We start from the raw sequence: 56,517 nt of genomic DNA on the forward strand, positions 1-56,517 counted from the left end.
ACCGACCGCGGCGATCAGGTAGATGATGAAGCTCGGCAGGAGCTGCACCGCGTACCAGCTCGGCGCGGTCACCTCGAAGCCGAACAGCTCCACCGGGTTGCCGTGGGCCTGCGCCTTGACGATCTGCGAGGTGCTCATCGTCCCGGCGGTCATGAAGACCGCCACGATCGACAGACCCATCGCGACCTCGTACGAGATCATCTGCGCGCTCGACCGCAGACCACCCAGCAGCGGGTAGGTCGAGCCGGACGCCCAGCCGGCCAGCACGACGCCGTAGACGGCCATCGACGAGCAGGCGAGCAGCACCAGCACCGAGACCGGCACGTCGGTGAGCTGCAACGCGGTCTGCTGGCCGAACATGTTGACCACGCCGCCGAACGGGATCACCGCGAAGGCGGTGAACGCCACCGTCGCGGAGATGACCGGAGCGATGAAGTAGACCACCTTGTCGGCGGTCTTCGGGATGATCTCCTCCTTGAACGGCAGCTTCATGCCGTCGCTCAGCGAGGTGAGGTATCCGCGCCAGCCCACCTGGTTGGGGCCCGGCCGGACCGCCATCCGGGCCACGACCTTGCGCTCGAAGTTGATCGTGAAGAGCGTCAGGACCAGCAGCAGGACGAACAGGCCGACCAGCTTGATCAGCGAGATCCACCAGACGTCGTTCTCGAACGTCTCCAGAGTCGGGTCGACGGCGGTAGCCGCGAGCACGATCTGATTCATCACGCCACCCCCTCGGCGAGGATCGGGCCGGGGACGCCGGCCGTCAGCTTGACGACCGCGCCGGCGGTGACGCCGAGACTGCGCCGGACCGTCGAGCCCGGTGAGTTCGTCGGCAGCCACACCACTCGCGGCGGCAGGTCGGTGATCGCGGCCGGCAGCGTGACCGAGCCACGGATCGTGCTGACCGTGAGCAGGTCACCGTCGGCGATCTTCAGCGACTCGGCCAGGTCCTTGCCGATCCGCGCGACCGGCGGGCGGGCCGTACCGGCCAGCACCTGGTCACCGTCGAGCAGCGAACCGAGGTCGATCAGCTGGTGCCAGGTGGCGAGGACCGCCTCGTGCTCGCCGGGCCGGGCCGCGTCCGCGGCTGCGGCGGCGGGCACGGCCGGGCGGGCCACCGCGGAGCCGGGCAGACCGCCCAGCTCACGGCGGATCGCCATGACGTCACCGGTGTTCAGGGTGGTGTCCAGCAGGGCGGCGATCGCCTCGAGCACACGGCCGTCGGTCATCGAGGTGCCCTTCAGCACAGCGTCGAACGACCGGAGCCGGCCCTCCCAGTCCATGAACGTGCCGGCCTTCTCCACGGCCGGTGCGATCGGCAGCACCACGTCGGCCCGGCGGGTCACGGCGCTCTGCCGGATCTCCAGGCTGACCAGGAACGGCACGGCGTCGAGCGCCTCGTCGGCCAGCTTCGGGTCGACCAGGTCGGCCGGGTCCACGCCACCGACCAGCAGCGCACCGAGGGTGCCGTCCGCCGCCGCCGCGATGATCTGGTCGGTGTCCCGTCCGGGCGTGCCGGGCAGGACGCCCGACCCGACCTTCCAGGCCAGGCCCAGTTCGGCGCGGGCCGCGGCGTCGGTGACCGGACGGCCACCGGGCAGCAGGTTCGGCAGGCACCCGGCGTCGATCGCGCCACGGTCACCGGCCCGGCGGGGCACCCACGCGAGCTTCGCGCCGGTGCGGGCGGCCAGGGCGGCGGCCGCGCTGAGCCCGCCCGGCACGGTCGCCAGACGCTCGCCGACGAGGAGCAGGGCACCGGGGGCGCCGAGGGCCTCAGCCACCACGGGGTCGGACGCGAGGATGCGCGCCTCGTCACCGGGGACTGCCGCGACGAGCGCGGCACCGAGCTTCTCCAAACCCCGGCTGAGGTACGGCGAAACGGCCGTCACCTGGAGCTTCTTGCGAATGTGGCCCTTGCGCAGACGCAGGAAGAGGATCGGTGACTCCTCCTCCGGCTCCAGTCCGGCGATCACCACCGACGGGGCGTTCTCGACCTGCTCGTACGTCACGTCGGTGACCCCGGCGACGGCGGCGGCCAGGAACTCGGCCTCCTCCGTCACGCCGAGCGGCGAGCCGGTGGCGCGGATCGGGCGGGCCCGGAAGTCCACGTCGTTGGTGCCGAGGACGGTCCTGGCGAACTTCGCGTAGGCGTACGCGTCCTCGACCGTGAGCCGACCGCCCGGAAGGACGCCGACACCTCGCTCCCGCGCGGCCTTCAGGCCCTCCGCGGCCGCGAGGAGCGCCTCGCTCCAGGCGGCCTCGCGCAGCTCACCGGTCTTGGCATCGCGGATCAGCGGGGTGGTGATGCGGTCGGTGGCGGTGGCGTAGCGGAAGCCCCACCGGCCCTTGTCGCAGTTCCACTCCTCGTTCACCGCCGCGTCGTCGCCGGCCAGCCGGCGCAGCACCTTCCCGCGCCGGTGGTCGGTGCGCTGGGCGCAGCCGGAGGCGCAGTGCTCGCAGGCGCTCGGCGAGGAGACCAGGTCGAACGGGCGGGCCCGGAACCGGTACTGCTCGCCGGTGAGCGCCCCGACCGGGCAGATCTGGATGGTGTTGCCGGAGAAGTACGAGTTGAACGGGACGTCGCCCTCGCCGTCACCGACCTCGCCGTCACCGGTGCCGTCGCCGCCGAAGAAGTCGTCGCGGTAGACGTTGATCTGCTCGCCGGAGGACCGGTCCATCAGGTCGATGAACTTGTCGCCGGCGATCTCCTCGGAGAACCGGGTGCAGCGCTGGCAGAGCACGCAGCGCTCCCGGTCGAGCAGCACCTGGCTGGAGATGTGGATCGGCTTCTGGTACTCCCGCTTCTCCTCCACGAATCGGGAGTCGGCACGACCGCTGCTCATCGCCTGGTTCTGCAGCGGGCACTCACCGCCCTTGTCGCAGGTGGGGCAGTCGAGCGGGTGGTTGATCAGCAGCAGCTCCATCACGCCGGCCTGCGCCTTGGCGGCGACCGGGGAGCTGAGCTGGGTCTTCACCACCATGCCCTCGGCCACCGTCTGGGTGCAGGAGGCGACCGGCTTGCGCTGGCCCTCCACCTCGACCAGGCACTGCCGGCAGGCCCCGGCCGGGGCGAGCAGCGGGTGGTCGCAGAACCGCGGGATGGCTGTACCCATCCGCTCGGCGACCCGGATGACCAGCTCGCCCTTCTCGGCGACCACCTCGACGCCGTCGATGGTGAGGGTGACCTGGTCGGCCCTCTTGGCTACATCGGTCATCAGTGCGCTCCTACAAGGGACTTCTCGGAGAGCCGCGGCGCGGTGCGGCCCTCGATGTAGCCGAGGTAGTCGTCCCGGAACCACTTGAGCGTCGACACGACGGGCGTCGCCGCGCCGTCGCCGAGGCCGCAGAAGGACCGGCCGAAGATGTTGTCCGCGGTGTCCTGGAGGGTGTCCAGGTCGGCGACGGTGCCGTGCCCGGCGAGGATCCGCCGGTAGGTGCGGACCATCCAGTAGTTGCCCTCACGGCACGGGGTGCACTTGCCGCACGACTCGTGGTGGTAGAACTCCAGCCACCGCCACGTGTTGTAGACCGGGCAGTCCTGGTCCGAGAAGATCTGCATCGCCGTGGTCCCGAGGATCGACCCGGCCGCCGCCACACCCTCGAAGTCCATCGGGGTGTCGATGTGCTCGGCGGTCAGCAGCGGCGTCGACGAGCCACCCGGCGTCCAGAACTTCAGGTTGTGACCGGGCTGCATGCCGCCGGCCAGCTCGATCAGCTCCCGCAGGGTGATGCCGAGGCCGCATTCGTACTGGCCCGGGTTCACCACCCGGCCGGACAGCGAGTAGATCATCGGGCCGGACGACTTCTCGGTGCCCATGCTCTTCCACCAGTCGGCGCCGCCCAGCACGATGTACGGCACGCTGGCGATGGTGCCGACGTTGTTGACGACGGTGGGGCTGGCGTAGAGGCCGGCGATCGCCGGGAACGGCGGGCGCAGACGGGGCTGCCCACGGAACCCTTCGAGGGAGTCCAGCAGTGCGGTCTCTTCACCACAGATGTACGCCCCCGCGCCGCTGTGGACGACCAGGTCGAGGTCGAATCCCGAGCCGAGGATGTTCTTACCGAGGTACCCCTTGGCGTACGCCTCCTGCACGGCGTGGCGCAGCCGTCGGGCGGCGTGCACCGCCTCACCGCGGATGTAGATGAACGCCCGGTCCGCGCGGATCGCGTAGGAGGCGATGATCGCGCCCTCGATCAGCGAGTGCGGGTCGTACGTCATCAGTGGCAGGTCCTTGCAGGTGCCCGGCTCGCCCTCGTCCGCGTTGATCACCAGGTAGTGCGGCTTGCCGTCGCCCTGCGGGATGAAGCCCCACTTGAGCCCGGTCGGGAAGCCGGCGCCACCCCGGCCGCGCAGTCCGGAGTCCTTGACCAGCTGGATCAGGTCGTCCGGGTGCACGTCGAGCGCCTTGCGCAGCGCGAGGTAACCGTCGAGGCGTTCGTAGACCCCGATCTGCCACGCGTCCGGCGAGAGCCAGCGCTTGGTCAGGACGGGGGTCAGCTTCTGAAGGACCTCCGGCCGTGGCTGGGTCACTTCTCCTCCTCGGTACCGGGCCGGACGTTCTGCCACCCGGGGTTCGGGTCGACGGTGGCCGGCTTCTGCTCGGCATTGCGCTGGGTGACGATGCTTTCGCCCCGCTGGGTGTCGCCGGCAGGCTTGCCGTCGCCAGCCGGCTCATTGCTCGCCACGCCGGCCCGCTCGGCGGGATTGCCGGGTGCCGGTGAGGTCGTCGCCGGATCGCCCGGGGTATCGCCGGTGGGGTTGCGCGACTCCGCCGCGCGGACCTCGGGGTCCTTGACGTCGCCGGTGTCGGTGGTCCGGCCGGCGTGCCGATGCTCCCCCACCTTGTCGGCGACAGCACCGGCAGCGCTCTTGGCCGCTGTGGCCGCCTTCTTGACCGCCGAGGCGATCTTGCCCTCCGGCTTGGCCTCGACCGGCTTGTCCGCCTCGTCCGTGCGGGGCGGGAGCCCGCCCTCGGCCCGGGCCGGCTTGGTCTTGGTGATCGGGGTGTCCGGGTCGAACCCGGCCACCGCGACACCGTGCTGCTGGGCGAGCCGGACGCCGCGCAGGGTCGGCGCTCCGGCCACCCCGTCGGCGACCGCGCCGTCGCGGGGATCGGCGAACCCGGCGAGCTGGTACTGCATCTCCTTGAGCGAGCAGATCCGCGCGCCACGCGCCGGGGTCTGCTCCTTGCCCTGGCGCAGGTTCTCCACCAGCTCGACCGCGCTCTCCGGGGTGGCCTGGTCGACGGTGAAGTCGTAGTTGACCGTCACCACCGGCGCGTAGTCGCACGCAGCCAGGCACTCGGCATGCTCCAGCGTGATCTTGCCGTCGGCCGAGGTCTCGCCGTGGCCGACGCCGAGGTGCTCGACCAGCCCGTCGTAGACCTCCTGGCCGCCCATCACGTTGCAGAGGGTGTTGGTGCAGACGCTGACCAGGTACTCGCCGGTCGGCCGGCGCTTGTACATGGTGTAGAACGTCGCGACCGCGCCGACCTGGGCCTTGTTGATGCCCAGGATGTCGGCGCAGAACGCCACCCCGCCCGGGCTGACGTAGCCCTCCTCGGTCTGCACCAGGTGCAGCAGCGGCAGCAGCGCTGAGCGCTCCCGGCCGGCCGGGTACCGGGCCAGGATCTCCCTGGCCGGTTCGAGAAGCTTCGCCGCCAGAGGCTCGGCGGCCGGCGAGAATTCCACCGTTGTCATCGGTCACACCCACCCATCACGGGATCCAGCGAGGCGCCGCCGGCGATGACGTCGGCCAGCAGGGCGCCCTCGGCCATCGCGGGGATGGCCTGAAGGTTCACGAAGCTCGGCTCGCGGTAGTGCACCCGGTACGGATGGGTGCCACCGTCGGAGACCGCGTGCACGCCGAGTTCGCCACGCGGGTGCTCGACTGCGACGTAGACCTGCCCGGCCGGAACCCGGAAGCCCTCGGTCACGAGCTTGAAGTGGTGGATCAGCGACTCCATCGACTGACCCATGATCTTGGCGACGTGCTCGAGCGAGTTGCCGAGCCCGTCCAGGCCGAGCGCGAGCTGCGACGGCCAGGCGATCTTCTTGTCCGCGATCCAGATCGGGCCGGGCTTCAGCCGGTCCAGAGCCTGCTCGACGATCTTGAGCGACTCGCGGATCTCCGCCATCCGGACCAGGTAACGGCCCCAGACGTCGCCGGTCGTCGCGGTCGGCACGTCGAACTCGTAGTTCTCGTAACCGCAGTACGGCATGGTCTTGCGCAGGTCCCAGGGCAGGCCGGCCGAGCGCAGCACCGGGCCGGTGATCCCCAGGGAGAGGCACCCGGTCACGTCCAGCACGGCGACGCCCTGCGTCCGCTGCTGCCAGATGACCTGGCCGGACAGCATGGCTTCGTACTCCTTGAGCTTCTTCGGAAGGTACTTCAGGAAGTCGCGGATCTTGCGGACCGCGGACTCCGGAAGGTCCTGCGCGAGGCCGCCCGGCCGGATGTAGCCGTTGTTCATCCGCAGGCCGGAGGTCTCCTCGAAGATGTCGAGGATGTACTCCCGCTCGCGGAAGCCGTACAGCATCATCGAGATGGCGCCGAGCTCCATGCCCGTGGTGGCCAGCCAGACCAGATGCGAGGCGATCCGCTGCAGCTCCATGAAGAGCACGCGGATCGTGGTGGCCCGATCGGTGATCTGGTCCTCGATGCCGAGCAGCTTCTCCACCGCGAGGCAGTACGCCGTCTCGTTGGACATGTTGGCCAGGTAGTCCATGCGCGTGACGAAGGTGACGCCCTGGGTCCAGTTCCGGTACTCGAGGTTCTTCTCGATGCCGGTGTGCAGATAGCCGACGACCGGGCGGCACTCGGTGACCGTCTCGCCCTCGAGCTCGAGCACCAGCCGGAGCACGCCGTGCGTGGACGGGTGCTGCGGACCCATGTTGACGACGATCTTCTCGTTGCTGAGCGGGTCGATGTTGGCGGTGACGCTGTCCCAGTCGCCGCCCGTGACCGTGAAGACCCGGCCCTCGGTGGTCTCGCGCTCGCTCGCGTACTCAGATGTGGTCACTGGTAGACCCTCCGCTGGTCGGGAGGCGGAATCTCGGCGCCCTTGTACTCGACGGGCACGCCGCCGAGCGGATAGTCCTTGCGCTGGGGGTGGCCCTCCCAGTCGTCCGGCATGAGGATCCGGGTGAGGTTCGGGTGGCCCGGGAAGACGACGCCGAACATGTCGTAGATCTCCCGCTCCTGCCAGTCGGCGGTCGGGTAGACCCGGGTGACGCTCGGGACGGGGACGCCGTCGGCCACCGCGACCTCCAGGCGCACCCGGCGCCGATAGGTCATCGAAGTCAATTGATAAGCGACGTGAAAACGGCGCTCATCCGAGCCGAGATAGTCGACCGCGTCGACCGAAGAACAGAGTTCGAACCGCAGCGAGGCGTCGTCGCGCATTACCTGACATACGTCGACGATGTGCTCGGCGCGTACGTGGAGTGTGAGCTCCGCCCTATCCACGACCACCTTCTCGATGGCTTCCGAGATGGCCGGATAAGCTTCTTCCAACGCGTCATAGACGTCGTCGAAATATCCGCCGTAAGGCCGTGGGCTGTCAAAAACAGCAGGTCGGGGGCGGACCAGGCGACCGAAGCCGGAGACGTCTCCGGTCCCCTGGACGCCGAACATGCCCTTATCCGGGCTGGGCGGCGTCTGCGCCGGAGCACCCAATTCGGCACCCGCCGGAACGCTACCCTCAGTTCCGGGCTGAATACTCATTTGTGAACCTCCCGCAAATGCGGCTGGAGCTTCATCCAGTTCTCGATCCGCAATTGCTCTTCGCGTCCCTCTTTAACGGCCTGGGTCCATTCCTCGCGACGGACCTTGTCCACACGGTAGGACGACGGCATCGCACCGGGCGCGACGATCGGAACTCGGCCCTCGGCCTGCCGAGCTTCGAGCATCTTGCGTCCGTTGGGGCCGAGCGGCTGGGCCATGACCTTTTCGCGCATCTTCAGGATCGCGTCGATCAGCATCTCCGGCCGCGGCGGGCAGCCCGGCAGGTAAACGTCCACCGGGACGATGTGGTCGACGCCCTGCACGATGGCGTAGTTGTTGAACATGCCACCGGACGAGGCGCAGACACCCATCGAGATGACCGAGCGCGGCTCGGGCATCTGGTCGTAGATCTGGCGGACCACGGGGGCCATCTTCTGGCTGACGCGACCGGCCACGATCATCAGGTCGGCCTGCCGGGGCGAGGCACGGAAGACCTCCATCCCCCATCGCCCGAGGTCGTAGTGGGGACCGCCGGCAGCCATCATCTCGATGGCGCAACAGGCGAGGCCGAAAGTGGCGCCCCAGAACGACGACTTACGGGCCCAGTTGGACACTTTCTCCACGCTCGTCAGCAGGATGCCTGACGGGAGTTTCTCTTCGATTCCCATGGCGCATCAGTCCCAGTTGAGGCCGCCACGCCGCCACACATACGCGTAGGCGATGAAGACGGTGAGGATGAACAGGACCATCTCGACGAACCCGAACAGGCCGAGCGCGTCGAAGGACACGGCCCACGGGTAGAGGAAGATGGTCTCGATGTCGAAGATGATGAAGAGCATCGCGGTCAGGTAGAACTTCACCGGGAACCGCCCGCCGCCGATCGGTTGTGGCGCCGGCTCGATACCGCACTCGTAGGCGTCGAGCTTCGCGCGGTTGAAGCGCTTCGGCCCGACGATGGGTGCGATGGACACCGAGAACAACGCGAAAAGGGCGCCGAGGATCAGCAACCCGACGATCGGGACGTAAGGGTTGATCGTCATTTCTACTCCCGTACGACTGTTAGCCGCTTAACACTAGATACTGAGCTTCTGTAGTCCTTTGGTCGGGGTGCCCCCTGTGTCCGATTAGCCCGGTCATCGCTCAAACGGAGGGCGCCACCTTGGTCAAGCCGTTGATGATGCGATCCATGGCGTCGCCACCCCTGGGGTCGGTGAGGTTGGCCAGGAGCTTGAGGACGAACTTCATGAGCAGCGGCTGCGGCATGCCGTACTTGGTGGCCAACCTCATGATCTGCGGGTTGCCGATCAACTTCACGAAGATCCCGCCAATCCGGTAGTACCCACCGAACCGCACGCTCAACTCGGCGGGGTACGCCTGCAGGGCCCGCTCGCGCTCGGGGCCGAACGGACGGGCCAGAGCCTGCACCGCCACCTCGGCCGCCATCTCGCCGGACTCCATCGCGTACGCGATGCCCTCGCCGTTCATCGGGTTGACCATGCCGCCGGAGTCGCCGACCAGCAGCACACCGCGGGTGTAGTGCGGTACCCGGTTGAAGCCCATCGGGAGCGCGGCACCGAGGGTCGGGCCGTCGGCGTTGGCCTCGTCACGCAGGCCCCACTCCTCCGGGGTGCTGCCCAGCCAGTCGGTGAGCAGGTGACGGTAGTTCGTCTTGCCGAACGCGTCGGAGGAGTTGAGGATGCCCAGGCCCACGTTGACCCGGCCGTCGCCCAGGCCGAAGATCCAGCCGTAACCGGGCAGGAGCCGGGCCGGGTCCTGCGCGCTGCGCAGCTCGAGCCAGGACTCCAGATAGTCGTCGTCGGCCTTCACGGCCGAGTGGTAGTAGCGCCGGACCGCGACACCGAGCGGCCGGTCGTCGCGCTTGGCCAGGCCGAGGGCCAGCGGGAACTTGCCGGAGACGCCGTCCGCGGTGATCACCAGGGGCGCGCGGTACTGGACCGGCTCCTTGTCGGGGCCGATCTTCGCCTCGACGCCGATCACGTACCCGTCGTCGTTCTGCACCGGCCCGGTCACGTTGACACCGGTCTTCAGCAGGGCGCCGGCCTCGACGGCCCGCTGCGCCAGCATGTCGTCGAAGTCCATCCGGGTCCGGACCAGGCCGTAGTTGGGGAAGCTGGCCAGCTCGGGCCAGTCCAGCTCGAGGCGCACGCCGCCACCGATCACCCGCAGGCCGCGGTTCTGCAGCCAGCCGGCCTTCTCGGAGGTGTCGACACCCATCCGGATGAGCTGGCGGACCGCACGGGGAGTGAGGCCGTCGCCGCACACTTTCTCGCGCGGGAACTCGGTCTTCTCGAGAAGCAGAACACGTACGCCGTGCCGGGCGAGGTGATACGCGGCGGCCGATCCGCCGGGGCCCGCTCCGACCACGATCACGTCTGCCTCGTCGGCGACGATCCCCATCGTTCCGCGGTCGCTCACGGCCAACCTCCCTCGCGCGACGCTCGTGAATTAGTTCACAAGCATGCCTCGATCGGAGTGTAGGCCGACTATCGAAGATCTTTGCGCTTAGGTCCGCCTAATTGTTCCTCCGACACTAACGCCCCTGCTCAGGAGCCCGAAGGACCCGGTCCGCCACGCCGAGTGCCGGGCCGTCGAGGTGCTGCCGGATGGTCCCGCCCATAGCCCGGTCCAGGGCTGTGATCAGCTCTTCGACCAGGTCTTGAGCAAGATCGGGATCCTGCGCCGCCACCATCCGCAGCCGGCTGGCCAGCTCGGTGGCGCGGCGCTCGCCGGCCTCACCCTCGTCGATCGCGAGGTCGATGTCAGTGTCGTCCAGTTGCCCGATATCAGTCATGATCCGAGCTAAACAGCGCATTTACCGCTTTGCTGGGAGAATTCCCGTTTTACACCCTGGTAGCGCGGTGCAGCGCCACGATCCCGCCGCTCAGGTTCCGCCAGCCCACCCGGTCCCACGGTCCGGCGGCGGCGATCCGGGACGCCAGGCCCTCCTGGTCCGGCCACGCGCGGATGGACTCGGCGAGATAGACATACGCCTCCGGATTGCTCGCCACCGCGCGAGCCACCGTCGGCAGCGACCGCATCAGGTACTGGAGGTAGACGGTCCGGAAGGGTCCGTTCGTCGGGTGGCTGAACTCGCACACGACGAGGCGGCCACCCGGCCGGGTCACCCGCGCGAACTCACGGAGCGCAGCCGCCGTGTCCACGACGTTACGGAGCGCGAAGGAGATCGTGACCGCGTCGAAGACACCGTCCGCGAACGGCAGTTTCAGCGCGTCCCCGGCGAGCAACGGCACCTCGGCCCGCACCCGGCGGCCGGCCCGCAGCATGCCCACCGAGATGTCGGCGCCGACCGCGAACGCGCCCGAACGGCTCAGCTCCTCGGTCGAGACGCCGGTGCCCGCGCCCACGTCCAGCACCCGCTCCCCCGGCCGCAGCCCGAGGGCCGCGCGGGTGGCGCGGCGCCAGCCACGGTCCTGGCCGAACGAGATGACGGTGTTGGTCAGGTCATACCTGCTGGCCACGCCGTCGAACATCTCGGCGACCTCATGCGGCTGCTTGTCCAAATCTGCGCGCGTCACCAGGCAAGCCTGCCAGATAACAGCGCGGGCGGGATGGTCACCCATCCCGCCCGCGCCTTGTGCGTTATATATACGACCGCCATCGGTCGGGTCCGACTGCTCGTCACCAACGCTGACCGCGGCAGGCGACGTATAAGTTGTTCCGGTGCCTTACACAGGCAACGTAACCAGCGGAAAGGACCCGGTACAGCCAACCGGCGGGCTCGTTACGAAGGAGCAACCCGGCCTCACCGGTCCGACGATCCGAACCTGGCCGAACGGCTGACTGCCACCCCCCGAAGGGACTGGTTTAAGTCAGGACGCCTCGACCAGCGGGAGCTGTTTGCGGACGCCGCCGCCCGGCAGGGCGATCGACGAGAAGTGCGAGACCACCCGGTCGTCGGTCGGGTCGTCGGCGGGCGTCCAGTGCACGGCCAGGTGTTTGTACCAGGTGTCGCGCCACGCGGGGATGCGGTCCGCGGTGCGGATCATCGAGATCAGCTCCTGCAGGTTCGACCGGTGCTTGGCTCCGGCCGAGGAGATCACGTTCTCCTCGAGCATGATCGAGCCCAGGTCGTCGACACCCATGTGCAGCGACAGCTGGCCGATGTCCTTGCCCGTGGTGAGCCAGGACGCCTGCAGGTGGGCCACGTTGTCGAAGAACAGCCGCGAGACCGCGATGAACCGCAGATACTCCATCGTGGTGGCCTGGGTGCGGCCCTTCAGGTGGTTGTTCTCGGGCTGGTACGTCCACGGGATGAACGCCCGGAACCCGCCGACCTCGTGCGACTGTTCGACGGGCACGTCGGAGTAGCCGTTGGCCACGGCCAGATCCTGCACGTCACGGATCATCCGGATGTGCTCGATGCGCTCGGCGTTCGTCTCACCCGTACCCATCATCATGGTCGCGGTCGAGGAGAGCCCGTGCCGGTGGGCGATCGCCATCACCTCGAGCCATCGGGCGCCGCTCTCCTTGAGCGGGGCGATGGCCTTGCGCGGCCGGTCCGGCAGCATCTCGGCACCGGCGCCGGCGATCGAGTCGAGGCCGGCCGCCTTGATCCGGATCACCGCGTCCTCGATGGAGACGCCGTCGACCTTGGCCATGTGCAGGATCTCGCTCGGGCCGATCGAGTGGATCGCCAGCTGCGGGTAGGCCTGCTTGACCGAGGAGAAGAGATTCTCGTAATACTCCACGCCGTAGTCGGGGTGGTGGCCGCCCTGGAGCATCACCTGGGTGGCGCCCAGCTCGACGGCCTCACCGGCCCGGCGCAGGATCTCCTCGATCGGGTGCGACCAGCCCTCGGAGTGCTTGGGGGCCCGGAAGAACGCGCAGAACTTGCACGCCGTCACGCAGACGTTGGTGTAGTTGATGTTGCGGTCGATCAGGTACGTGACGATGCCGTCCGGATAACGCCGGCGCCGTACCGCGTCGGCCGCCTCGCCCAGCGCGTGGAACGGGGCCTCGGTATAGAGCAGCAACGCCTCCTCGGGCGTGATGCGGCCGCCGTCGGCTCCGCGCTGCAGGATGCTGTCGATCTCCGGGTTCGCGGTCACGATCTGAAGCGTACGTCCAGCGGGCGTCGATCGTCAGCGGCGAGGGTCACCGGGACGACCCTGTACGGCGGATAGGCTCGACGGACATTTCAGGGGGTGGAAGTGCTCGTCGTGCACGGTGGCTGGGTGCCCGGAAGTGGACTGATCATCTGGGCCGAGGATCCCGGCCTGCCGCTGACCACGACCTCCCGGTCACGGTCGCGTCCGCACCCGTTCGCCACGTCTGACCTTCCCGGCATCGACGCCGCGGTCGCCGGCACGGTGCGGCTCACCCTTCCCGGGACCGGACGGGGACCGCTGCCCTCGCCGGAGACCGGCCTCGAGAGCACGGCCCGCGGGGTCAAGCTCGGCGAATGGACGGTCCCGACGCTGACCGTCCCGGGGGACGAGGCGCTCGCGGTCCTCGGCGAGCTGGCAGAGCCCGACCCGGACGGCTCGTGGGTCGCCGGCGCGTCACTGCGTTATCTGAGCCTGCTCGCCGGTTACGCCTGCGACCTGGCCCGGCGCGGCCGGATGCTGCCTCAGCTGGTGATCGAGGGCGGAGTGCCGGCCGCCCGCTGGCGGCCGGTGCTGACCGGGGCCGACACGGCGGCCTTCCGGGACTTCGCGGCCGGGATGCCTCCGGTGGTCCGGGCGATTGCGGAGAGTCAACCGATCGGCCGTACGCTGCGTGACGCTCTGGAGTGGCTGCTCGACAGCGCGGCCCGCTCGGTGCTGCCCGACCGGCTCATGGTCGGCCAGCGTCCCGGCCCGAAGGCGGCCCTGCCCGACCGCTGGCTCGCCGCCCTCACCGCCGAACCGACACTTCCCGGGGCCGCCGACGCCGACGTGCGCGACCTGCGCCGGGCGCTCGAGGACTGGATGCGGGCCGCGAACGAGGCGAACGGGCCGGTTCGGGTCAGTTTCCGCCTGATCGAGCCGGGCGAGGACACCGACGAGTGGTGGCTCGAGTTCGCGCTCCAGTCCGCCGAGGACCCGGCGCTCTATCTGCCGGCCGAGGACGTGTGGGCCGGTGGCCGCTTCCCCGGGCTCCCGCAGCGGCCGGACGAGACGCTGCTCGCCGGGCTGGGCCGGGCCGTTCGGCTGTTCCCGCTGCTGCACGTGGCCCTGCTCGAACAGCGGCCGGCCGCGATGTCACTGAGCACCGCCGAGGCGTACGAGTTCCTCCGCCAGGCCGCGCCGCTGCTGCAGGCGGCCGGGTTCGGTGTGCAGCTCCCGGCGTGGGCCGGGCGCAAGGCGGTCGGGCTCAAGCTGACCACCCGGACGAGATCGAAATCGGGTACGTCGTCGCGAGCGGCCGCGGACTCCGGGTTCGGGCTGGAGCAGCTGGTCGACTTCCGGCTCGACCTGGTCATCGGCGACAGCGTGGTGAGCGCCGCGGAGCTGGCCGAGCTGGCCCGCCTCAAGGTGCCGATGGTGCGGGTGCGCGGGCAGTGGGTGGAGCTCGACGACCGGCAGCTCAAGGCTGCGCTCAAAGCGGTCGGCAGCCGGCGCGAGGGCGAGATGACCGCTGGTGAGCTGCTGCAACAGGTGGTCGAGGGCGGCGAGGAGGATCTGCCGCTGGTCGAGGTGGATGCCGACGGCGATCTCGGCGACCTGCTCTCGGGGCAGGCTTCCGAACGCCTGAGCCCGATGCCGACACCGCCCGGATTCCAGGGCGCGCTCCGTCCGTACCAGGAGAGGGGTCTTTCGTGGTTGAACTTCCTGGGTCGTCTCGGGCTGGGCGGCATCCTCGCTGACGACATGGGTCTCGGCAAGACCGCGCAGACCCTGTCGCTGCTGCTCACCGACGAGGGTTCGAAGACCCTGCTGATCTGCCCGATGTCGCTGGTCAGCAACTGGTTCAAGGAGGCCGGGCGGTTCGCGCCGAGCCTGCGCGTGTACGTGCACCACGGTGGCACCCGGCAGCGTGGGAGTGAGTTCGACGCGGCGGTGGCCGAGGCCGATCTGGTGATCACCACCTACGGCACGGCGCTGCGCGACCTGGAGACGCTGCGCGGGGTGCGGTGGAGCCGGGTGGTCTGCGACGAGGCTCAGGCGATCAAGAACAGCGGGACCCGGCAGTCGCAGGCGGTCCGCACCATCCCGGCCCGGACCCGGCTGGCCCTGACCGGCACGCCGGTGGAGAACCATCTGGCCGAACTCTGGTCGATCATGGACTTCTGCAATCCGGGGCTGCTCGGGCCGGCGAAACGGTTCCGCCGCCGGTTCCAGGAGCCGATCGAGACCCGGCAGGACGAGGACGCCACGGCCGCGCTGAAACGGGCGACCGGGCCGTTCGTGCTGCGCCGCCTCAAGACCGACAAGACGATCATCTCGGACCTTCCGGAGAAGAACGAGATGAAGGTGTGGTGCTCCCTCACGCCCGAGCAGGCCACCCTCTACCAGGCGGTCGTCGAGGACATGATGGCCGAGATCGAGAGCAGCGAGGGCATCCAGCGGCGCGGCAACGTGCTGGCCGCCATGATGAAGCTCAAACAGGTCTGCAATCACCCGGCCCACCTGCTCAAGGACGGCTCCCGGCTGCCCGGGCGGTCCGGCAAGCTGGCCCGGCTCGAGGAACTCGCCGACGAGATCGTCGAGGACGGCGACAAGGCCCTGATCTTCACGCAGTACGCCGAGTGGGGCACCCTCCTGCAGCCGTACCTCGCGGCGCACACCGACCGTCCGGTGCTCTGGCTGCATGGCGGTCTGAGCAAGTCCCGACGCGACGAACTGGTCGAGCGGTTCCAGACGTCGGACGAGCCCATGCTGTTCCTGCTCTCGCTCAAGGCCGCCGGCACCGGCCTCAACCTGACTGCCGCCAACCACGTCGTCCATTTCGACCGGTGGTGGAATCCGGCCGTCGAGGACCAGGCGACCGACCGGGCGTACCGGATCGGGCAGTCCCGCGACGTGCAGGTGCGTAAATTCATCTGCACCGGGACGCTGGAGGAGAAGATCGACGCGATGATCGAGCGGAAGAAGGCACTGGCCTCCTCGGTCGTCGGCACCGGCGAGGAGTGGATCAGCGAGCTGAACACCGACCAGCTGCGTGAACTGTTCGCCCTCGACCCGGCGGCGGTGCGCTGAGATGGCCTTCTTCGAGCACGCCGCCCCGATCAAGGTCGACGGTGGCCTCGCCGTGCGGTCGAAACGCGGCAAGATCGGCGAGCAGTGGTGGTCGCGCCGGTTCGTGGACGTGCTGGAGGAGGTCTGCGACGCGGGCCGTCTCGCTCGCGGCCGCACCTACGCGCGGAAGGGGCAGGTCATCGACTTCGCCCTGACTCCGGGACGGGTTCTGGCCCGTGTGCAGGGATCACGGCCCAAGCCATACGAGGTCAAGATCCGGATCTCCTCGTACGACGACGCGCAGTGGGCAGGCGCGATCGACGCGCTCGCGTCCCGGGCGCTGTACCGGGCCGCGCTGCTCGCCGGCGAGATGCCGCACGAGATCGTCGACCTCTTCACCGAACTGGGCCTGCCACTCTTCCCGGACCGGCTGGACATCGACTGCTCCTGCCCGGACTGGGGTGTGCCCTGCAAGCACGGCTCGGCGGCGCTCTACGTGATGGCCGAGGCCTTCGACGACGACCCGTTCCTGGTGCTGGCGTGGCGCGGCCGCGACCGGGAACGGCTGCTCGAAGCGCTGCGCGGAACACCGGTGCCGGAGGAGACCGTCGATCCGCTGGCGATCGAGGACGAGCCACTGGACGCCCGGCTGGCCGATTTCTGGTCGCCGGGTATCAGCCTGGGCCGCCTGCGCGAGCGGCCGGCCCGGATGGCACCGCCTGAGCTGCTGTTACGTGCGCTCGACGCGCCGCCGGTCAAGGTGCGGCACGTCCCGCTGACCGACGTGCTGCGCCCGCATTACCGCGATCTGGCCCTCTCCCCGGAGGAGGACTGACCGAGGGGCCGCGTCCACCATGGACCGATCGTGGGTAAGTCCATGATGGACGCAGCGTTACGTCACGCTACCAGGCGTGTTCATCGACAACTAGTTACTTGGAGTGGTTCATGAGCGAGATGACCTACCGCCGCCTGGGCGACTCGGGTCTCGTCGTGTCCGTGGTCGGCATCGGCTGCAACAACTTCGGCCGCAAGCTCGACGCCGACGGCACCCGCGAGGTCGTCGACGCCGCCCTCGACGCCGGCATCAACCTGTTCGACACCGCCGACATCTACGGCACCCCGCACGGATCGTCCGAGCAGCTGCTCGGTGCCGCGCTCAAGGGCCGCCGTGACGAGGTGGTGCTGGCCACCAAGTTCGGCATGGACATGGAGGGCCTCAACGGGCGCGACTTCGAGGCCCGCGGAGCGCGGCGTTACATCGTCCGGGCGGTCGAGGCCTCGCTGCGACGGCTCGAGACCGATCACATCGACCTGTATCAGATGCACGCCCCGGACGCGGCCACCCCGATCGAGGAGACCCTGTCCGCCCTCGACGACCTGGTCCGCTCGGGCAAGGTCCGCTACCTGGGCAACTCGAACTTCTCCGGCTGGCAGATCGCCGACGCCGACTGGGTCGCCCGCAGCGGCAACCTGACCCGGTTCATCAGCGCGCAGAACCAGTACAGCCTGATCGAGCGCAAGGTCGAGACCGAGGTCATCCCGGCCTGCGAGCGGTTCGGGCTCGGATTCCTGCCCTTCTTCCCGCTGGAGTCCGGCCTGCTCACCGGCAAGTACCGGCGTGGTGAGCAGCCGCCGGCCGGCACCCGGATGGCGAACGAGCGGTACGCGTCGTGGCTCGCCCGCGCCGACTGGGACACCATCGAGGCTCTGACCGCCTTCGGTGCCGAGCGCGGGCACAGCGTGCTCGACGTGGCCATCGCCGGGCTCGCCGCCCAGCCCGCGGTGACCAGCGTCATCGCCGGCGCGACCACGGCCGAGCAGGTCCAGGCGAACGCAGCGGCCGGCTCCTGGAGTCTGAGCGCGGCCGACGTGGCCGCGCTCGACACCCTGTTGACCGACTGACGGGTCCTACTCGACGACCGTGACGATCCGACGGCGGCGGGCCAGCCGGAAGGCGATCAGGCCCGCCGCCAGCAGCACGACGCCGCCACCGGCGACCATGCCGGCCGGCGCACCCGTGATCGGGAGGCCACCGCCCGTACCGCCGGTGGTCTCGACCGTGAGGGCCGCCCGGTTGTTGCCTCGCTTGGCGTCCTGTACACCGCCGTCGACGGTGACCGAACCCGCCTTGTGCTCGGCGTCCTGGATCTCGGCGGACAGGGTGAACAGGTAGCGGCCGTCGTCCGGCACGCTCTCCAGAACGATGCAGATCAGGTCGGTGACCTCGGACAGGTCGGTGACCGTCTCGTCGATGTCGGTGGGCGAGGTACCCGGGATGCACCGCATGTCGACCGTAGTCAGCAGCACCCCGGTCGGCAGCTTGACGTGCGCGTACTGGATCCAGGCGAGGCCGGGTGGGATCGTCCCGGACGGGCCGAGGTTGTGCACGCCCACCTTGACCGTGCGGTCGTCACCGGCTTCGCCCTTGAACACGCCACCAACCGCCGCGCTGTCCGCGGCCGTCTTCGGCACGGACACCGTGAACTCGCTGAAGTTGTCGTCCTCGTTGAGGTCGTCGACGGCGTCGGGCTCCTTGGCCGAGATGGAGGCGGCCGACTCGAGCTTCAGCTCCCTGCCGGAGGCTCCGGCGGTCCGCTTCGCGAAGTCGAAGACGTACTTGTCGGTGAGACCGACCGCAGCCACCAGGACCGGGTAGTCGTACGGCCCGGCCACACCGGCCGGCACCTTGATCCGCAGCGGTGTGTTCTCCGGCAGGCTGAAGACCCCACCCGCGGCGAGCGTGTCGTTGAAGACACAGACGAAGCCGCCGAGATCGGGGTCCTGCTCGCAGTTGCTGTAGTTCAGTGCGGGCGTCAGGCCGGCCGGGGCGGCCACCACCAGGCCGAGGGCCGTGACGTCCTTGTTGCCGCTGTTGCGGATCCGGACCGGGACCTCGGCCGATCCGCCGGCGCTCAGCTTGAGATCGGCGATGTCGTCGACCTCGATGTCGGCGCCGGCCTTGTCCGTGCCCACCACGGCGATCGACGTCTCGTCACTGGCCTGCCCGCCGACCGACGTGGAGAGCACGATGCTCTTCGCCGGGTCGAGAGCGGTCGGCTTCACCGTGAATTTGACGCCGCGCCGCTGTCCCGGCTTGAGGTCACCGATGACACACGAGGTCTCGTCGCAGCCGGCGGGCGCGGTGAAGCCGAGGTCCGCGCTGATCGGCTTCGCGGTGCTGCCGAAGTGCAGCACCACGCGCTCGGCCGTCACCGTGCTGAGGTTGTAGAGGTCGAACTTGACCGTCTTCGACTGACCGTTGATCACGGTCACCGTCTCCGGGCTGAGGATCCCGACGTAGGCGAAATCCCCTACCTCCGACTCCGCATGGGCCGGCAGGGCGAGGCCGCCGGCGGCCAGCCCCGACACCGCGACGGTCAGGGCAAAACGGCTGATCAGGGCACGCAGACGCATGGTCACCGATTTCGAACTCGGACGGCCGGTCGAAGGTGATCGGCCGGCGAGTCCGGGGATCTTAAGGCCGCACCGCCGTGAAGATCAAACGTCGGCGAAGGCCGGTCCGTCGGCGGGCAGCGGCGGCACCTCACCGCGCTCGGCCGCACGCCGGGCGAACTCACGGACCCCGGCGATCTGCCGCTCCCCGAGGGAGAAGTCGAGCGCCCGGAAGTAGTTGGCCAGCGTCGCCGCGTCGAAAGGCTCCCAGCGGGCCGCCGCCTCGGCGACCTCGTCGAGTTCGCCGAGACACAGATCACGGGATCGCTGGAACGCCTCGTGCACATCCTTGACCAGCCCCGGGTGCGCGGCAGCGAAATCCTTGCGGACCGCCCAGACCGCGAACACCATCGGCAGGCCGGTCCACTCCTTCCACGCCTCGGCCAGGTCGATCACCTGCAGGCCGCGGCCTGGAGCCTCATACATCGCCCGCAGCGCCGGGTCACCGATCAGCACACCGGCGTCGGCCTCCATGAGCATCTGCGACAGGTCGGGTGGGCAGCGGAAATACTCCGGCTCCGCGCCGTAACGCTCGGAGAGCAGCATCTGCGCCAGCATCACGCCGGTCCGCGAGGTGGAGCCGAGCGCCACCGGGCGGCCGTCCAGCTCGGCCGGCGGCCGGGTGGAGATCAGGTTGACCGAGAGCACCGGACCGTCGCTGCCGACGGCCAGGTCGGGCAGCAGGAGCAACTCGTCGGCGTGGCGCAGGAACTCGACCAGCGTGATCGGGCCGATGTCCAGGTCACCGGCGACCAGGCCGGCGCTGAGCCGCTCGGGGGTGTCCTTGTGCAGGTCGACGTCGAGCAGAGCGCCCGAGCGCATCAGCCCCCAGTAGATCGGCAGGCAGTTGAGGAACTGGATGTGCCCGACCCGGGGCCGACGGACGCTGTCGCTCATGCTGCGACGTTATCCCCGATCTCGTCCCGCATGGTGGTCCGCGAGGCCGGTGGTGGCTGAAATCGCACCAGCGGCAGGCAGGCGAGCGCGGCCAGTAGACCGGCCGCTCCGGCACCGACCACCAGAACCCGTGGATCGAACATCTCGGTGAGTGGCCCGGCCACAAAGAACCCGACGATGCCCGCCGCCTGCACCGAGGCACCGAACAGGGAGAAGGCCCGGCCATGCGCCTCCGGAAGCACCCGGTCGGCGATCAGCACGCTGGTGGTGACGTTGAGTGCGCCGTTGAAGACGCCGCCGAGCATCCAGAGCGGGACGAGCCACCACGCCGACTGTGCGACCACGCCGCCGACCAGGACTGCGGCACAGGCGCCGCCCAGCAGGAACAGCACCGTCCCGACGGTGCGCCGACGCTCCGGCAGGCGCCCGGCGATGGGGTTGCCCAGCAGCATTCCGGCCGTCCACGAGGCGGCGACCAGGCCGTACAGGGTCGTGGAGGCGCCCAGGGTCTCGCGGACGAAGAACACGTCGAAGACGTTGATCGCGCTGACCCCGGCGACGACGGCCGCGACCGCGACGGTCATCACCAGCAGCGTCCGGTCGTCACGCAGGCGGAACGCGGCCTCGGCCTTCGCCCGCTCCGTCCCGCCGTGCCGGCGGGTCCGCACCAGCAGGCCCACCACCACCAGTCCGAGATAGCTCACCGCGTCGAGCAGCAGGGGCAGACGCTGGCCGGTCTGTCCGACCAGGATCCCGGCCAGCGCGGGAGCGACCAGCATGCCGATCTGTCCGGCGCTCGCGACGATGCCGCTGGCTCGTGGGAAGTCGGCACGCGACACCATGCGTGGGACCAGCGCGGAGATCGTCGGCATGGTCAGCGCCAGACCGCAGGCGAGCAGTGTCACCAGGCAGATGATCAGGACCGGGTGGGTGCTGAAGGCCAGCGCCGCACAGACCCCGGACTGTGCCAGGCCCACGACCACCAGGATCGTCCGGCTGTCCACACGATCGGCCAGCCGGCCCGCCAGCGGCGCGAGCAGGGCGATCGGCAGGGTGGACGCGAGCAGCAGCCCGGAGACGGCCAGACCGCCGTGCCCCGCCTCCTGCAGGACGAGCGCCAGGGCGAACGTCGCCAGCACGTCACCGCAGACCGAGATCCCCCGGCCGGTGGCCACCAGATAGACGTCGGCCCAGCGCGGCGTGGCAGATGTGAAGGACATACTTCGAAAGTAATCCTTCACATCTGCGGGGCGCAAGGCCGTACGTCGGTCACCGCATGGGAAAGACCCGATACTGGAGGGTGACCTGGCGGGCTCCGGCCGGCGCGTCCGCCTGCCGCTCGCGGAGCCGATAGGGCTCCGTCAGGGCGCGCACCTTCTCGTTGAGTTCGGCCAGCTCGGCCGCGGTGACCAGCAGCTGCTGACCCATCAGGGCGCTGGCCTCGCGCCACTCCCGCGGCTCGTCGACCTGCCGCTCCATGAAGTCCCGGACACGGGTGATGTCCCGGTCCATGTAGACGTCCACCAGGGCCCGCTCGGCGGCCAGCGACTCGGGGGCGTCCACGTCCCCCTCGATCGACAGACTGGAGTTCACCGCGCGCCACAGTCGCTCCCGGCCGTCACCGCGACTCGGAGCCTGCTCGACCAGGCCGTATTTCGCCAGCTCCCGAAGGTGATAGCTGGTGGCGCTCGGCGACAGCCCGACCAGTTCGGCGCACTCGGTCGCGGTCACCGAGGCTCCGGTCGTCGACAGATGGTCGACGATCTCGATCCGCGCCGGGTGTGCCAGCGCCCGCAGTGTCCGCGCGTCCGTGATCCGCGCGTTCGCCGCTCCATCCACCTGCTCCGCCATCCCCCCATTCTTTCCGGTGGGGATCAGTTCAGACGCAGGCGCTCCACTCGCTGCCCAGTGGCTTCCGAGATGATCTCGAAGTCCTTGTCGACATGAAGCAGGGTCAGGCCCGCATCCTCAGCGATCGCCGCAAGAAGCAGGTCGGGAACAGAGGGAGCCCGATGTCTCCCCTGCCCGGCAAGAATGTCCTGAACCTCGACCGCCCGGCGCTCCGCCGCAGGTGTCGCATATTCCACCGGCATCAAGGAAATCGGCTAGAGTACCGCGCCCGGCAGTCACCTGCGGGAGTGATAAATCGGTAGCGAAGCCGACACTTCCTCCGTACCGTGGAGGACCGCTTGACGGCCGTGGTGAGCAAGCACCGCAGCGGGCGTCCCCGCGCCGCAGGGCGGCCGACCCGCCCTCCGGATACGCGAGCAGCTCGTTCAACTTTCGAGGACGACCTGTGCCCACCACTGATCTCGACACCGAACTCTCCACCGAACGCACCCACCTGGAGAGCTCACGGGCAGCGCTGCGCCGGATGCGCGACCGCGCCCAGGCCCTCTTCTCCACCGGTGACAAGGTCGCCGGCGACTCCTACACCGCCGAGCAGCTGGGCCGGCACATGGCCCGCCGGGTCAAGGAACTGGCCGACGACCCGGACACCCCGCTCTTCTTCGGCCGCCTCGACATCGACGAGGAGGACGCGGCGTACCACATCGGGCGCCGGCACGTCACCGACGACGCCGGCGAGCCGATGGTGCTGGACTGGCGGGCACCGCTGTCCCGGTCGTTCTACCGGGCCAGCGTGCGTGATCCGCAGGGCATCTCGACACGCCGCCGGTTCGGGTTCGTCAAGGGTGAGCTGACCAGCTTCGAGGACGAGCACCTGGATCGCGGTGAGGAGCTGGGCACGAGCAGCCGCATCCTGACCGCCGAGATCGAGCGCCCACGCGTCGGCCCGATGCGGGACATCGTCGCGACGATCCAGCCGGAGCAGGACGAGCTGGTACGCGCCGACCTGGCCGATTCGATCTGCGTGCAGGGCGCGCCGGGCACCGGTAAGACCGCTGTGGGCCTGCACCGCGCCGCCTACCTGCTCTATCTGCACCGGGAACGGCTGCGGAAGTCGAAGGTGCTGATCGTCGGTCCGAACACCGCGTTCCTCTCCTACATCTCGGCCGTGCTGCCGACGCTCGGCGAGGTCGAGGTGCTGCAGTCCACGGTGGACGAGCTGGTCGGCCGGGCGCCGGTCAAGGCAGGCGATCCGCTTGCGGCCACGGCTCTCAAACATGACGTACGAATGGCAGAGGCGCTCCACCGCATGCTGTGGGACCGGGTCAGCAAGCCCACCGAGCCGATCATGGTCTCGGACGGCTCGTACCGGTGGCGCATCGACGTGGAACCGCTGCGACGGATCGTCGACGAGGCCCGGCGGGAGGGCCTGCCGTACTCGGTGGGCCGGGAACGGGTCCGCGCCCGGGTGGTGGGCCTGCTGCAGCGCCAGTCGGAGTACCGGACCGGCAACTCGCCGAGCGACCCGTGGCTGCGCAGGATGAGCCGGATCGCGCCGGTGACGGAGTTCCTCGATGCCGCGTGGCCGGCGGTGACCCCGGAGTCGCTGGTGGTGGCCCTGCTGACCGAGCCGGAGCTGGCCGGTGACGTGTTCACCGAGGAGGAACGCGAGGCGATCCGCTGGGTGAAACCGCCGAAGACGGTCAAGTCGGCCCGGTTCAGCGTGGCCGATCTGCTGCTGCTCGACGAGGCGGCCGGGCTCCTGGAGCGGGAGACCAGTTTCGGTCACGTGGTGGTGGACGAGGCGCAGGATCTGTCACCGATGCAGGCTCGTGCGATCGCCCGGCGCAGCGAGCACGGGTCGATCACGCTGCTCGGCGACCTGGCGCAGGGCACCGCCCCGTGGGCGACGACCGACTGGCGGGACATCCTCGCGCATCTGGGCAAACCGGAGGCCGCCGTCGTGCCGCTGACCATCGGTTTCCGCGTACCGGAGGCTGTTGTGGCTCTTGCCAACCGCCTGTTGCCGGCCCTCGGGGTGAACGTGCCGGAGGCCGTGTCGTTGCGCCGCGACGGTGACCTCTCCGTCATCGCCGTGCCGGACCCCGACGACCTGGACGCGCGGACGCTGACCGAGGTGACCGCCGCGTTGACGCACGAGGGTTCGGTCGCGGTGATCGCGGCCGACACGGCGGTGGACCGGCTCCGCGCGCACCTGGACGCGGCCGGTCTCGCGCACTCGACCCCGGATCAGGTGGACGACCCGGCGCGGATCACCGTGGTCCCGGCGACGCTGGTCAAGGGCTTGGAGTACGACCACGTGATCGTGCACGAGCCGACCGACATCGTCGACGCCGAGCCGAAGGGCCTGAACCGCCTCTACGTGGTCCTGACACGCGCGGTCACCCGGCTTTCGGTATTGCACTCGAAGCCGCTGCCGGAGGCGCTTAGTCTCGCGTGATGTCGCGAATCGGAGTCATGTTCGACTGTAACCGCGCCCCCGAGGAGCTCCCGGAGTTCGCCGCCGCGTGTGAGGCGGCCGGCGCCGACGACCTGTGGGTGGTGGAGGACCTCGGCTGGAACGGTGGCATCAGCGCCGCCGCGCTCGCCCTGGCCGCCACCACCCGCCTGCGTGTCGGCATCGGCATCGCCCCGGCCCCGTTCCGCAGTCCGGCGGTCTACGCCATGGAGATCGCCACGCTGGCCCGCGTGCACCCCGGTCGCATCGTGGCCGGAATCGGTCACGGCGTGGGTGACTGGATGCGCCGGATCGGCAACGCGCCCAAGTCTCCGCTGGCACTGCTGGAGGAGAGCATCGTCGCGATCCGCGATCTGCTCAACGGGGAGACGGTCGATGTCGACGGCCGTGAGGTGCAGCTGGAGGGCATCAAGCTGGTACACCCGCCGCGGGTGGTGCCGCCGATCGTGACGGGTGTGGTGAAGCCGCGCTCGCTGGAGCTCTCCGGCCGGGTCGCGGACGGCACGATCCTGGTGGAGGGCCTTCAGCCACCGCAGATCGCCGAGTCGCTCGGACACATCCGCCGGGGTGGTGGGGGTGACGACCACGAGATCATCACGTTCGCGTTCCTGCACGTCGAGGGCGACGCGGCGAAGGCCGCCGCGATCCGGGCGACAGCGCTGACCGGTCAGGCCGGGTTCCTCGGTGTGCCCGTGGACGAGGTGTTCGGGCTGATCGGCCCGGCGTCGGAGGTCCCGGCCAAGGTGCGGACGCTGGAGGAGAGCGGCGCGGACACGATCGTGCTGCGGCCGTTCGGCGACGACCATCTCGGGCAGGCCCAGGCCGCGCTCAAGGCACTAGGTGTTCTGCCCAGAGAGGTTGGGAACGCGGCTGGCGGGAGGGCCGTTGACGGCGGTGTGGTGGCGATGGTGATTGTAGGTGTGCAGGAATCGGGGTAGGGCTTTGCGGCGGGCATTTTCGCTGGTGTAGGGCTTTGCGTAGGCCCATTCCTCGGTCAGGGTGCGGTGGAAGCGTTCGACCTTGCCGTTGGTTTGTGGCCGGTAGGGGCGGGTCTTTTTCACCCGGACGCCGAGCTGGGTGCAGGTCTGATGCCACAGCCGCGACACGTAGCAGGATCCGTTGTCGGTCAGGACCCGGACGATGGTGATGCCATGGCCGGCGAACCAGGCATGGGCTCGCCGCCAGAACCCGGCGGCGGTTTCCTTGGTCTCGTCGGCCAGGATCTCGGTGTAGGCCAGCCGGGAGTGGTCGTCCAGGGCGGTGTGCAGGTAGGCGTAGCCCAGCCGGGCGCCGCCCCGGGCGTCGGTGGTGTGCCACGGTGTGGCGGTGCGGTTGAGTTTTCCCTGGTGACGTCCTTGGGTTCGCCAGCCGCCGCCGTCGGGGATGTTGCCGAGTTTCTTGATGTCGACGTGGATCAGGTCACCGGGAGCCGGATGTTCGTAGCGGCGGATGGGTTCGGCGGTGGCCCGGTCCAGGTGGGACAGGCGGGCGGCGCCGGCCCGGCGCAGGACGGCATGGCAGGTCGAGGCGGGCAGCCCCAGGCGCCAGCCGATGCGGACGGGTCCGAGGCGTTTGCTGCGGCGTAGGTGCAGGACCCGGCGTTCGATCGGGCGTGGTGTGCGGTTCGGGCTGGTGTGTGGCCGGCTCGACCGGTCAATCATCCCGGCTACGCCCTCGGCCCGATATCGGTCGGCCCAGCGTTTCGCGGTAGTAGGACTGACCTGGAACCGGTCCGCCGCTCGGCGCAGCGGCCATTTGTCGTCCACGACGCACCGGGCCAGCCGCAATCGGCCGCGTTCGGTCAGTGGAGCGTTAGCGTGTGGCATAGAGGACCTCCCGGGTGAAACGGAACCTTCGACAAGCTCCACCTCACCCGGAGGTCCTCACCTATTTCCGGAACTCCACCGCGTTACCAACGTCCGTGGGCAGAACAACTAGGCCGGTAAGCCGATCCATTTCGGACATCGGCAGTGACGGGTTGATGGCTGCCGCAGCCGCCACCCGGTCGTCCTCGTCACCGAGCAGTTCGACGATCCGGTCCACCGGCAGCGCCGGGTGAGCGGCGGCGATCGACCGGGCCTGCGTGTCGGTCAGGCAGAGTTCGAGGGCCGCGGCGGGAGCATCGGGGCGCCGGGCGATCTCGCGGAACACCTTCTGCACCCGCGGCACGTGCCGGGCAAGGTCGAGCAGCAGGGCCGGTGAGGCGTCCGGGTTGGTGGCGACCTTCGCGATCACCCGGACGCCGTGCCGGGTCACCATCTCGCGGAGCAGGTCCTCGGACAGTCCCCGGTGCGGCGCGACGGCCTTGACGACCTTGGAGTCCGGATCCCGGGCGAGCCGGTCACGGACATCGGGTGGCAGGTCGCGGCGCTCCGCCACCAGTGCCCGGAGCTGCGGTTCCGAGCTTGTGGCGAGGTGCCGGACCTCGTCCGGGCCGGCCACGGCGATCCGTGGGAGCAGGGCGGATCCGGACGCCCGGGTCAGCAGTTCGAGCGGGACGTTCGGGTTGTGGGTGACCCGCCGCCGCACGTCCGGGCTGGTGTCCCCGGCGAGCCGGCGGATCAGGTGCTCGGACAAGGACGGGTTGTCGGCCAGGTCGGCGCGAACCCCCGGAATCGGGTCGTCAGCAAGGCGCTCGGCCACCTCCGCGGGTAGGTCGGGACGGGTCGCGAGGGTCCAGCGAACGATCATCGACGGATGTTCGACCAGTTCAGCGGCCGCACTGGCGGGGGTAGACGGGTTATCCACAGCCCGGTAGAGCAAGCTGTGGATAACCGATTCGTGAGTGCCGTCGCAGGCCGCGCCGGGCGGCAGATCACAGTCGAGCCGCGGGCACTCGGGGTGGTGGACGAACGGGATCGGTTCGCGCTCACAGACGTCACACGTGTCCGGCGGCGAGCCCGCCCCGCGCCAGTGGACCGCGACCAGGGCCGCCAGCACCTCCGGCGGGGTGGCCGGGTTCGCCGCGACCCCGGACCGGACATCGGCGTGCGGGTGACGGGCCAGGCTGGTGAGCAGGTCACGGTCGGTCGTGAAGATCGCGAGTTCGGTCACCACCCGCATGTCCGGGTCGGCGGCGAGCCGCACGTTCACCTCGGCGGGCAGACCGGGGCAGGCGGCAAGCTTCTCCCGGCGCGCTGGGTCGGGGTCGGCCGCGAAGAGATGGGCCCAGTCCCCGAGCCCGTGACCTTCGTCGAGCAGGGCCAGCGCGATGCTCGGCCGGTCGACCGGGTCGACCCGGTCCGCGGTGAGCCGGCCGTCCCGGACCAGCCGGGCCGCCGCCCATTCGGATCGCCGGGCCAGCTCACGGACCTGGTCGCCGTCCAGATCGGACCGATCGGCCAGCTCGTCGGCGAGATCCAGGTCGGCCGACAGGATCAGGCGGTCGACCATCGGGGCCGGCAATGCCGGATTGCGTGCCAGAGCCTCCAGCAGCTCACGGGCTCCCATGCCGACGCATGATCCTCGAAGCATCCGCACCCGGCAAAGCCGTTATCACCGACCAGAGCCACCAAGCTGCCGATCTTGAGAGGTTCGGCGTCCAGCGCAGCCAAAATCCCACAAGATCGGCGTGGGGCGGGAAACGCCGCAGACCTTGCCCGGCGCGCCGGAGCCTCACAAGATCGGCGAGGAAGAAGCGGGCGCCGGTAAGGGCTTCACCCAGCGGGACCAGTCGGACTGCCGACGATAGCCGTGAGCTGCCCAGATGCGGTGAGCGGCCGGGTTGTCGTCGAGGACCATGGCGTCGACCCGGGTGCCGCCGAAACTCCGGAACCGTTGCTCGGCCGCGTCGATCAGAAGACCGCCGATACCCTCGCGCCGACGCCACGGCGCGACCGCGAGCCGGTAGAGGTGACAGCGCCACCCGTCCCATCCAGCGATGATCGATCCCACGATCCGGGCGCCGTCGACGGCGAGGATCAACGCTTCGGGATCGCGCGAAAGCAGCGCCTCGACGGCCTCCGGGGTGTCCGGCGGCCGGCTCTCGTTCTCGGCCGCCACCTGCCAGAACTCCAGGATCGCGGACAGCTCCCCATCCGTCGCCGCTCGCAAGATCAAATCACCCATGCCGACACCCTAGTCAACTTTGTGGCACAAAGTTCTTTGACTTTGCGCCGTAAAGTCGAGGCATGACATCGAAGGATGACGAATCGATCTTCGGAGATCCCGGTGACGCCCTCCGGCTGATCGAGCGCGAGCGGGGCAACACCATGCGGCACGTCACACCGGATCCCCGGCTGATGTATTGGCCATGGGGACTCACCTGGCTGATCAGTTTCGGCTTGTCGTTCCTGCGCTTCGGCCCCGACGGCCGGACCCTCGTCGCCATGCCGGCCTGGGTCCCCATGACCGCCCTGACCGCGCTGCTGATCGCGGCCGGCATCTTCACCGGCATCGTCGGTGCACGCTCCAGCCGAGACATCGCCGGCCGGTCCAGCCGGCAGGGGCTGATGTACGGGATCTCCTGGTCGGCCGGATTCACCAGCCTCGCGGTCATCTTCGGACGGGTCAGCGACTCCATGCCGGAGCCGTTGCTCGGCCTGCTCTGGGGCGGCGGCATGGTGGCCCTGGTCGGCGTCCTCTACATGGCCGGCAGCGCGATCTGGGTCGAGCGCGACATGTTCGTGCTCGGCGCCTGGATCAGCGTGGTCAACGTGATCGGCGTCCTCTGGGGACCGGGGTGGCACGCGCTGGTGCTGGCGGTCGCCGGTGGCGGCGGGCTGCTGGTCGCTGGCCTCGTCGGATGGCTGCGCCGCCGATGACCGCCATCGACGGCGATCTGCCGGAGCTCGACCCGGTCATCCACGCACAGGCGCGCCTGCGGGTGGTGGCGGCCCTCTCCCAGCTCGACGGAGGTGACCGGATCGCCTTCCCGCGGTTGCAGGAGATCCTGCGGATGACCGCCGGGAACCTCTCGGTACACCTCCGCAAACTCGAGGAGGCCGGCTATGTCGAGGTCACCAAGACCCACCGCGGCCGGACCCCCGCCACCCTCGTGCATCTCACCAATCGCGGCCGATTCGCCTTCGAGGAGTACGTCAACGCACTGCGCACCCTGATCCAGCCAGGAGAGGAGACGTCATGATCCACGCACGCGCTGAGGGCGCCACGAAGCGCTACGGCTCGAAACTCGCGCTCGACGGAGTCGGCCTGGAGGTGCGGAGAGGCGAGCTGGTCGGCCTGCTCGGTCCGAACGGGGCAGGCAAGAGCACCCTGGTCACACTGCTCACCGGCGGCCGCCGCCCCACCGCGGGCCGGGTGGAGCTGTGCGGCGGCGATCCGCGAGATCCACGCAACCGGCGCACGCTGGGCGTCACACCGCAGGAGACGGGTCTGCCCGCCTCGCTTCGCGTCGGCGAGGTCATTGATTTCGTACGTTCACACTTCCCCGACCCGTTGTCGCGCGCCGAGCTGCTGGACCGGTTCGGGCTGAGTGACCTGGTCCAGCGACAGACGGGCGGCCTCTCCGGCGGTCAGAAGCGCCGCCTCGCGGTGGCACTCGCGTTCGCCGGCCGGCCCGAGATCGTGTTCCTGGACGAGCCGACGACCGGACTCGACGTGGAGGCCCGTCGCGACCTGTGGGAGGCGGTACGCATGTTCCACGCCGAGGGCGGCACCGTGGTGCTGACCAGCCACTACCTGGAGGAGATCGAGGCGCTGGCGGAACGCGTGGTGGTGCTGGCCGACGGCCGGGTCCTGGCGGACGACAGCGTCGCGGCCGTGCGCGGCCTGATCAAAGTCAGCCGGGTGAGCATCACTTCACCCGTACAGCCGACTGATTTTGATCTTGATGGGTTGGTGTCCTTCGAGCAGGCGGGCGATCGCCTGCACCTCCTCACGCCCGACGCGGACCGGATGGTTCGCGAACTCATCGCCCGTGACGTGCCGTTCCGCGACCTGGAGGTCCGACCCACGTCCCTGGAAGAGGCGTTCCTCGCATTGACCGGCTCGTTGACCGGAAAGGATCTGTGATGACGACCCTCACGCTGACCCACGCGAAGTTCTCCACCCTCGAGCTCTTCCGCATTCCGATCGCCGTGGTGGGCAGCGCGTTCTGGCCGGCCGCGTCGATGCTCGCGTTCGTGGTGCCGTTCGCCGGTGACGATCCGGTGGCCTCCACGTTCGCGACCGTCTCGATGATCACCTTCGCGGTGATGAACACCAACCTCTTCCAGTACGGCATCGGCGTCTCCGAGGACCGCGCGCAACCGTGGGACCCCTACGTGCGCACCCTGCCGGCCGGCGCGACGCCGCGTTTCCTCGGCCGCATCCTGACCGGGCTGCTCATGATGGTGTTCTCGCTGGCCCCGGTGGTGCTGATCGCCGCGCTGTTCACCGAGGCCACGGTGAGTCCGGCCGCCTTCGTGGGGGCGATCGCGGTGTGCGCCCTGATCTCGGTGCCGTTCATCCTGATGGGGTTGTCGATCGGATACTCGCTGCCGCAGAAAGCCGCGCTGGTGGTGGCGCAGATCCTGTTCCTGCCGCTGGCGTTCGGCGGCGGCCTGCTGACACCGCCCGGTGGCGCACCCGGTTTCATCGAGACGCTGGCGCCGTTCCTGCCGACCGGCGGCGCAGCCCGTCTCATGTGGTGGGTGACGGTCGACGGCTTCCCGTTCGACCTCAAGGCGACTCTGGCACTGCTCGGCTGGACCGTCCTGTTCGGAATCGTTGCGGTCTGGGCGTATCGCCGGGACGAGGGACGTCGTTTCGGCTAACCGACAGTTTCATGCGGGCGCAGGCATGGAAATGCCACTATCCGATGCATGACCGTTCCATCGCCCGGCGTGCCGAACTGGGTGGATCTGGCCACCGCCGACCTCGATGACGCGATCCGTTTCTACACCTCGCTGTTCGGCTGGACCGCCGAGATCTCCGGCGACGAATTCGGCGGCTACACCACGTTCCTACTGAACGGGCTGCCGGTGGCCGGGGCCGGGCCGCTCCTCGGCGAGGGCCAGCCGACCGCGTGGAGCACCTACATCGCGACCGCCGACGCCGTCGCGGTCGCCGCCCGGGTCGAGGCGGCGCAGGGCAAGGTGCTGGTGCCACCGTTCGACGTGGCGGATCAGGGACGGATGGCGGCGTTCCTGGATCCGGCCGGGGCACCGTTCAGCGTCTGGGAGGCCGGCACGATGCGGGGCGCCGAGGCGTACGGCGTCCCCGGCGCCCTGACCTGGAACGAGCTGAACACCCGGGACCTCTCGGGCGCGCTGGCGTTCTACGGTCCGGTGTTCGGCTGGACGTTTCGGGAAGCGCTGGTCGGCGGCCTGCCCTACGCGTTCTGTGAACGCAACGGCGCACCGGTCGCCGGCATTCAGCTGATGGTCGGCAGCGGCTGGCCGGACGATCTGCCGCCGCACTGGCAGGTCTACTTCGCGGTCGGTAACTGTGACGCGGCGGCCGAGCACGCGACCCGGATCGGCGGCCGGATCGTCCATCCTTCGACGACGATTCCGGGCGGACGTTACGCGGTCATCACCGATCCGCAGGGCGGCTCGTTCTCAATCCTTCACAAACATCGATAGAAGTCGTTGTCGGCATCGTGAAGAATCGTTGATCGTCAATTGACGGTTTCTTCCTAGCGTTCTCGTCAGGCGTCCAATCCCGACGCCGGGAACCTGGAGGAACCCCTATGCGACCCGTCACCCGAGGTGCCGCGATCCTCGTCGGCACGACCATCGCCCTCTCTCTGAGCACGCCCGCCTTCGCGAATCCCGCGACCGGCGTGGTCCACTACGCGGAAAGCGCCACCGCGATCGGTGGCTCCTACGTCGTCGTCCTCAAGAGCGGCGAGGCCGACCGAGTCAAAGCCGACAAGGTCACCAAGCGTTACGGCGGGACGGTGTCCCGGGTCTTCGGCAGCGCCGTCGAGGGCTGGACAGCGAAGCTCACCCCGAAGCAGGCGGCCCGGCTCGCGGCCGACCCCGCGATCGCGTCCGTCGAAGCGGACCAGACCATCCGGATCGCCGCCACGCAGACCGGCGCGCCGTGGGGACTCGACCGGATCGACCAGCGCGCGCTTCCGCTCAACACCACGTACAACTACACCGCGAGCAGTGGCGTGACCGTTTACGTGATCGACACCGGCATCACGGTCGGTCACCAGGACTTCGGTGGGCGTGCTTCGTACGGTTACGACGCCGTCGACGGTGACAACGTCGCGCAGGACGGCAACGGTCACGGGACGTTCGTGGCCGGTGTGGCGGTCGGTAACACCTACGGCGTCGCCAAGAGCGCCGATGTCGTCGGTGTCCGGGTTCTCGACAACAGCGGGTCCGGCACCACCGCCGGAGTGATCGCCGGCATCGACTGGGTCACCGCCAACGCGACGCCCGGCAGGTCGGTCGCCAACCTGAGCCTCGGCGGCGGGGCCAGCAGCACCCTGGACGCGGCGGTCCGGCGGTCGATCGCGGCGGGTGTCCCTTACACCATCGCGGCCGGCAACTCCGGCGTGAACGCGGCGAACAGCTCCCCCGCCCGGGTCACCGAGGCCCTCACCGTCGGGGCGACCGGTAACACCGACGCCAAGGCCTCGTGGTCCAACTACGGTTCGGTGCTCGACCTCTTCGCACCCGGGGTCTCGATCACCTCGGCCTGGCGGACCAGCAACACCGCGACCTACACCGGCAGTGGCACGTCGTTCGCGGCACCGCACGTGGCCGGGGCTGCGGCGCTGTACCTGGCCGACAACCCGGGCGCCTCGGTCAGCGCGGTCAACGCGGCGATCGTCGACAACGCCACCACCGGCGTGGTCACCAGCCGGGGCACCGGTTCGCCGAACCGGCTGCTCTACACGGGCGCATTCTGACCCCTTCGACACCGAAAAGGCCGCCCCGGTCGGGGCGGCCTTTTTCGACGGTTTCTGATCGCGCTGCGTAAAGGTCAGGCGAGCAGGCTCGGGATCTTCTCGAACAGCTCGACGGTGAAGGTCATCATCTCGCGAAGCATCCAGTTGCCGGTGAGCAGCAGTGCCGCGCCGATCGCAATCGCCTTCGGCACGAACGAGAGGGTGGCCTCCTGGATCTGGGTGACCGACTGGAACAGGGAGATGGCGAAGCCGACCGCGAGGGCGGTGAGCAGCACCGGAGCCGACATCTTGGCGGCAACGGTCATGGCCTGCAGGGCGATCTCAACAACCAGCGTGTCCGTCATGCCCATCAGTTCGGGCCGTCCGCGGATCCCCGGAGTGCAGACCGGTCGCGGCACGGTTGCCGTTCGGTTCGCAGACCAACTTTTCTCAAGTCGACGCTGCGGCGGTCGCACCCGGCCGCGGTCGGTCGCGGTCGCACCGGGTCGCGGTCGGTCGCGGTCGCACCGGGTCGCTCCGGGTCGCACCCGGTTGCACCCGGTTGCACCCACAGCTTCCGTCTCAGTGGCTTCCGTCTCAGTGGCATCCGGTTCAGCGGCATCCGGTTCAGCGGCATCCGGTTCAGTGGCGCACCGCGACGACCAGCGGGCCGTGATCACCCGGGATGATTCGGACTTTCACCCGATAATGCTCGGCGAGGTTGGCTTCGGTCAGCACCTCGGCAGGGGTGCCGGCCGCGACCACCCGGCCTCCGGCGAGCAGCACCATCCGGTCGGCGTACTCCCCCGCCGTGGTCAGATCGTGCATGGTGGCGAGCACGGTCAGCCCACGCTCGGCGCGCAGCCGGTCGACGAGCTCCAGCACCTCCTGCTGGTGGCCGATGTCCAGGGCACTGGTCGGTTCGTCCAGCAGCAGGATCCCGGCGCCCTGGGCGAGCGCCCGGGCAAGGAAGACCCGCTGCCGCTCACCCCCGGAGAGCGTGTCCAGGCGACGCCCGGCAAACGGCACGAGGTCCAGCGCGGCGATGGCTTCGTCGGCCGCCGCCAGGTCTGCGGCCGATTCACGACCCAACGGCGGGATGTACGGGGTACGCCCCAGCAACACATAGTCGAAGACGCGCATGGCAGGCGGCACCACCGGCGACTGCAGAACCGTGGCCACCGCTTTGGCGCGCTCCCGCCGATGCAACTCCCCGATGACCCGGCCGTGCCACCGAACCGTCCCGCCGAACGGCAGCAGCCCACCTATGGCCCGCAGCGCCGTCGACTTCCCGGCCCCGTTGGGCCCGATCACCGTGACCCACTCGCCTTCGGCCACATCGAGATCCACACCGTCGACGATGAGCGTCCCGTCCAACCGCACGGTCAGCCCTTCAACCGCTATAGCGGCCCGCCCAGTGTTTCCACGCCCGCCCGAGCCAGGCCCCCCGACCGTCGGCGCGGCAGCGGCGGGCGAGCCGGCCGGTCCGCCCGAAACCGGTCCTCCGCCCGCGGCCCACCTCCCGCCCGTGTCGGCCGGTCCGCCCGAAACCGGTCCTCCGCCCGCGGCCCACCTCCCGCCCGTGTCAGCCGGTCCGCCCGAAACCGGTCCTCCGCCCGCGGCCCACCTCCCGCCCGTGTCAGCCGGTCCGCCCCGGACCGGTTCTCCGCCTAGGCCCCACGGGCCGCCCGGTGCCGGTTGTCCGGTCATGTCGGCTCCGTCTTGCTCGTGCGAAGTAGCAGCACGAAGAACGGCGCACCCAGGAAAGCGGTGATCACACCGATCGGAATCTCCGCGTCGCCGCCCGCGGTGCGGGCCAGCAGGTCGGTCAGGGCCAGGAAGGCGGCCCCGAACAGCACGGACAACGGCAGCAGAGCACGGTTGCCCGGACCGACCACGAGCCGCAGTGTGTGCGGCACTATCAGGCCGACGAACCCGATCAGACCGGAGACGCTGACCGCGGCCGCCGTACCCAGTGATGCCGCGAGAATCAGCAGGTAACGGCTGCGCTGCGGATGCAGGCCCAAACTGGTGGCCTCGGCGTCGCCGACGGTCAGGACGTCCAGTTCCCGACGCTGTGCCAGGACGATCGCGCCGGTGATCACCGCGTACGGCAGGATCATCCGCACGTCGTGCCAGCCGGCCGTGGAGAGCCGCCCCAGTAACCAGGAGTAGACCTCACGCAGCGACTCGACGTGACGCTGCAGCAGGAACGTCTGGGCAGCCGACAGGAACGCCGACACCGCCACCCCGGCCAGGATCAGCGTCGCCGGTGATCGGTTCCTACCTCCGGCCGCACCCAGCACCCAGGTCAGCGCCACCGCACCGACCGCGCCGACGAACGCCGCCGCCGGCACTCCGACCGGCAATCCGGTCATACCTTCGCCCGCTCCGGCGCCCAGGACGATCGCGACGGTCACACCCAGCCCGGCCCCGCTGGCGACCCCGATCAGGTGTGGGTCTGCCAGCGGGTTGCGGAACGCCCCTTGATAGGCGGCACCGGCCAGCGCCAGCATGCCGCCGACCAGGAGCCCGAGAACCACGCGCGGCAGCCTGAGCTCCGTGAGGATCGCAACCTCACGGTCGCTGAGGCCGCTGTCCACCTGCACCTCGGGAAGAAGGTTGATCATCTCCATCGCGACACCACCGGGCGGCAGAGAGACCGTCCCGAAGGCCAACCCGAAGACCATCGCGACCAGAACCGTGACAACCCCCGCGGCCAGCCACCCCGGGCGCAGCCCGGCGGGCCGGCCCGGACTCACGGCAGGACCCCGAACCCGGTCCCGTTGACGGCCGGGTCCCCCGACCTGGCCCCGGCCCGGCTCAGCGCAGGCAACCTGGAACCGGCCGCGCTCGCCGCGGGCTCCCCGAAGCCGGACCTGACCCCGCGCTCCGCAAGAATCCCGGAGCCGGACCTGACCCCGCGCTCCGCAAGAATCCCGGAGCCGGACCTGACCGCACTCAACGCAAGCTCCCCGGAGCCGGACCTGACCCCCCTCAGCGCGGAACCCCCGGAACCGGACCTGACCCCACTCAACGCAAGCTCCCCAGAGCCGGCCCAGCCCCACTCACCGCGGGACCCCGGAGCCGGGCCCGCTCGCCGTGGCGCGGTCGGTCACGCGGGGACCTTGGCCACCGCGTCGGCGACCGACTTCACCAGGTCGACGGTGCGGGGGCCCCAGCGCGAGGCGATGTCGTCGTCGAGGGCGTAGATCTGACCCTTCGTGACGGCGGTGACCGACGACCAGCCGGCCCGGGCCTTCACTGTCTCGGGAGACTGCTGGCAGCACTTCGCGTCGGCCAGAAAGACCGTGTCGGGGTTGGCCTTCACCAGCGCCTCCTGGGACATCTGCGGGTAGCCGCCGAGCTTGCCGTCCGGGTCGGCGGAGTCGGCCACGTTCGTCATGCCGAAGAGGTCGAAGACCGAGCCGATGAAGGTCTTCGACGTCGCCGAGTAGAGGTCCGGGCTGAGCTCGTAGTAGTAGCTCAGCGGCTTGCTCCGGGCCGGGACCGACTTGACGATCGCGTCGATCTCGGTGGCCATCCTGGTGTTGAGCGCGGTGGCCTCGGCCGGGTGGCCGGTGAGCGCGCCGAGGTCGGTGATCTCCTCGTAGGTCTTGTCGAGAGTCGGCGCGGCCGGCGACACGAACACCGGGATCGCCAGCTTGCCGAGCTGCGCGACAAGACCGTCGGTGTCGGCCGAGACCACGACCAGATCGGGGTCCTTGGCAGCGATCGCCTCGACGTTCGGCTTGAAACCGGACAGGTCCGTCTTCGGCGCCTCAGCCGGGTGGTTCGACTGGTCGTCGACCGCCGTGACCTGCGGGCCGGCCCCGATCGCGAAGAGCATCTCGGTGGCGGTCGGGCTCAGCGAGACGATCTTCTCCGGCCGGGCGGCGAGGGTAACCGACCCGACCGTGACCGGGAACGCCGAGGCCGCACCGGAGGCGGCGCTGGTGACGGTCGGTTGCGGATCGTCGCCCGCACACCCGGTGAGGAACAGTGCGGTGGCCGCTATAGCGGTGGTGAGCAGACGTTTCATCGGTCCTCCTGTCGGCCGGGCTTGTGGTGCTTCGCCGACAGGGACCACGCTGGCCGCCGCCCGCGAGGCGCCCCTCCCCGAGAGCGCTTGATCGCGACCGCGTCCAGGCGACCTGGCTAGACCTCTGTCAGGAGGGATCACAGTTGCGGGACAGCTCCGGTTTCTCACCGGATTCGCTGTGGCGCGGTCACTGAAACGCTAACCCACACCGACCTCAGTGGCCGCAACCACCTCAGACGATGACTCGACCGGTGACCTTGTTCTCGCTGATCACACCCCAATGACGGGAATCCTGTGCGACGTCGCGATTGTCACCGAGTACGTAAATCGCACCATCCGGAACGGTCACCGCAGCGCACTCGGTGCCGATCACCTGGGCGTCGGACGGCAGGTATGGCTCGTCGAGCGCGGCACCGTCACGCAGCACCCTGCCCTCGCTGCACTCGATGCGGTCGCCGGGCAGCCCGATGACCCGTCGCAAGGTCTGAAAATCGTCCGGACCGTCGGGCACCGGGAAGGCCACGATGTCGCCGTGATCGATGCCGGTCACCCGGAATGCGACCTGGTCGAGGACATGTCGGCTGGTGACGGCGATCGTCGGCTCCATGCCGTGGCTCGGCACATAGTGGACCGTGACGAGGAACGGAACCGCCGCCAGCGTGGCCAGAGCCATGGCCGCCAGGCGATAGCGGGCGGGGTGCGACGAATATCTCTCCCGGAAGGCCACCCGCAGGCCGCCGGATGCCCATCGCAGCGCCGCTCCGGTGGACGTAACGTGATCGAACTCGGCCAGGACGGCCTCGCCCCAGGGACCGCCACGCTCCCTGCGCCCACGGACGGCGAGCAGCAGCACCCGATATGCCGTTCTTCTCATGCCGGCCTCACGATCGACACGCCCGCAGCGCGTTTCGCCGACGATCTGGCCATCGCGTCGGCGATCCGGACCTTGGCCAGCGCGATGCCGTCACCGGTCAGCCGGTAGGTGTGTCGTGGTGGACGCCCCGGCTGATCGGAGGGCTCCCACCCGGCCTCGAGCAGCGCCTGCTCGGTGAGACGCATGAGGATCGGATAGAGCGTCCCGGAGGCCAGGCCGGTCTCTCGGCTCAGGTCATAGCCGTAACGCCAGGTCGACGGATCTTTCATCAGCGCCTCGAAGAGCCGCAACGTCTGCGGCGAGGCATGCGGTGTTCTCGGCATGGCCGAAACTCTACATAACTCGACTTACGGGTTGTCAAGCGCCCGGCATCGATCCGATGCCGGGTCAGGCGTCGCGCTTGGCGTGCTCGACGATGTCCGCCGCGGTGACCCGGTCGCCCTCGGCCGCCGCGTAGTCGTCGCCGGCGAGCGCCGAGCGCAGCCGCGCCTTCTCCGCCGCACGCCGGGCGGCGATCTCGCCGAACTGCTCCGCCGACTCGTCGCGCCAGCGGCGCAGCAGGATCAGCGACAGACCCGACGCCGCGATCAGCGCGACCATGGCTTTGACCAGGATGTTGAGCGGCGTCGTCGGGATCAGCACGGCGAACACGACCAGGAACAGGCCGAGGCGGCCGAGCGCGTACTTGACGGCGGGCTTCATGTGCTCTCTCCCTCAGCCGGACCGATGGCTGAGCCACCGGAGGCCGTAGAACCAGACCAGGCAGTAAACGACCGTACCGGTGACCGCGCCGGAGCCGCCGCTGACCAAGGGTGGAGCGACCTCGGCCACCAGACCGGCCACCGTCATACCCGCCGCGGCGCCGAAACCGGCGCCCAGACCACCCACCATGATCCGGTGGGCGCCGAATCCCTCCGCACGAAACTCCTCGGTGAACAGCCAGACGGGAAGGATCAGCACCAGCCAGCCGTTCGACTCGCCGAACTCGCCGAGGCCGGTCAGCGCCATCACCGTCTCGAAGACCAGCAGGACCCCGGCACCGACGGCCAGTCCGGCGAACGCCGACCCCAGCAGGTCGCTGATGGTCGCCAGCCGACCGCCTGCGTCTTTCTGCTGGGTCATCGGCTCACCGTCTCCCGTGTCAGGCCCAGATCTTCTGGGGCTCGCTGCGGCGCTCGGCCAGCGACGGCGCCTGCTCGTACTCGCGTACCACCTGATAACGAGTGTCCCGCTCGACGGGCTGGAAACCCGCGTCCCAGATCAGGTGAAGAAGGTCGTCGCGATGCATGGTGGCGGGTGTGCCGTACGAGTCGGCGTCGTGGGTGATCTTGTACTCGACGACGGAGCCGTCCAGGTCGTCGACGCCGAAGTTCAGCGACAGCTGGGCGACCGACAGGCCGTGCATGACCCAGAAGTTCTTCACGTGCGGCACGTTGTCGAACAGCAGGCGGGACACCGCGAACGTCTTGAGCGACTCGGCCGGCGCCGCCATCGTGGTGCGCTCCTGGATCCGGTTGCGGACCTTGCCGTCCTTCGAGTCGTGGAAGTCGTGCTGGTAGCGCAGCGGGATGAAGACCGCGAAACCGCCGGTCTCGTCCTGCAGCTCACGCAGCCGGAGCACGTGATCGACTCGATGCCGAGGCTCCTCGATGTGGCCGTACAGCATGGTCGCCGGGGTTTTCATGCCTTTCTGATGGGCCAGCCGGTGAATCCGCGACCAGTCCTCCCAGTGGCAGTCGTGGTCGACGATGTGCTGCCGGACCTCCCAGTCGAAGATCTCGGCGCCGCCGCCGGTCAGCGACTCCAGCCCGGCGTCCATCAGCTCGTCGAGGATCTCGCTCGCCGGCAGGCCGCTGATCTTCTCGAACCACTGCACCTCGGTCGCGGTGAAGCACTTGAGCTTCACGTTCGGGAGGGCGGCTTTCAGCTCGCGCAGCACCTTCGGGTAGTACCGCCAGGGCAGGCTCGGGTGCAGGCCGTTCACGATGTGCAACTCGGTGAGCTGCTCGTCCTCCATCTCCTTGGCCTTGCTGACGGCCTCCTCGATGCGCATCGTGTACGCGTCGGGCTCTCCCGGCTTGCGCTGGAAGGAGCAGTAGGCACAGCTGGCGGAGCAGACGTTCGTGAGGTTGAGGTGCCGGTTGACGTTGAACATCACGCGATCACCGTTCAGGACCGTGCGCCGATGATGTGCCAATCGGCCGAGCCAAGCGAGATCGTCGGACGCGTAGAGTGCGATGCCGTCCTCCCGGGTCAGTCGTTCACCCGCGTAGACCTTCGCCTCCAGCTCACGCTTCAACCCAGCATCCATGTGCACGAGCGTACGACGCGCCCCTCGACTGGCCTGCGGCACCGTTGAGGCGAATAATTCTCAGCGTGCTTTCACCTTCATTCGATCGACATCGGTACGGCGCTTGCGGTATGAACCATTAGGGACGACAAGCGACGGGTCGGCCGTCGCGGACGGGGAGCTCATGAGCAAGGCATCGCGGCACGGACGCCCGCAACGCATGCGCTTCTTCATGCACCCCCGCCTTCGGCCGCTCGTCTGCTCGGCTGCCGTCGCGGCCGCGATCGCGGCCCTGTTCCAGCCCATCCCGGCCATGGCCGACCCGGTCAACACGACCGGCGGCGTGGCCTCGGTCCCCGATGCCGGCTCGCGGCCGACACAGACCGGGTCTCTGGTCATGCCCGGCGCGCCGGTGACCCCGAGCCCCACCACCCCCTCGCTGATCACCCCCGGTGTCGCCGCCAGCCCGATCATCCAGAAAGTGGAGAAGGGCCGGTCCGAGATCGCCACCCTCGGTGATCAGCTGATCCGCGTGGGCCAGGAGCGCGACCTCGCGCAGACCCAGCTGACCAACGCGACCCAGCGGGTCACCGCCACCGAGCAGGCAGTCGTCCAGGCCCGCGCCGCCGCCAAGGACGCCGCGTCCGACACCATCCAGCAGGCCGCCGCCCTGCCGCCCGGCGCGATCGACTCCGGCATCGCCGAGCTCGACGCCCTCGCCCGCATGCAACTCGGAGACGCCAGCTCGTACGAGGCCGCGGCCCGTCGTCTGCTCGCCGCGGAGGAGGCCGCCAAGGCCGCCCTCACCGACCAGATCGCCGCGAACACCAAGTACACGACGATCGCCGCCCAGTGGACGACCCTCAACACCAACCTCGGCAAGAAGCAGGCCGCCCAGGCCAAGCTCGAGGCGGACAACCGCGCCGAGATCACCGCCGCCGAGACCCGGGCGACCGCCGCCGACCAGCAGCTCGGCGCCGAGTACCTGTCCGGCAGCGATGCCGGCCGCGGTGCCGACCCGCGTGCCGTCAAGGCGCTGGAGTTCGCGCTGGCTCAGCGCGGCGACCCGTATGTGTGGTCCGAGGAGGGCCCGGACCAGTACGACTGCTCCGGCCTGATGTTCGCGGCCTACCGCGGGGTCGGCTACCCACTCGTCCGGGTGTCCCGCGACCAGTACTACCAGACGCGTGACCGGCAGGTCTCCCGCTACTCGCTGCTCCCCGGCGACCTGCTGTTCTTCAGCTCTTCCAGCAGCTGGACGGGCATTCACCACGTCGCGATGTATGCGGGCGAGGGCATGATGGTCGAGGCCCCGCGCACCGGCCTCAACGTCCGTCTCACGCCGGTCCGGTGGACCCGCCTGTTCGCCGCCACGCGGATCTTCGGGTCGATCGAGGGTGAGACCGAGACGCCCGATCTCGGCGCTCCCGACCCCGACGAGCCGGTCAAGTCGCCGACACCGGGCTCCACCACGACCAAGCCGTCCGGCAGCCCGTCGCCGAGCAAGACGACGAAGCCGCCCACGGGTGGTGGTTCGCCGAAGCCGGGCAACTCGTCGTCGTCGCCGAGCACGTCACCGTCGACCTCGCCGAGCACGTCACCCTCGACGTCGCCATCGCCGTCGCACAGCCCGACGCCGAGCCCGACACCCAACCCGACCACCGACGAGCCACAGAGCCCGACCACGCCGGCCGAGACGAAGTCGAACACACAGTCGGCGACGTCGACCAACCAGAACTCGTCCTCCGCGACGAAGTCCTCGGGAACGACATCCTCGGGAACGACCTCTTCCGGCACGAGCTCCTCGTCGGGATCGGCCTCGAAGTCCGTTTCCTCCAGCAAGTCGTCCGGCGACAATTAGTTCCGGAAGCAGACAAAGGCCACTGCGAGCACCGCACCGGAACAGCCAGTCGGCCATCGGAGCGTCGTAACCGGGCGGGCGACGCCGATGCCGGGTGTGTTCACACCGGCTGATGTGGCACGGTTAAGGTCAGCGCCCGGCGTCCGAAACGTCGTCGGCAGCGGTGGTCGGGAGGACCCATGGACGAGCAGCAGGCGACCAGGGACGGCGAGATCGAGACGCCGTCCGCTGCGCGGCCGCCCGCAAAAGACCTTGAGGGGTACGCGCCACCGCCACCGCCCGCACCGGGTGCTCTCTGGGCGTCCAGCACCGACTCGGCCCCGGCATCCTCCTCGCCGGCCGCCACCGCGGCCACTGATTCCGCACCGGCCGGGGCTTCCAGGTCCTCGGACGCCTCTGGCGCCAAGCGCTCGGGTGCCGAGCCTTCAGACACCGAAGCCGCCACCGAATCCTCGAACGGCGCTGCCTCCACCTCCTCGGAGGTCGCCAGCTCCAGCGATAGCTCGTCGGACGCTCCCAGCTCCAGCGATGACCCCTCGGCCACCGCCAACTCCAGCGATGACTCCACGGCCACCGCCAACTCCAGCGATGACTCGTCGGACGCTGCCAGCTCCCCAGCCGCGAACCCAGAGGCGGTCGCCGCCAGCGACGAGTTCCCGAACGCAGCCGTTCCCGGTAGCGATTCCTTGACGGCTGCCGCCAGTGGCTCGGCCTCGGACGTCGCGGCCGCGCCCTCAGAGGCCGCTGGCGACAACGACAGGGCCCCGGACGACGCGCTGGCTGTGGCCACGCCGTCCGCGACGGGTTCCGCGTCTTCCGACTCCGCCCCGTCGGCGTCCGAGCCCGCCGCCTCTGACGCCGACGCGTCGCCCGACCCGGCAGTGAAAGCGTCGGCGTCGGTGCCTTCGTCAGTCGCCGCGTCCGTTCCGGTCTCGGCGGCACCAGCGGTTCGTGCGTCTGTGGCTCCTGTTTCTGCGGCACCGGCCTCCGCGGCATCCGGTTCCGCAGCATCCGGCTCCCCGGCATCCGGCTCCGTAGCGCCCAGCACCAAGATCGCCGCCTCAGCGGCACCTGTTTCGGGAAGCCCGGCGGATTCCGCGGTGCCGGGCGGCGGGCCAGTGGCCACCCCCGGCTCCGGCGCTGCGGCCGCACCGGTCTCCGGCAAGCCCGTTTCCGACTCGGGGTCGACAGGTGCCGCTTCCGAGGCTCAGGGCTCGGGCGCACCAGTCATTCGTGCTTCCGCGTCGGTGTCCCCGGTATCCGCTGCCCCCGATGCCGCGTCTGCTGCCCGGGCGTCCGGATCAGCGACCCCCGTATCCGCGACGCCGGTCTCCGGCGCTTCGGACTCGGCGATGCCCGCAGGCCAGGCCTCTGCCTCAGCGGCTCCGGTCTCCCCGGCACCCGTCGTTCGGGCATCCGCATCCGTGGCTCCTGTTTCTGCGACACCGGCCTCCGCAGCATCCGGCTCCCCAGCATCCGGCTCCCCAGCATCCGGCTCCGCAGCGCCCAGCACCAAGATCGCCGCCTCAGCTGCACCTGGTTCGGGAACCTCGGCGGATTCCGCGGTGCCGGGCGGGCCAATGGGCACCCCCGGCTCCGGTGCTGCGGCCGCATCGGTCTCCGGCAAGCCCGCAGCCCTGCCGTCCAGCGGGTCGGCACCAGCGTCGGTTTCCAGCGGGACGGTGTCAGGGTCCGCGGCGGCACCCGTTTCCAGCGGGCCGGCGTCTCGGCCGGTTTCGGGGGCTCCGGGGTCCGGGATCGCACGGGTCTCGGTTCCCGGTGTGGTTCGTCCGACGGCCGACGAGGTGCCTGCTTCAGCCCGTGCCGCGGCTCAGCCGACCGTGTACGGCGGCCCGGTCGGGTCCGGTAGTTCTGCGTCGATCGCTGACGCTGAGGTTGCTAACGCTGTGACCGGTGACGCTGAGAAGCCCGCCGGCCTGACGCCAGCTGAGCCTCGACTCAACGAGCCGACACCGGACGACCCGAAACCCGCTGACCCGCAGCCGAACGAGCCGCCAGCCCCGGACGAGCCGGAGCCCCGCAATCCCGAGCCCGGTGAGCCGAAAAAGCCCGCCGAGCCGGAGCCGGGCGACCCGCCGGCGCCCGACGAGCCCGAACCTGCCAAGCCGCAGCCGGTTCCACCGCACCCCACCCGACCTAACCCGGCCGAACCGGAGCCGGACCGTCCGCCGACGCCGTTCCCGACGCCGGCTCCAGAACCGAAGCCGACGCCAGGCCCGAGTCCGGCCCCGCCCGGACCGGTCCCACCGCGCCCGGTCCCACCGGGCCCAGGTCCGAATCCGGTCCCGCCAGGTCCCGGCCCCAGTCCGACTCCACCAGGCCCTGGTCCGGCTCCGGCCCCGCCGGGCCCCACGCCGCCCGGCCCGAATCCGGTCCCGCCGGGTCCCGGTCCCAGCCCGGTACCGCCAGGCCCCGGGCCCCATCCGGTACCGCCAGGCCCAGGCCCCAGCCCGGTACCGCCAGGCCCAGGCCCCAGCCCGGTCCCACCAGGCCCCGGGCCCAGCCCGGTGCCACCCGGCCCCGGGCCGATTCCGCCCGGGCCAGTGCCGCCGCCCCCGATGATCGGGAACGGTCTGCCCAGCTACACCCTGCCGCCCAGTGCCGCCTCGGCAGGCCTGCCACCGGCCCCGCAAGGCGCTCCTCGTGGAACGCCGTACCGGGGCTACCCGTCGTCGCCGGAGAACATCGAGATGACCCAGCCGGTCTCCGCCGGAACACCGCAGCCGACCCAGTACGGCAACCCACCGACCACCCCGATCAGCCCGGTCGCGGACGGCCTGCCGCAGCAACGTGGCCAGGGAACCGTTTACAGCACGGGCGGCTACCCGGCGATCGACATGACGATGCCGGTCTCGGACCCGGTGGAGAACTCCGGTTCGCTGACCGGCCACATCCTCGCCCAGGGGTGGCACGACGCTCCGGTCGACCAGCGCAGCAGCAACCTCAAGGTCGTCATCGCGATGCTGGTCGTCCTCGGCCTCCTGGTGACGGTCAGTCTGGTGTTCGTATTCACAGCCGGTGACGCTTTCACCGACTTTCTGAGCAACCTGACGGGCTGATCGCACGGCTCGAGAACGCGTACTGACGCAGGTCCGACAGTGTGCGGGGCCCCGGCGTTTTGGTGACCGGGGCCTCGAGCATTTAAGCTGGCGAGGTTGCGCTCCGGGGTGAGCAGGCCCACTACCCGGCCGGAATGCGGTCGGCGGTTCAGACGTTCACCCGTACACTGATGGTAGTTATTGACGCGGCGTGCCCACCCGGTGCACGCCACGGGCGTTCTTGCGGGCATTTCAGCGAGCGGTCGTCAGAGACCGCGGCGGGCCATTCGCGAGCATGCGCCCCCGTAGAGAGGTTCTCTTGACCACTTTCGCTGATGCCAGCACGTTCCCGTCCGTCTACGACAGCACCACCCCGGAAACCGACACCCCCGAGACCCTCGTCGCCGAAACGGCGATTGAGACGCCCGTCACCGAGACGGAGCCCACTCCCGCGCCGGTCAAGACCTTCGCCGATCTCGGTGTGCCGTCCGAGATCGTTCGCGTCCTGAGCCGCGAGGGCATCACCACCCCGTTCGAGATCCAGGCCGCGACCGTGCCGGACGCGCTGGCCGGGCGGGACGTCCTGGGCCGTGGCCAGACCGGCTCCGGCAAGACCCTGGCGTTCGGCCTGCCGGTGCTCGCCCGCGTCGCACAGGGCGGCCGGGCTCGCCCGCACCACCCCAAGGCCCTGATCCTCGTGCCCACCCGCGAGCTGGCGATGCAGGTCGCCGACTCGCTGATGCCGGTGGGCCGCTCGGTCGGCGTGTTCCTGAAGACCGCGGTCGGCGGGGTTCCCTACGACCGCCAGATGGACGCTCTGCGCCGCGGCGTCGAGGTGATCGTCGCCACCCCGGGCCGGCTCGCCGACCTGATCGAGCGTGGCGCCTGCAGGCTCGACGACGTCGAGGTGACCGTCCTCGACGAGGCCGACCAGATGGCCGACATGGGCTTCCTGCCCGAGGTCACCGACCTGCTGTCCAAGACGCCGGAGAACGCGCAGCGCCTGCTGTTCTCGGCCACTCTGGACGGTGACGTCGACGCGCTGGTCAAGCGGTTCATGCACGACCCGGTGACGCACTCCACCGCCCCGGCGGAGGCGAGCGTGTCCACCATGGATCACCACATGCTGCTGATCCCGCCGGCCGACAAGTTCCCGATCACCTCGTGGATCGCGAACCGGGAGGGCAAGACCATCGTGTTCGCGCGCACCCAGATGGGCGTGGACCGGCTGGTCGACCAGCTCGCCGCGGTCGGTGTCCGGGCCGGTGCTCTGCACGGCGGCAAGACCCAGCGCGTGCGTACCCGTACGCTCGCCGAGTTCAAGGAAGGCCGGACGAACGTCCTCGTCGCCACGGACGTGGCGGCGCGTGGCATCCACGTCGACGGCATCTCGCTGGTCATGCACGTGGACCCGCCGAAGGACCCGAAGGACTACCTGCACCGGGCCGGCCGTACGGCTCGGGCCGGCGAGTCCGGCGCGGTCGTCACGCTGGTTCTGCCGAAGCAGCGCCGCACCACCCAGGCGATGCTGTCCAAGGCCGGGGTCGCCCCCGCCGAGTTCCGCGTCCGCCTGGGCGACGAGAAGCTGGCCGAGATCACCGGCGCCCGCGAGCCCAGCGGTATCCCGGTTGTCGAGGAGCCGGAGCCCCGTCGCGAGCGTTCCGGCGGTTCCCGTGGCCGCTTCGGTGATCGTCCTCGTGGCGACCGTCCGCAGCGCTCCTACGGCGACCGTCCGCAGCGCTCGTTCGGCGACCGCAACGAGCGGCCCTTCGGGGACCGTCCGCAGCGTTCGTTCGGCGACCGTGACCGCACCTTCGGCGACCGCGGAGACCGCGGCGGTTTCGGCGACCGGCAGCGTTCCGACCGGCCGTATGGTGACCGCTCGTACAGCGACCGCCCGTCCGGCGACCGCCCGTCCGGCGACCGTCCGTCGGGTGACCGTTCGTTCGGCGACCGGCCCTCCGGTGACCGTCCGCAGCGTTCCTACGGCGACCGTCCGCAGCGTTCGTTCGGCGACCGGCCCACCGGTGACCGTCCGCAGCGCTCGTTCGGCGACCGCCCGGCCGGCGACCGTTTCGGCGACCGTCCGTCGGGTCCGCGTCGCGAGGGCCCGAGCGGCCGTTACGGCACCTCTCGCCCGGCTCGCAGCTACTGATCCACCCCACCGAAGCCCCGATCGCCATGCGGTCGGGGCTTCGGCCTTTTCGGAAACGCCGTACAAGGCAGGCGGCGCACAGCAGGCCGTACAAAATAGTCAAAATCAGGTAGGTTACCGACATGCCGTTGCCAATCGCGGTGTTCTGGGAGCGCAGTGACGTCCCCGGTGCCGAGCATGCCCTGCTGGCAGCACGCGACGGTCTGTATGCGCAGGGCACCATGCTGGCAGCCGCGCCGGTGCCGTTCGCCTGCCACTACGAGGTCCGCACCGGGCCGGACGGGACGACCGTCGGGGTGGACGCGCGGGCCGAGGGTGCCGGCTGGGCACGCGGGGTGCGTCTGGAGCTGGCGGCGGGCCGCTGGCGGGTGACCGCGTCGGAGCAGGGGGACCTCGATGCCGCGCTGACCGAAAGCGGTCACGCGCGGGCGGGTCTGCCCGGGTGCGGCGATCCGGATCTGCTGTATGGCGCCTTCGACGTCGGCCTGGGTGGGTCGGCGCTCTTCGCCACGCTGCCGATCCGCCGGCTGGCGTTGCACGAGTCGCGGGCCGGTGTGGCGCACCGGCTGAGCGTGGCGTGGGTGCTGGTGCCGAGCCTGGAGGTGGTGCAGTCGGACCAGATCTGGACGCCGCTGGGCGACGGCCGTGTGCGGTTCGCCGACGAGACCACCAGCGTCGATCTGACCTGCGACGACGCTGGTTTCGTGACGGACCGTCCAGGGCTGGCCCGACGGGTCAGAGCTGCTTCTTGATCCAGCTGACGCAGGCCTTGTCGACGGTCTTGAACGGCTTGTCGAGGGCCACCTGACTGGCGACGTCCGGGGTCACACCTTCTCGTATGACCAGCGCCACGAAGTTGAACATCTTCTCCTCACCGAACTTCTCGGCGATGCAGCTCACCCCGAAGTGACCGGTCGCGTAGAGCCGGGTGACTGCGATGTCGTCGGACTTGGCGGTGAGACGTGGCAACGCGATCGTCTTGACGGCACCGCGGCGCGACTGGACGTAGCGCAGCGCGTCGCGACTGTAGCTGTTCCCGGCCTTGCTCGGCTGGTACCCGATGTACTCGGCGACGCCCTCGATCAGCCACTGGTCGTCCTCGCTGTCCCAGTTGCGGTTGTCGTTGAGGGTGACGGCGTGACCCATCTCGTGCTGGATGATCTCGGTGACTTGGCGGTCGGTTCCGGACATCGCCCTGCCGGCCTTGAGGACGATGTCTCCGCCTGTTCCGTTGAGCTGCAGGTGGTAGGCGACGAACCACGACGGGAGCTTGCCGCCGTACCACGTCTTCCATGACTTGTCGTCGGCGATGTAGACCCGGTACTTCTTCTGCTCGTTGCGCAGCCGTGTGCCGTAACGATCGGCGACCACGGCCGCCTTCTCGGCCAGCGGCAGCGCCCGGCGTACGTTCACCGCCTGTGACTTCGGGCCCGCCACGATCACGCGCTGGCCGGTGGCGAAGGTCAGCTCGGTGTTCTCCCAGGGTGCCGGTTGCAGGTAGTTCTTCACACCGGACGCCCCCATCGCGGTGATCACGTAGGAGTCGGCTCGGGGCGTCAGGGTGAGCGTGTTGATCATCACAGGGGCGCCGGCCCAGGGGTCGGACCGGTGGGCGGGGCAGTCGACGCCGCTGAAGCAGTAGTTGAGGTCGACCCGGATCTTCATCACGGCGCCGGCCATCTTCGGCTGGCCCTCGATCGTCATGTCCGCGTCGGTCAGGTCGAGCGCCCGGAGGTTTTTGAAGATCGTCCGGTACCGGCCGTGGAGTTTCGCGTCGACCGGGGCGAGCCATCCCGCCTCGTCACCCTTCATCAGCGCCGCGACCTGGCCCGCGACCAGGATCTCCGCCCGCTGGAGCGGGGTGGCCGGTGCGGCCGACGGCGAGGCGGAGGCCGAGGGCGGCAGGGAGGCCGACGGGAGCGGGGTGGCGGTGGCGGGCCCGTCGCTCTCCGGCCAGAACACCACCGCGCCGACGCCCGCGACCAGCGCGAGAATCGCCAGCACGATGGCGAGTACCGGTGGTTTTCGCGGCGGGGGTGTCTCATCCATGATCGGGAATCTAACCATGGCCTCGGAGATCGGTCAGACCCGCTGTTTGATCCAGCGGACGCACGCCCGGTCGACGGTGGTGAAGGGCGAGCCGAACGACGCCCGGGAGGCCGGATCGAGCTCCTGACCGTCCCGGACGACCCGTTTGACGAAGTCGAGCGTCCGGTCCTGGCCGTACTGGTCGACCATGCAGCCGACCGCGTAGTGGCCGGTGGCGTAGAGCGCACTGACCGTCAGATCGTCGGATTTCTCGGTGAGCTCCGGGCGGACGATCGACTTGATGTCGCCGTGCTTGCGGATCCACGTCTGCAGGGCGTAGCGGCTCTCGGTGCGCTGCGGCTGTTCGGGATTGAAGCCGATGTACTCGGCGATGCCCTCGATGAGCCACAGGTCCTTCTGCGGGTCCTGGTTGGTGGACGGTACGAGGGTCGCGGCGTGTGCCATCTCGTGCTGGACGGTGAGGCCGAGCTGGCGCGTGGAGTCGAGGACCTCACTGGCTTTCAGGACGATGTCACTGCCGGTCTGGTTGAGGGCGATGTGATAGCCGACAACCCACTTCGACAGCTTCCCGCCGTACCACCGTTTCCATGCCTTGTCGTCGGCCAGGTAGATCCGGTACCGGTCGGGCTTCTCGGTGGTGAACCGGTCGACGACGGCGGCGGCCTTCTCGGCGGCGGTGAGCACGCGCTTCAGGTTTCTGGCCTGCCCGGCCGGACCGGCCACGATCACGCGCTTTCCCCGTACGAATCGCAGCTCGGTGTTCTCCCACGGAGTGGGCTGCAGGTAGTTCTTGTTCTTGACGTCGGTCATCGACGTGACGACGTAGGCGCCGCGGCGCAGCGTGAACGTGAGGTCGTAGAGGACCTTCGGGGCACCGGCCTCGCTGCGTTCGTCCCAGGTGGGACAGCGGGCGGCGGCACTGAGGCAGTATCCGAGCGTGACGCGGGTGTTCACGGCGGACTCGGTGCTCCGGTCCAGCACCTTCACGTCGTAGTCGGCCCGGCTGACCTCCAGGCCCCGCAGGTTGCGATAGATGGCCCGATAGCGGCTGCGCACCTTCGGGTCCACCGGCGCCAGCCAGGCCTTCTCGTCACCGTTGAGCAGCGCGTCGATCTGGCCCTGAAGCACACCGCTGACCTTCTGTTCGAGCATGGTCGGCAGGTCGGGTGCGGCGGACTCGACGGGGGCGGCCGTCGCGGGCGTGGCGCGCTCGGAGTCGGGCCAGAAGACCAGACCCGCGGTCACCGCCAGCAGGAGGACACCGAGGGCGCCGAATGCACGCGCCACCCAGTCCGACGATCGAAGATCCTCCTCCACGAGCCGGATCTAATCACGGCCCGTCGATGTGTGTCAGCCCGGCCAGTCCCCGCCGTCCAGGAATCGCCGAATCACCCCCGCATGAGGGGCGATCTTCAATCCCTGCGCGGCCACCCAGTCGTCGGAGTAGTAGGTGTCGGCATAGCGTTCACCGCCGTCGCAGATCAAGGTCACCACTGATCCGGTACGCCCGGCCGCGCGCATCTCGGCGATGAGCCGGAACGCGCCCCACAGGTTGGTGCCGGTCGAGCCGCCGAGGCGCCGCCCGAGCACGGCCGACCCGGCCCGCATGGCCGCGAGCGAAGCCGCGTCCGGCACCTGGATCATCCGGTCCACCACCGAGGGCAGGAACGACGCCTCCACGCGTGGACGGCCGATCCCCTCGATGCGCGAGCCACGGCCGGTCACCGCGGCCCAGTCGCCGGTGACGTAAGCCTGCCAGAACGCCGATCCCTCGGGGTCGACAACGCAGACCTTGGTGTCCAGGCGGCGGTACCGCGCGTAGCGCCCGATGGTCGCGCTGGTGCCGCCCGTGCCGGCGCCGACCACGATCCAGGCCGGCACCGGATGGCGTTCCAGGGAGAGCTGGCTGTGGATCGACTCGGCGATGTTGTTGTTGCCGCGCCAGTCGGTGGCCCGCTCGGCGTAGGTGAACTGGTCCATGAAGTGCCCGCCCAGGTCGGCGGCGAGTTTGCGGGCCTCCGGCACGCACTGGGTCGGGTCCGGCACGAGGTGACATCGGCCACCCTGGAACTCGATCAGCGAAATCTTCTCGGGCGAGGTGGCGGCCGGCATGACCGCGATGAACGGCAGGCCGAGCATCCGCGCGAAGTAGGCCTCGCTCACCGCGGTAGATCCCGACGACGCCTCGACGACGGTGCTTGCCGGGCCGATCCAGCCGTTGCACAGCGCGTACAGGAAGAGCGACCGGGCCAGGCGGTGCTTGAGCGAACCGGTGGGGTGCGACGACTCGTCCTTGAGATACAGGTCGATTCCCCACGACGCCGGCAGCGGGAACGGCAGCAGATGCGTGTCGGCGGAGCGGTTGGCGTCCGCCTCGACCTGGGCGATCGCGTCGCGGGCCCAGTCACGGGCGACGCTGTCGGAGCGGTCGAGCCTGGTGAGATCCATCCCCGGCCTCAGCCCAGGCCGGGCTGCGGGCGGTTCTCCCACTTGGTGGAGAGCGCGATCGCCGTCCGGGTCGAGGCGACCCCGGGTGTCCGGTTTATTCGCACGATCAACTGCTCCAGTTCCGCGATCGTCCCGACGCGCACGGTGAGCTGATAGGACTCGACACCAGCCATGAAATAGCAGCTCTCCACCTCGGGCATGGCGCGGACCGCGGCGAGGACGTCGTCGGTGTCGGCGCCCGAGTCCTCGATGATGCCGATCAGGGCGGTCACACCCAGACCGATCGCCTCATGGTCGATGTCGGCCCGGTAACCGCGGATGGTTCCGGCGGTCTCGAGCTTACCCACTCGCTCGTGCACGGCGGGGGCGGAGAGGCCGACCTTGCGGGCCAGTTCGGCGTACGACGAGCGTGCGTTCTCCCGTAGCAGGTCGATCAGCCGGAGGTCGATGGAGTCCATGGGAGAAACCCTAATCGGGTGGCGCTCCGGCCTTCACGCCCGGTAGCGGCGAATGGGGGGCAGGATAATGACCACTGTCGCAATCGGGGCTTTTTCCGCATTTCACGGACTTGGTTCAGGGGCGGTGCTCTAATGACTTTACGTCCAGATCGAGCACGCCGACACTCACCGTGACCACCGGCCGCTCCAGAAACCGAACCGAGGAGGGGGTTGTGGACACTGGAGATCGTCTGCTGACACCGGGCGAGGTGGCCGCGTTGTTTCGCGTCGACCCTAAGACGGTCACGCGCTGGGCCGCCGCCGGCCGCATCGGCAGCATCCGTACTCCCGGTGGACACCGCCGATTCCGTGAGTCCGAAGTTCGCGCGCTACTAGAGGGCGATGGCGTTATCGAAGAGATGCGCGAGGACGACGCCGCCAACAAGCCCCGTAACAACGGTCCCAGTAACCCTGGGCAAGGTTACGGTCCGCCCAACGGCCTGCGTTAAGCGTTCCTCTCACCCAATTCGCCGGTCCATCTGCGAAAAAGCGTGTGCGGTACGCCTAAAGCGTCCAGGACTTTTCCAGCCACGAAATCGACGAGTTGTTGTGCTGTCGCGCCGGCCCCGGAGCCATAGAAACCGGGGCTGGCCGGCAGCACCACCGCACCGGCGTCGTGAAGTGCGATCAAGTGCTCCAGGTGACTCCGGGTGACCGGTGTCTCGCGGGGCACGACGACCGTACGGCGCCGTTCCTTCAAATTGACCTCCGCCGACCGTTGCAGCAGGTCTTTCGACAATCCGATCGCGATCCCGGCGCAGGCCGCGGTGCTGGCCGGTACAACCGCCATCCCGCGGGCCGGGTACGACCCGCTGCTCGGGCCGGCGGCCAGGTCTCCGGCGGGCCAGTAGGCCAGATCGCCGAGATCCCGGCCGAGCCAGGCCGTCACGTCGTCCTTCCAGTGCGCGTCCCGGATCGTCGCGCCCGTCTCGTCCAGCAGGGTGAGCCGGGCGGCCCGGGAGACGACCAGGTCCACGGACTCACCGGCATCCAGCAGGGCGCTCAGCACCGCCTTGGCATAGGGGGTGCCGGAAGCCCCGGAGACGCCGACGATCCACGGTTCACGCATGCCGTCAAGTGTGCCGCTATCCGGTCCCCAGCCGGGCGGAGGTGGGGAACGCCTCATCCACCGGGTACCACTTGGCCTCGTCCGCCAGGTCGCGGTCGGCGACCGTGGACTCGAAGATCCGCCGCACCTCGCTCAGCGGCAGACCGCCGCCGTCGATCTGCAGGAAGCGGTCGCCGGCCAGCGGAAGCACGCACAGCGCGTCCTCGACCGGAATCTCGTTGTAGGTCGTCATCCCGCTGCCGTTCTCCCGGCACTCGGGCTGTACCGCCTGGCCCGGCCGCATGCCGACCCGGAACGCGAGGTCGACGCCCGCGGGGTTCCGCAGCGTCACGTTCGAGACGTTGACCTCCGCGCCCGGCTGAGAGATCACCTCGAAGATCCGATAGCCGACCGGCATGTAGCCGACCCGGTAGGCGATCCGGATGGCCCGCCCGCCGCCCGGGTTGAAACGGTCGGCCAGTGCGCGCAGATCGGCCTCGGTGAGTCCGCTGCCCTCATCGGGGGTCAGGATCGCGTAGGCGTCGTCGGTGTACTTCCAGACCATGATGTTGCGTTTCAGGCGGTTCTGCTGGTAGCCGAGCTCCGGACCCTCGTCCGGCACCACCCCCGGCCGGTAGACCTCCAGCCGGCCGACCGACTCCTGGGTGCCGGCGCGATACACGTGGGCGCCGCTGTAGTCGCGGTAGAGCCAGGACGCGTCACCGGCCTCGTACGCGCCCGCCGAGTAACCCCGGAAGGCGAAGACCGGGCCCGAGACCTCGGGTGTGGGGACCGCCGGCAGCACCGGCGGTCCCCCATCCGCCCGGGTGATGAATTGCGGCACCCCGATTACGGCGGCCAACGCCGCCGCAGCCACAATCGCCCACCCGGTGTTCCTGCGGCGCCGCCGCCGGCGCCCCGCCGCCACCACCTGCTCGACGCCGTAGCGGGGCGGTGGCGCGTCCGCCTTCACCTCCAGGAGCAGCTCAGACAGCGGCTTCATGACGAGCCTCCAGCTCCGGGCCCAGAATCTTGCGCATCGCATCGAGCCCACGGGACGTGTAGACCTTGACCGTGCCCTCCGGGCACTGCAACGCCTCCGCGGTCTGCTGGACACTGAGCCCCTCCAGGAAGCGCAGCACCAGCACCGCGCGCTGCCGCGTCGGCAGGCCGTCCAGCGCGGCGCGCATCCTCAGCCGTTCGTCGACCGCGTGCGTGGCGTCGTCGGGCAGCGCGGCGTCCGGCATGGCGTGACTGCGGGACTGCTCGCGGCGCCACCACGGGCGGCGGGTCTCATCGATCGCGGCCCGCACGACGGCGGTCCGCGCGTACGCGTCCGGGTTGCTCACCCGGTTCCACTTCACATAGAGCTTCGCCAGGGCGGACAGCACGGCGTCCTCGGCCACCTGCCAGTCCCCGCACGTGAGATAGGCGAGCCCACGCAACGGCTCCATCCGCGCCGCGACGAACTCGCGGAACTCGGCCTCTCGATCGCTCACGCGGATAAGACGAAGAGATCCACGGATTCGGTTACAGGAGAATGAGATCGATCACTGCGAACACGAACAGCGCGATCGCGATGAAGCCGTTCGCGGTGAAGAACGCCCGGTTGACCTTGGAGAGATCGTTCTCGGTCACCACCACGTGCTGGTAGACGAGGCCGGCGCCGGTCAGCAGCAGACCGATCCACCAGAACCAGGTGAGCCCGGCGAGCTGACCGAAGTATCCGAACAGCGCGAAGCAGACCACGTGCGTGACCGTGGAGATGTGCAGGGCGGTCCGCACGCCGAACCGTGCCGGGGTGGAGTGCACCCCGATCTTCCGGTCGACCTCGACGTCCTGGCAGGCGTAGATGATGTCGAAGCCACCGATCCACAGGCCCACCGCGACGCCGAGCACCCAGGCCGGCCAGGAACCGGCGAACGTGCCGGTGATCGCGAGCCAGGCGCCGACCGGGGCGACCGCCTGAGCCAGGGCCAGCACGTAGTGCGGGAAGTTCGTGAACCGCTTGGCGTACGGGTAGATCACCAGCGGGACGACCGCGAGCGGCGACAGCACCAGGCAGAGCGGGTTGAGCAGCCCGGCCGCAACGACCAGGATCACCAGCGAGACGATCGCGCCGGTCCAGGCAGTACGCACGCTGACCGCGCCGGTGACCAGCTCCCGGTTCTGCGTCCGCGGGTTCTGCGCGTCGATCCGGCGGTCGAGGATGCGGTTGGCCGCCATGGCGAAGGTACGCCCCGAGACCATCGCGATCGTGACGAGCACCAGGTCGAGCCAGTGCTCGCCGACCGTGTCGTCCAGCGACTCGATGGCGACCAGCGACGACAGGTAGGCGAACGGCAGCGCGAAGATCGAGTGCTCGATCATCACCAGCCGGAGGAAGGCTTTGACCTTGCCGGGCTTCTCCTCGAGAGCTGTCACAGCCCGTATTCCTTCCACCGTTTGTCGACCAGGCTGACCACCTCGGGAGACATGGCCATCTCCTCCGGCCAGCCGCGGGTGTAACCCTCGGTCGGCAGCTTACGAGTCGCGTCCACGCCCGCCTTGCCGCCCCAGAACTGCTGGTAGGACGAGTGGTCCAGGTGGTCCACGGGGCCCTCGGTGAGCAACAGGTCGCGGGCGTAGTCGACGTTGCCGAAGGCCCGGAACGCGACGTCGTTGTAGTCGTGGACGTCACAGTCCTCGTCGACGACGACGATCAGCTTCACCAGCGACAGCAGGTGGGCGCCCCAGATGGCGTTCATCACCTTCTGCGCGTGCTTCGGGTACCGCTTGCGGATCGACACGATGAGGCAGTTGTGGAAGACGCCGGCCGCCGGCATGTCGTAGTCGACGATGTCCGGGATCAGGATCTTCGCG

General features: G+C 69.5%; 55 protein-coding genes and 1 riboswitch (2 of these 56 running past the window's edge). Of the genes, 16 read left to right on the forward strand and 39 right to left on the reverse strand.

Features of this window, described 5'->3' with window-relative positions; genetic code table 11:
* The 12 genes from nuoH to mqnC all read right to left on the reverse strand — a co-directional run.
* On the reverse strand, nt 1-720 hold the 5' portion of the coding sequence (nuoH, locus tag CLV67_RS42650) for an NADH-quinone oxidoreductase subunit NuoH (protein ID WP_106329194.1). 666 nt of this gene lie to the left of the window's left edge; the window shows 720 of its 1,386 coding nt (coding positions 1-720); its start codon is at nt 718-720; its stop codon lies beyond the left edge, outside the window.
* A complete protein-coding gene (locus CLV67_RS42655; RefSeq protein WP_106329196.1) occupies nt 720-3,215 on the reverse strand; it encodes an NADH-quinone oxidoreductase subunit G in 2,496 nt (831 codons plus the stop codon). Before CLV67_RS42655 ends, nuoH begins: the two co-directional genes overlap by 1 nt.
* Nucleotides 3,215-4,531: an NADH-quinone oxidoreductase subunit NuoF gene (gene nuoF / locus CLV67_RS42660; protein ID WP_106329198.1), complete on the reverse strand. Its 1,317-nt coding sequence runs from the start codon at nt 4,529-4,531 to the stop codon at nt 3,215-3,217. Before nuoF ends, CLV67_RS42655 begins: the two co-directional genes overlap by 1 nt.
* Nucleotides 4,528-5,700: an NADH-quinone oxidoreductase subunit NuoE gene (gene nuoE / locus CLV67_RS42665; RefSeq protein WP_106329200.1), complete on the reverse strand. Its 1,173-nt coding sequence runs from the start codon at nt 5,698-5,700 to the stop codon at nt 4,528-4,530. The genes nuoF and nuoE overlap by 4 nt, the downstream gene beginning before the upstream one ends.
* A complete protein-coding gene (locus CLV67_RS42670; protein ID WP_106329202.1) occupies nt 5,697-7,022 on the reverse strand; it encodes an NADH-quinone oxidoreductase subunit D in 1,326 nt (441 codons plus the stop codon). The genes nuoE and CLV67_RS42670 overlap by 4 nt, the downstream gene beginning before the upstream one ends.
* The gene (locus CLV67_RS42675; RefSeq protein ID WP_106329204.1) at nt 7,019-7,726 is read right to left on the reverse strand and encodes an NADH-quinone oxidoreductase subunit C; all 708 of its coding nucleotides are present in this window, start codon (nt 7,724-7,726) and stop codon (nt 7,019-7,021) included. The genes CLV67_RS42670 and CLV67_RS42675 overlap by 4 nt, the downstream gene beginning before the upstream one ends.
* Entirely contained in the window at nt 7,723-8,394 is a 672-nt protein-coding gene (locus CLV67_RS42680) for a NuoB/complex I 20 kDa subunit family protein (RefSeq protein WP_106329206.1), read from the reverse strand. Before CLV67_RS42680 ends, CLV67_RS42675 begins: the two co-directional genes overlap by 4 nt.
* Nucleotides 8,395-8,400: 6 nt before the next feature.
* Complete coding sequence (locus CLV67_RS42685; protein ID WP_203737666.1) at nt 8,401-8,766, reverse strand: NADH-quinone oxidoreductase subunit A; 366 nt, start codon at nt 8,764-8,766, stop codon at nt 8,401-8,403.
* A 100-nt stretch (nt 8,767-8,866) separates the two neighbouring features.
* Nucleotides 8,867-10,144, reverse strand: a complete 1,278-nt coding sequence (locus CLV67_RS42690) for a geranylgeranyl reductase family protein (RefSeq protein WP_106329208.1) — start codon at nt 10,142-10,144, stop codon at nt 8,867-8,869.
* Between the two features lie 133 nt (nt 10,145-10,277).
* Complete coding sequence (locus tag CLV67_RS42695; protein WP_106329210.1) at nt 10,278-10,538, reverse strand: hypothetical protein; 261 nt, start codon at nt 10,536-10,538, stop codon at nt 10,278-10,280.
* A gap of 49 nt (nt 10,539-10,587) precedes the next feature.
* Complete coding sequence (locus CLV67_RS42700; RefSeq protein ID WP_275414973.1) at nt 10,588-11,283, reverse strand: demethylmenaquinone methyltransferase; 696 nt, start codon at nt 11,281-11,283, stop codon at nt 10,588-10,590.
* A 294-nt stretch (nt 11,284-11,577) separates the two neighbouring features.
* The gene (gene mqnC / locus CLV67_RS42705) at nt 11,578-12,816 is read right to left on the reverse strand and encodes a cyclic dehypoxanthinyl futalosine synthase (RefSeq protein ID WP_106329214.1); all 1,239 of its coding nucleotides are present in this window, start codon (nt 12,814-12,816) and stop codon (nt 11,578-11,580) included.
* Nucleotides 12,817-12,918: 102 nt separating this feature from the next.
* On the opposite strand from mqnC, the gene CLV67_RS42710 reads away from it, so the two are divergent.
* The 3 genes from CLV67_RS42710 (at nt 12,919) to CLV67_RS42720 (ending at nt 17,769) form a co-directional block, all read left to right on the forward strand.
* On the forward strand, nt 12,919-15,888 hold the full coding sequence (locus CLV67_RS42710) for a DEAD/DEAH box helicase (protein ID WP_106329336.1): 2,970 nt from the start codon (nt 12,919-12,921) through the stop codon (nt 15,886-15,888).
* Nucleotide 15,889: 1 nt separating this feature from the next.
* Nucleotides 15,890-16,702: an SWIM zinc finger family protein gene (locus CLV67_RS42715; RefSeq protein ID WP_106329216.1), complete on the forward strand. Its 813-nt coding sequence runs from the start codon at nt 15,890-15,892 to the stop codon at nt 16,700-16,702.
* Nucleotides 16,703-16,821: 119 nt separating this feature from the next.
* Nucleotides 16,822-17,769: an aldo/keto reductase gene (locus CLV67_RS42720; RefSeq protein ID WP_106329338.1), complete on the forward strand. Its 948-nt coding sequence runs from the start codon at nt 16,822-16,824 to the stop codon at nt 17,767-17,769.
* Nucleotides 17,770-17,775: 6 nt separating this feature from the next.
* On the opposite strand, the gene CLV67_RS42725 is transcribed toward CLV67_RS42720, so the two are convergent.
* From CLV67_RS42725 to CLV67_RS42745, 5 genes are all read right to left on the reverse strand, one after another.
* Entirely contained in the window at nt 17,776-19,281 is a 1,506-nt protein-coding gene (locus tag CLV67_RS42725; RefSeq protein ID WP_146169517.1) for a COG1361 family protein, read from the reverse strand.
* An 84-nt stretch (nt 19,282-19,365) separates the two neighbouring features.
* Nucleotides 19,366-20,217 carry a menaquinone biosynthetic enzyme MqnA/MqnD family protein gene (locus CLV67_RS42730; RefSeq protein WP_106329220.1) on the reverse strand — a complete coding sequence of 284 codons (852 nt, stop codon included), beginning with the start codon at nt 20,215-20,217 and terminating at the stop codon, nt 19,366-19,368.
* Nucleotides 20,214-21,437 (reverse strand): MFS transporter, encoded by a 1,224-nt coding sequence (locus CLV67_RS42735; protein ID WP_106329222.1) that lies wholly within the window; start codon nt 21,435-21,437, stop codon nt 20,214-20,216. The genes CLV67_RS42730 and CLV67_RS42735 overlap by 4 nt, the downstream gene beginning before the upstream one ends.
* A gap of 49 nt (nt 21,438-21,486) precedes the next feature.
* Nucleotides 21,487-22,068 carry a helix-turn-helix domain-containing protein gene (locus tag CLV67_RS42740; RefSeq protein ID WP_106329224.1) on the reverse strand — a complete coding sequence of 194 codons (582 nt, stop codon included), beginning with the start codon at nt 22,066-22,068 and terminating at the stop codon, nt 21,487-21,489.
* 23 nt (nt 22,069-22,091) lie between these two features.
* The gene (locus CLV67_RS42745) at nt 22,092-22,310 is read right to left on the reverse strand and encodes a PIN domain-containing protein (RefSeq protein WP_203737668.1); all 219 of its coding nucleotides are present in this window, start codon (nt 22,308-22,310) and stop codon (nt 22,092-22,094) included.
* A 203-nt stretch (nt 22,311-22,513) separates the two neighbouring features.
* Between CLV67_RS42745 and CLV67_RS42750 the strand changes: the two genes are divergently transcribed.
* Nucleotides 22,514-24,526, forward strand: a complete 2,013-nt coding sequence (locus CLV67_RS42750; RefSeq protein ID WP_106329226.1) for a HelD family protein — start codon at nt 22,514-22,516, stop codon at nt 24,524-24,526.
* Nucleotides 24,526-25,482, forward strand: coding sequence for an LLM class flavin-dependent oxidoreductase (locus CLV67_RS42755; protein WP_106329228.1), 957 nt, complete (start codon nt 24,526-24,528; stop codon nt 25,480-25,482). Before CLV67_RS42750 ends, CLV67_RS42755 begins: the two co-directional genes overlap by 1 nt.
* On the opposite strand, the gene CLV67_RS42760 is transcribed toward CLV67_RS42755, so the two are convergent.
* From CLV67_RS42760 to CLV67_RS42770, 3 genes are all read right to left on the reverse strand, one after another.
* Entirely contained in the window at nt 25,381-26,370 is a 990-nt protein-coding gene (locus CLV67_RS42760; RefSeq protein WP_106329230.1) for an IS481 family transposase, read from the reverse strand. The two genes, CLV67_RS42755 and CLV67_RS42760, sit on opposite strands and share 102 nt — an antisense overlap.
* A gap of 61 nt (nt 26,371-26,431) precedes the next feature.
* The gene (locus CLV67_RS42765; protein WP_106329232.1) at nt 26,432-27,994 is read right to left on the reverse strand and encodes a ZZ-type zinc finger protein; all 1,563 of its coding nucleotides are present in this window, start codon (nt 27,992-27,994) and stop codon (nt 26,432-26,434) included.
* A gap of 165 nt (nt 27,995-28,159) precedes the next feature.
* A complete protein-coding gene (locus tag CLV67_RS42770) occupies nt 28,160-28,612 on the reverse strand; it encodes a GNAT family N-acetyltransferase (RefSeq protein ID WP_106329234.1) in 453 nt (150 codons plus the stop codon).
* A 62-nt stretch (nt 28,613-28,674) separates the two neighbouring features.
* Between CLV67_RS42770 and CLV67_RS42775 the strand changes: the two genes are divergently transcribed.
* The 6 genes from CLV67_RS42775 to CLV67_RS42800 all read left to right on the forward strand — a co-directional run bounded on the left by CLV67_RS42775 (nt 28,675) and on the right by CLV67_RS42800 (nt 33,353).
* Entirely contained in the window at nt 28,675-29,307 is a 633-nt protein-coding gene (locus tag CLV67_RS42775; protein WP_106329236.1) for a transporter, read from the forward strand.
* Nucleotides 29,304-29,630, forward strand: a complete 327-nt coding sequence (locus CLV67_RS42780; protein ID WP_106329238.1) for a winged helix-turn-helix domain-containing protein — start codon at nt 29,304-29,306, stop codon at nt 29,628-29,630. The genes CLV67_RS42775 and CLV67_RS42780 overlap by 4 nt, the downstream gene beginning before the upstream one ends.
* Entirely contained in the window at nt 29,627-30,517 is an 891-nt protein-coding gene (locus CLV67_RS42785) for an ABC transporter ATP-binding protein (protein ID WP_106329240.1), read from the forward strand. Before CLV67_RS42780 ends, CLV67_RS42785 begins: the two co-directional genes overlap by 4 nt.
* Nucleotides 30,517-31,260 (forward strand): ABC transporter permease, encoded by a 744-nt coding sequence (locus CLV67_RS42790; RefSeq protein ID WP_106329242.1) that lies wholly within the window; start codon nt 30,517-30,519, stop codon nt 31,258-31,260. The genes CLV67_RS42785 and CLV67_RS42790 overlap by 1 nt, the downstream gene beginning before the upstream one ends.
* 48 nt (nt 31,261-31,308) lie before the next feature.
* A complete protein-coding gene (locus CLV67_RS42795) occupies nt 31,309-32,070 on the forward strand; it encodes a VOC family protein (protein WP_106329244.1) in 762 nt (253 codons plus the stop codon).
* 107 nt (nt 32,071-32,177) lie between these two features.
* On the forward strand, nt 32,178-33,353 hold the full coding sequence (locus tag CLV67_RS42800) for a S8 family peptidase (protein ID WP_106329246.1): 1,176 nt from the start codon (nt 32,178-32,180) through the stop codon (nt 33,351-33,353).
* A 74-nt stretch (nt 33,354-33,427) separates the two neighbouring features.
* On the opposite strand, the gene fliQ is transcribed toward CLV67_RS42800, so the two are convergent.
* The 9 genes from fliQ to mqnE all read right to left on the reverse strand — a co-directional run bounded on the left by fliQ (nt 33,428) and on the right by mqnE (nt 40,559).
* Nucleotides 33,428-33,697: a flagellar biosynthesis protein FliQ gene (gene fliQ, locus CLV67_RS42805; protein ID WP_106329248.1), complete on the reverse strand. Its 270-nt coding sequence runs from the start codon at nt 33,695-33,697 to the stop codon at nt 33,428-33,430.
* A gap of 277 nt (nt 33,698-33,974) precedes the next feature.
* The gene (locus CLV67_RS42810) at nt 33,975-34,736 is read right to left on the reverse strand and encodes an ABC transporter ATP-binding protein (RefSeq protein WP_106329340.1); all 762 of its coding nucleotides are present in this window, start codon (nt 34,734-34,736) and stop codon (nt 33,975-33,977) included.
* A gap of 302 nt (nt 34,737-35,038) precedes the next feature.
* Nucleotides 35,039-36,094, reverse strand: a complete 1,056-nt coding sequence (locus CLV67_RS42815) for a FecCD family ABC transporter permease (RefSeq protein ID WP_106329250.1) — start codon at nt 36,092-36,094, stop codon at nt 35,039-35,041.
* Nucleotides 36,095-36,447: 353 nt separating this feature from the next.
* Nucleotides 36,448-37,374, reverse strand: a complete 927-nt coding sequence (locus CLV67_RS42825; protein WP_106329254.1) for an ABC transporter substrate-binding protein — start codon at nt 37,372-37,374, stop codon at nt 36,448-36,450.
* Between the two features lie 89 nt (nt 37,375-37,463).
* Nucleotides 37,464-37,596: riboswitch (cobalamin riboswitch) on the reverse strand.
* 10 nt (nt 37,597-37,606) lie between these two features.
* A complete protein-coding gene (gene lepB / locus CLV67_RS42830) occupies nt 37,607-38,248 on the reverse strand; it encodes a signal peptidase I (protein ID WP_106329256.1) in 642 nt (213 codons plus the stop codon).
* Nucleotides 38,245-38,571, reverse strand: coding sequence for a PadR family transcriptional regulator (locus CLV67_RS42835; RefSeq protein WP_106329258.1), 327 nt, complete (start codon nt 38,569-38,571; stop codon nt 38,245-38,247). The genes lepB and CLV67_RS42835 overlap by 4 nt, the downstream gene beginning before the upstream one ends.
* Before the next feature lie 64 nt (nt 38,572-38,635).
* Entirely contained in the window at nt 38,636-38,950 is a 315-nt protein-coding gene (locus CLV67_RS42840; RefSeq protein WP_106329260.1) for a DUF4229 domain-containing protein, read from the reverse strand.
* 12 nt (nt 38,951-38,962) lie between these two features.
* The gene (locus CLV67_RS42845; protein WP_106329262.1) at nt 38,963-39,370 is read right to left on the reverse strand and encodes a hypothetical protein; all 408 of its coding nucleotides are present in this window, start codon (nt 39,368-39,370) and stop codon (nt 38,963-38,965) included.
* Between the two features lie 19 nt (nt 39,371-39,389).
* Nucleotides 39,390-40,559 (reverse strand): aminofutalosine synthase MqnE, encoded by a 1,170-nt coding sequence (mqnE, locus tag CLV67_RS42850; RefSeq protein WP_106329264.1) that lies wholly within the window; start codon nt 40,557-40,559, stop codon nt 39,390-39,392.
* A 163-nt stretch (nt 40,560-40,722) separates the two neighbouring features.
* Here mqnE and CLV67_RS42855 point away from each other — a divergent pair, with 163 nt between their 5' ends.
* On the forward strand, nt 40,723-42,399 hold the full coding sequence (locus CLV67_RS42855) for a C40 family peptidase (RefSeq protein ID WP_106329266.1): 1,677 nt from the start codon (nt 40,723-40,725) through the stop codon (nt 42,397-42,399).
* A gap of 100 nt (nt 42,400-42,499) precedes the next feature.
* On the opposite strand, the gene CLV67_RS42860 is transcribed toward CLV67_RS42855, so the two are convergent.
* Nucleotides 42,500-43,525 (reverse strand): hypothetical protein, encoded by a 1,026-nt coding sequence (locus tag CLV67_RS42860; RefSeq protein WP_146169518.1) that lies wholly within the window; start codon nt 43,523-43,525, stop codon nt 42,500-42,502.
* A gap of 1,453 nt (nt 43,526-44,978) precedes the next feature.
* On the opposite strand from CLV67_RS42860, the gene CLV67_RS42870 reads away from it, so the two are divergent.
* The 3 genes from CLV67_RS42870 (at nt 44,979) to CLV67_RS42880 (ending at nt 48,365) form a co-directional block, all read left to right on the forward strand.
* Nucleotides 44,979-45,479, forward strand: a complete 501-nt coding sequence (locus CLV67_RS42870) for a hypothetical protein (RefSeq protein ID WP_146169519.1) — start codon at nt 44,979-44,981, stop codon at nt 45,477-45,479.
* Nucleotides 45,480-45,777: 298 nt separating this feature from the next.
* Nucleotides 45,778-47,613 (forward strand): DEAD/DEAH box helicase, encoded by a 1,836-nt coding sequence (locus tag CLV67_RS42875; RefSeq protein ID WP_170154215.1) that lies wholly within the window; start codon nt 45,778-45,780, stop codon nt 47,611-47,613.
* Between the two features lie 122 nt (nt 47,614-47,735).
* On the forward strand, nt 47,736-48,365 hold the full coding sequence (locus tag CLV67_RS42880; protein WP_106329276.1) for a putative glycolipid-binding domain-containing protein: 630 nt from the start codon (nt 47,736-47,738) through the stop codon (nt 48,363-48,365).
* On the opposite strand, the gene CLV67_RS42885 is transcribed toward CLV67_RS42880, so the two are convergent.
* The 4 genes from CLV67_RS42885 to CLV67_RS42905 all read right to left on the reverse strand — a co-directional run bounded on the left by CLV67_RS42885 (nt 48,349) and on the right by CLV67_RS42905 (nt 52,568).
* On the reverse strand, nt 48,349-49,662 hold the full coding sequence (locus CLV67_RS42885) for a hypothetical protein (RefSeq protein WP_170154216.1): 1,314 nt from the start codon (nt 49,660-49,662) through the stop codon (nt 48,349-48,351). The two genes, CLV67_RS42880 and CLV67_RS42885, sit on opposite strands and share 17 nt — an antisense overlap.
* Before the next feature lie 33 nt (nt 49,663-49,695).
* The gene (locus CLV67_RS42895; RefSeq protein WP_146169520.1) at nt 49,696-50,949 is read right to left on the reverse strand and encodes a hypothetical protein; all 1,254 of its coding nucleotides are present in this window, start codon (nt 50,947-50,949) and stop codon (nt 49,696-49,698) included.
* A gap of 63 nt (nt 50,950-51,012) precedes the next feature.
* Entirely contained in the window at nt 51,013-52,110 is a 1,098-nt protein-coding gene (gene cds1, locus CLV67_RS42900; RefSeq protein ID WP_106329282.1) for an L-cysteine desulfhydrase Cds1, read from the reverse strand.
* A gap of 8 nt (nt 52,111-52,118) precedes the next feature.
* Complete coding sequence (locus CLV67_RS42905; RefSeq protein WP_106329284.1) at nt 52,119-52,568, reverse strand: Lrp/AsnC family transcriptional regulator; 450 nt, start codon at nt 52,566-52,568, stop codon at nt 52,119-52,121.
* Between the two features lie 212 nt (nt 52,569-52,780).
* On the opposite strand from CLV67_RS42905, the gene CLV67_RS42910 reads away from it, so the two are divergent.
* Complete coding sequence (locus CLV67_RS42910) at nt 52,781-53,056, forward strand: BldC family transcriptional regulator (RefSeq protein ID WP_106329286.1); 276 nt, start codon at nt 52,781-52,783, stop codon at nt 53,054-53,056.
* Here CLV67_RS42910 and CLV67_RS42915 read toward each other — a convergent pair.
* The 5 genes in view from CLV67_RS42915 to CLV67_RS42935 are tightly spaced (at most 31 nt apart) and all read right to left on the reverse strand, a layout consistent with a single transcriptional unit that may run on beyond the window.
* Nucleotides 53,053-53,676: a UbiX family flavin prenyltransferase gene (locus CLV67_RS42915; protein ID WP_106329288.1), complete on the reverse strand. Its 624-nt coding sequence runs from the start codon at nt 53,674-53,676 to the stop codon at nt 53,053-53,055. The genes CLV67_RS42910 and CLV67_RS42915 overlap by 4 nt on opposite strands.
* Nucleotides 53,677-53,692: 16 nt before the next feature.
* Nucleotides 53,693-54,658 (reverse strand): hypothetical protein, encoded by a 966-nt coding sequence (locus CLV67_RS42920; protein WP_106329290.1) that lies wholly within the window; start codon nt 54,656-54,658, stop codon nt 53,693-53,695.
* Complete coding sequence (locus CLV67_RS42925; protein ID WP_106329292.1) at nt 54,642-55,154, reverse strand: SigE family RNA polymerase sigma factor; 513 nt, start codon at nt 55,152-55,154, stop codon at nt 54,642-54,644. Before CLV67_RS42925 ends, CLV67_RS42920 begins: the two co-directional genes overlap by 17 nt.
* Nucleotides 55,155-55,185: 31 nt before the next feature.
* Nucleotides 55,186-56,079 (reverse strand): menaquinone biosynthesis prenyltransferase MqnP, encoded by an 894-nt coding sequence (gene mqnP, locus CLV67_RS42930; protein ID WP_373873207.1) that lies wholly within the window; start codon nt 56,077-56,079, stop codon nt 55,186-55,188.
* On the reverse strand, nt 56,076-56,517 hold the end of the coding sequence (locus CLV67_RS42935; RefSeq protein WP_106329294.1) for a menaquinone biosynthesis decarboxylase. The gene runs 1,019 nt beyond the window's last position; 442 of the gene's 1,461 nt are visible here — the last part of the coding sequence; the start codon falls outside the window, past its right edge; it ends in the stop codon at nt 56,076-56,078. The genes mqnP and CLV67_RS42935 overlap by 4 nt, the downstream gene beginning before the upstream one ends.

Source organism: Actinoplanes italicus (assembly GCF_003001815.1).
Lineage (GTDB): Bacteria > Actinomycetota > Actinomycetes > Mycobacteriales > Micromonosporaceae > Actinoplanes > Actinoplanes italicus.

Bases quoted from the DNA above. Each gene is read 5' to 3' on its own strand.
- CLV67_RS42775 (WP_106329236.1), top strand. From the start codon at position 28,675: ATGACATCGAAGGATGACGAATCGATCTTCGGAGATCCCGGTGACGCC.
- lepB (WP_106329256.1), bottom strand. From the start codon at position 38,248: ATGAGAAGAACGGCATATCGGGTGCTGCTGCTCGCCGTCCGTGGGCGC.
- CLV67_RS42715 (WP_106329216.1), top strand. From the start codon at position 15,890: ATGGCCTTCTTCGAGCACGCCGCCCCGATCAAGGTCGACGGTGGCCTC.
- CLV67_RS42870 (WP_146169519.1), top strand. From the start codon at position 44,979: ATGATCGGGAACGGTCTGCCCAGCTACACCCTGCCGCCCAGTGCCGCC.
- CLV67_RS42770 (WP_106329234.1), bottom strand. From the start codon at position 28,612: ATGGGTGATTTGATCTTGCGAGCGGCGACGGATGGGGAGCTGTCCGCG.
- mqnE (WP_106329264.1), bottom strand. From the start codon at position 40,559: ATGGATGCTGGGTTGAAGCGTGAGCTGGAGGCGAAGGTCTACGCGGGT.
- CLV67_RS42720 (WP_106329338.1), top strand. From the start codon at position 16,822: ATGACCTACCGCCGCCTGGGCGACTCGGGTCTCGTCGTGTCCGTGGTC.
- CLV67_RS42735 (WP_106329222.1), bottom strand. From the start codon at position 21,437: ATGTCCTTCACATCTGCCACGCCGCGCTGGGCCGACGTCTATCTGGTG.
- CLV67_RS42685 (WP_203737666.1), bottom strand. From the start codon at position 8,766: ATGACGATCAACCCTTACGTCCCGATCGTCGGGTTGCTGATCCTCGGC.
- cds1 (WP_106329282.1), bottom strand. From the start codon at position 52,110: ATGGATCTCACCAGGCTCGACCGCTCCGACAGCGTCGCCCGTGACTGG.
- CLV67_RS42800 (WP_106329246.1), top strand. From the start codon at position 32,178: ATGCGACCCGTCACCCGAGGTGCCGCGATCCTCGTCGGCACGACCATC.
- CLV67_RS42845 (WP_106329262.1), bottom strand. From the start codon at position 39,370: ATGACCCAGCAGAAAGACGCAGGCGGTCGGCTGGCGACCATCAGCGAC.
- CLV67_RS42880 (WP_106329276.1), top strand. From the start codon at position 47,736: ATGCCGTTGCCAATCGCGGTGTTCTGGGAGCGCAGTGACGTCCCCGGT.
- CLV67_RS42840 (WP_106329260.1), bottom strand. From the start codon at position 38,950: ATGAAGCCCGCCGTCAAGTACGCGCTCGGCCGCCTCGGCCTGTTCCTG.
- CLV67_RS42905 (WP_106329284.1), bottom strand. From the start codon at position 52,568: ATGGACTCCATCGACCTCCGGCTGATCGACCTGCTACGGGAGAACGCA.
- CLV67_RS42740 (WP_106329224.1), bottom strand. From the start codon at position 22,068: ATGGCGGAGCAGGTGGATGGAGCGGCGAACGCGCGGATCACGGACGCG.
- CLV67_RS42885 (WP_170154216.1), bottom strand. From the start codon at position 49,662: ATGGATGAGACACCCCCGCCGCGAAAACCACCGGTACTCGCCATCGTG.
- CLV67_RS42780 (WP_106329238.1), top strand. From the start codon at position 29,304: ATGACCGCCATCGACGGCGATCTGCCGGAGCTCGACCCGGTCATCCAC.
- CLV67_RS42915 (WP_106329288.1), bottom strand. From the start codon at position 53,676: ATGCGTGAACCGTGGATCGTCGGCGTCTCCGGGGCTTCCGGCACCCCC.
- nuoE (WP_106329200.1), bottom strand. From the start codon at position 5,700: ATGACAACGGTGGAATTCTCGCCGGCCGCCGAGCCTCTGGCGGCGAAG.
- CLV67_RS42785 (WP_106329240.1), top strand. From the start codon at position 29,627: ATGATCCACGCACGCGCTGAGGGCGCCACGAAGCGCTACGGCTCGAAA.
- CLV67_RS42730 (WP_106329220.1), bottom strand. From the start codon at position 20,217: ATGAGCGACAGCGTCCGTCGGCCCCGGGTCGGGCACATCCAGTTCCTC.
- CLV67_RS42725 (WP_146169517.1), bottom strand. From the start codon at position 19,281: ATGCGTCTGCGTGCCCTGATCAGCCGTTTTGCCCTGACCGTCGCGGTG.
- CLV67_RS42835 (WP_106329258.1), bottom strand. From the start codon at position 38,571: ATGCCGAGAACACCGCATGCCTCGCCGCAGACGTTGCGGCTCTTCGAG.
- CLV67_RS42680 (WP_106329206.1), bottom strand. From the start codon at position 8,394: ATGGGAATCGAAGAGAAACTCCCGTCAGGCATCCTGCTGACGAGCGTG.
- CLV67_RS42695 (WP_106329210.1), bottom strand. From the start codon at position 10,538: ATGACTGATATCGGGCAACTGGACGACACTGACATCGACCTCGCGATC.
- CLV67_RS42655 (WP_106329196.1), bottom strand. From the start codon at position 3,215: ATGACCGATGTAGCCAAGAGGGCCGACCAGGTCACCCTCACCATCGAC.
- CLV67_RS42675 (WP_106329204.1), bottom strand. From the start codon at position 7,726: ATGAGTATTCAGCCCGGAACTGAGGGTAGCGTTCCGGCGGGTGCCGAA.
- CLV67_RS42825 (WP_106329254.1), bottom strand. From the start codon at position 37,374: ATGAAACGTCTGCTCACCACCGCTATAGCGGCCACCGCACTGTTCCTC.
- CLV67_RS42690 (WP_106329208.1), bottom strand. From the start codon at position 10,144: ATGGGGATCGTCGCCGACGAGGCAGACGTGATCGTGGTCGGAGCGGGC.
- fliQ (WP_106329248.1), bottom strand. From the start codon at position 33,697: ATGACGGACACGCTGGTTGTTGAGATCGCCCTGCAGGCCATGACCGTT.
- CLV67_RS42760 (WP_106329230.1), bottom strand. From the start codon at position 26,370: ATGCCACACGCTAACGCTCCACTGACCGAACGCGGCCGATTGCGGCTG.
- CLV67_RS42855 (WP_106329266.1), top strand. From the start codon at position 40,723: ATGAGCAAGGCATCGCGGCACGGACGCCCGCAACGCATGCGCTTCTTC.
- CLV67_RS42745 (WP_203737668.1), bottom strand. From the start codon at position 22,310: ATGCCGGTGGAATATGCGACACCTGCGGCGGAGCGCCGGGCGGTCGAG.
- CLV67_RS42755 (WP_106329228.1), top strand. From the start codon at position 24,526: ATGTCGCGAATCGGAGTCATGTTCGACTGTAACCGCGCCCCCGAGGAG.
- CLV67_RS42795 (WP_106329244.1), top strand. From the start codon at position 31,309: ATGACCGTTCCATCGCCCGGCGTGCCGAACTGGGTGGATCTGGCCACC.
- CLV67_RS42920 (WP_106329290.1), bottom strand. From the start codon at position 54,658: ATGAAGCCGCTGTCTGAGCTGCTCCTGGAGGTGAAGGCGGACGCGCCA.
- CLV67_RS42790 (WP_106329242.1), top strand. From the start codon at position 30,517: ATGACGACCCTCACGCTGACCCACGCGAAGTTCTCCACCCTCGAGCTC.
- CLV67_RS42765 (WP_106329232.1), bottom strand. From the start codon at position 27,994: ATGGGAGCCCGTGAGCTGCTGGAGGCTCTGGCACGCAATCCGGCATTG.